We start from the raw sequence: 52,132 nt of genomic DNA on the forward strand, positions 1-52,132 counted from the left end.
CGAGCGTAACCGCCGCTCTCAGTGCCCCAGCGACCAGGATGCGACCACCTCGTACCTGGGCCGCTCGCCCGGCACCCCGGAGTCCGGCAGATTGCTCTGCACGAGGGCCATCTCACCGACCTCCCACCCGGTGCCCTCGAAGCTTCCGAGCGCCTCGACGCAGGGCCGCAGGTCGACGTCGGCGCGGCGGCTGCGGGCGAGGGTGAGGTGCGGGTGGTAGGCGCGGTGCCGGTCCATCGGGATGCCGGAGCGGCGGGCGGCGGCGTCCGCGCGCTCGGCGAGCAGCCGCAGCGTGTCGAGTGCGCCCGCGGCCCCCACCCACAGGGCCCGCCCGCCGAACCGGCCGGCGCCGTGGATGCGGAGCGGGAAGGGCTCGGTGCGGCGGGCGGCCCGTGCGAGGCGCTCCTCCAGCTCGGGCAGCAGCTCCTCGTCCACGGGCCCGAGGAACGCCAGCGTGAAGTGCCAGCCGGGCACCCCGGTCCAGCGAAGCCGCTCGGCCTCGGGCAACGCGTACAGCGGGGCGACGGCGCGGCGCAGTTCCTCGACGGCGGGGGCGGGCGGCAGCACGGCGACGAAGAGTCTGAGACGGCTCATGCGCCGAGTGTCGCACCGTACCGGCGTGTCCAGATCTCCGTACGTATCGTTGTACTACGCGGCTGCCCGCGCCCGCGCGGCAGCCGCGTAGGAGCGCCACGGTGACCGTCGTAGAGACCGACAGGATCGACATGGCCGACAGCAGCGACGAGCGCACTCTGGACATGATGTTCGAGTGGCTCGATCCCGCCCCCGAGGGATTCAAGGTCGAGATCGTCGAGGGGATCATCTACCTGTCGCCGCAACGGGACACCCACTGGGAGGTCATCTTCGACATCGTCGAACAACTCCGTGCCGGGTACCCGCGGAAGCGGTTGAAGTCCGACGTGCGTATCGACTTTCCGGGGCGCCTCAATGGCTTCGCCTCTGACGTCGTGGCCTTGTCCGAGGATGCCTCAAAGGACTCCAACGGCCGCTGGCGCCACCAGGACATCGAGTTCGTCGCCGAGGTGATCTCCAAGGACACCGCCGCCAACGACTACGGATCGAAGAAGGCCACCTACGCCACCGCCGGTGTGCCCGTGTACCTCATCGTCGACCCGTACACCGGTACGTGGCACCTCCACACGCTTCCGAAGGAGGACGAGTACCGCAGCGTGCTGAGCCTCGACTTCGGCACCCCGGTCGATCTCACCTCGACCGTCGTGGGCCTCACCCTGGAGACCGGCGACTTCCCCCGCGACTGACGCCCCGGACACACGGCGGCCCCGGCCGGTGCTCACCGGTCGGGGCCGTGCCACGGTCCTCGTCGGACGGCGTTCACGCCGCCGCGGCCAGCTCCTCCCGGGGGACGAACCGGACGTGCGGGCGGCCGGGGCGGAGGTCCACGCGGAGGCGCAGGCCGCCCACGCGGGCCAGCATGAAGCCGACGCCGAGTGCGGCCACCAGCGAGAACGCGCCGCCGACCGCCATGCCCGTACGGACCCCGTAGGCGTCGCTGATCCAGCCGACGATCGGGGCGCCCACCGGCGTACCGCCGGCGAAGACCATCATGTACAGGCTCATGACCCGGCCGCGCATGGCCGGGTCGGCGGCCATCTGGACGCTCGTGTTCGCGCTGATGTTGGTCGTCAGGCCGATCATGCCGATCGGGACCAGCAGGATCGCGAAGAGCCAGACGGACGGCGACAGGGACGCGATGATCTCCAGCAGACCGAACGCCGTTCCCGCGGCCACCAGCATCCGCAGCCGGGAGGAGCGGCGGCGTGCGGCGAGCAGGGCGCCGGCGAGGGAGCCGGCCGCCATGAGGATGTTGAAGAAGGAGTACATCCCGGCGCCGCCGTGGAAGATCTCGTCCGCGAAGGCCGTCAGCCAGATCGGGAAGTTGAACCCGAACGTGCCGACGAAGCCGACCAGGACGATCGGCCAGATCAGCTCGGGGCGGCCGGAGACGTAACGCAGGCCCTCCCGCAGCTGGCCCTTGGCGCGGGGCACGACGGTGGTCTTGTGCAGCTCGCTCGTACGCATCATCAGCAGGCCGATGAGCGGGGCGGCGAAGGACAGGCCGTTGAACATGAAGGCCCAGCCGCTGCCGACCGTGGTGATCAGGACACCGGCGACGGCCGGGCCGATGAGCCGGGCGGACTGGAAGTTCGCCGAGTTGAGGCTGACCGCGTTGCGCAGCTGGTCGGGTCCGACCATCTCGGACACGAAGGACTGGCGGGCCGGGTTGTCGACCACCGTCACCATGCCGAGCAGGAACGCGATGAGGTAGACGTGCCACACCTGGACGACACCGGAGAGCGTGAGCACCGCGAGGGCGATCCCGCAGAGGCCGAGCGCCGCCTGGCTGACGAGGAGCAGCTTCCGCTTCGGGAGGCGGTCCGCGATGACGCCGCCGTAGAGGCCGAACAGAAGCATGGGGAGGAACTGGAGGGCCGTGGTGATACCGACGGCGGCGGCGGACCCGGTGAGGCTCAGGACGAGCCAGTCCTGCGTGATGCGGGACATCCAGGTACCGGTGTTGGAGATCACGGCGCCCGTGGCGAACAGGCGGTAGTTACGGATCTTCAGCGACGAGAAGGTCCCGCCGGGCTTGCTCTCGTGGGTGGAAGTCGGTGCGGGGGCGGAGTCTGCTCCGGATCCCGTACTCAAAAGGGTTCGCCTCCTCGGGCGTATACGTTTCGCTGGCTGACGGGGTGCGACGGTGCGGGCGGTGCGCCGGCTGTGGTCCGGCGCGGCCCGTGCCGCTACAGGTGGGCGAGCTTCTCCAGCACGGGTGCCGCCTTGCGCAGCGTCTCCCACTCGTCCTCGTCCAGGCCCTCGGCGAGAGCGGTCAGCCAGGCGTTCCGCTTGGAGCGGCTCTCTTCGAGCATGGCCTCGGCCTGCTCGGTCTGGCTGACCACCTTCTGGCGACGGTCATCGGGGTGCGGTTCCAGTCTGACCAGCCCCTTCGCTTCCAGCAGCGCGACGATGCGGGTCATCGACGGAGGCTGCACATGCTCCTTGCGGGCCAGCTCGCCCGGGGTGGCCGAGCCGCACCTGGCGAGCGTGCCGAGCACCGACATCTCGGTGGGGCTCAGCGACTCGTCGACGCGCTGGTGCTTGAGGCGCCGGCTGAGCAGCATCACGGCGGAGCGAAGGGAGCTCACGGCGGCCGCACTGTCGCCGTCGTGGATCAGGTCAGGCATGTTTATTAGCGTAACTCATTAGTCGCCCTAAAGACCATTCGTGTTACACGGGCAGGTGGCGCTTTTCGCCCAATCGATCACCCGAACGAGTGAGTCAGCTCCGGAAAGTAACGCGAAACGACCCGGTGGGCCGTAACCCTGCTTGCCATGGGATCGACTGTGCTCAGCCTGCGGATAGACGGTGAGCTGCTCGACCGGCTCCGGCAGCATGCCGCCAAACGCGGAATGAGCGTCCAGGACTATGTGGTCCGGACGCTCATTCGCGATGATTTCGACGAGCGCTTCAAGGCGGCCGTCGACGAGACGGAGAGGTTCTACGGCCCGGAGGGGACCGCGGGGATCAGGGCCGAAGAGGTCACGTGAGGCCGAGGGCCGGCATCGCGTAGTAGAAGACGAAGACGGCGGAGACCACGTACATGGGCACCGGCACCTCGCGCCAGCGCCCGGCGGCCACCCGCAGCACGGAGAAGGCGATGAAGCCGATGCCGATGCCGTTGGTGATCGAGTACGTGAACGGCATCATCACCATGGCCAGGAAGGCCGGGATGGCGAGCGTGTAGTCGCTCCAGTCGATGTCCCGCACCGAGCCCGAGATGATCAGGAAGCCCACCGCCAGCAGCGCGGGGGTGGCCGCCTGCGAGGGGACCATGGTCGCCAGCGGCGTCAGGAACAGCGCCACCGTGAACAGCAGACCCGTCACGACGCTCGCGAAGCCGGTGCGGGCACCCTCGCCGACACCCGCCGTGGACTCCACGAAGCAGGTGCCCGCCGATGCGGAGCTCGCACCGCCCGCGGCGACCGCGATGCCGTCCACGAACAGCACCTTGTTGATGCCGGGGAAGTTGCCGTCCTTGTCCGTCAGCTTCGCCTCGTCGCCGACACCGAGGATGGTGCCCATCGCGTCGAAGAAGCAGGACAGCAGCACGGTGAAGACGAACAGGATGCCGGTCAGGACGCCGACCTTCTCGAAGCCTCCGAACAGACTGACCTGGCCCAGCAGCCCGAAGTCCGGGGTCGCGACCGGGTTGCCCGGCCACTTCGGGACGGTCAGCCCCCAGGCGCCGTCCGGCAGGTCCGCGACCGCGTTGACGATCAGCGCGAGGACCGTCATCGCCACGATGGAGATCAGGATCGCGCCCGACACCTTGCGGACGATCAGCGCCAGGGTGAGCAGCGCACCGATGACGAAGATGAGGACGGGCCAGCCGTTGAGGTGGCCGTCGCTGCCGAGCTGGAGCGGGACGCTGGTGTCCGCCTTGTCCGGGATGCGGGAGACGAAGCCCGAGTCGACCAGGCCGATCAGCAGGATGAAGAGGCCGATACCGATCGCGATGCCCTTGCGGAGCGACATCGGCACGGCGCGCATCACGCGTTCCCGCAGGCCCGTCGCGACCATCAGCATCACCACGATGCCCGCGAGGACGACCATGCCCATCGCGTCGGGCCAGGTCATCCGGGGGGCGAGCTGGAGCGCGACGACGGTGTTGACGCCGAGACCGGCGGCCAGCGCGATCGGTACGTTGCCGATGACACCCATGAGGAGCGTGGAGAACGCCGCCGTGATGACGGTCGCCGTGACCAGCTGGCCATGGTTGAGGTAGTGCTCATTGATGTCGTGCGCGCTGCCGAGGATGATCGGGTTCAGCACGATGATGTACGCCATCGCGAAGAACGTGGCGAATCCGCCACGGATTTCGCGTGCGACCGACGACCCCCGCTCGGAGATCTTGAAGAAACGATCCAGGCGGCCCTGCGGCTGGGAAGCCGGGGGCTGCTCGGCGTCGACCGGAGCGGTGGCCGAGGGGGACATGTATGACCTCAGTCGTACGTAGAGGGGGGAAGGAAAGTGGTCAGCTTTGGACTTTTACACGAATAATTCGAGTCAGCCTTAAGCAGATTCAGTATGAATACATAAGACGAAGATCGCTATCTCCGCGCGTAGACCCTTGGGCCGCCTGGGCGGCGCAGACTTCGGGACGGCCGTCCTCACGGGGCCGCACAAGGGCCCCATACACTGAGGTCATGGCGAAGTGGACACCGAAGCACGAGGCACCCGAGCCCCTGGAGGGGCCCGTCGTCGCCACCATCACCGGCGGCACGATCCTCTGGTTCGTCCTCTTCCTGGTCCAGCTCCCGTTCTACAACTGGTTCGACGACCACGGCCACCTGTGGTGGGTGTGGACCTGTCTCGCCGGTGCGGGGCTCGGCCTGATCGGCATCTGGTACGTACGGGGGCGTGACGCCGCGATCAAGCGGGCGGCCGCCGCTGTTGCCGCCGCCGAGGCTCCGGGCGACACCGCGAAGGGCGCCACCACCTGAGGGCCGGGCAGCCCCGTCAACCCTGGACAGCCCTGGACAGCCCTGGACAGCCCTGGACAGCCCTTAGGGACCGTCACCGGCCGAGTAGCACCACAGGACCACTGTCCCTCCTCCCCCGGTCTGATCTTCCGACCACCCAGTGGGTGAACCGGACCATCCACCCGTACCGTCGGAACCATGACGCAGCGGGCATCCCATTCCTTCGGCGAAGAGACCGGCGAAGAGACCGGCGAGCAGATCCCCGGGACGACCGGCACCCCCGGCCGTCCGGGTCCGGCCATGATCGACGCCGGGGCCGAGCTCGACCCGGTCCACCCGGTGAAGCTGCCCGCCCCGGCCGTGGATCCACGCGGACTGACGGCCGCCGAGGTGGCCGAGCGGATCGCCCGCGGTGAGGTCAACGACGTACCCGTCCGCTCGTCCCGCTCCGTGCGCGAGATCGTCCAGGCCAACGTCTTCACCCGGTTCAACCTGATCATCGGCGTGCTCTGGGTGATCATGCTGTTCGTCGCGCCGATCCAGGACAGCCTCTTCGGCTTCGTGATCATCGCCAACACCGGCATCGGCATCGTCCAGGAATGGCGGGCCAAGAAGACCCTGGACAGCCTCGCGGTCATCGGCGAGGCGAAACCCATGGTCCGGCGCGACGGGGTCGCGGCCGAGATCTCCACCTCCGAGATCGTCCTCGGCGACCTCATCGAGCTAGGCCCCGGCGACAAGGCGGTCGTGGACGGCACGGTCGCCGAGGCCGACAGTCTGGAGATCGACGAGTCGCTGCTCACCGGCGAGGCCGACCCGGTACTGAAACAGCCCGGCGACCCCGTGATGTCCGGCAGCTTCGTGGTCGCCGGCGGCGGCGCCTTCACCGCCACCAAGGTCGGCCGCGAGGCCTACGCCGCCCAGCTCGCCGAGGAGGCGTCCCGCTTCACCCTCGTCCACTCCGAGCTGCGCACCGGCATCTCCACGATCCTCAAGTACGTCACCTGGATGATGGTGCCGACCGCGATCGGCCTCGTCATCAGCCAGCTCGTCGTCAACGACAACAACCTCAAGGGATCGATCGCCCGGACCGTCGGCGGGATCGTCCCGATGATCCCCGAGGGCCTGGTGCTGCTCACCTCGGTCGCGTTCGCGATCGGCGTCGTACGGCTCGGCCGCAAGCAGTGCCTGGTGCAGGAGCTCCCCGCCATCGAGGGGCTCGCCCGGGTCGACGTCGTCTGCCTGGACAAGACCGGCACCCTCACCGAGGGCGGCATGGACGTCACCGAGGTGCGGACGCTGGACGGTGCGGACGACACGTACGTACGGAGCGTGCTGGGCGCCCTCGGCTCGTCCGACCCGCGCCCCAACGCCAGCCTCCAGGCCATCGTGGACGCCTACCCGGACGGCGAGAAGTGGCTGTGCACGCAGACGCTGCCGTTCTCCTCGGCCCGCAAGTACAGCGGCGCCGCGTTCGACGAGGGCGGCGGCCGGGAGTCGTCCTGGCTGCTCGGCGCCCCCGATGTGCTGCTGCCCGAGCACGACCCGGCGCTCACCGAGATCGAGCAGCTCAACGAGAAGGGCCTGCGGGTGCTGCTGCTGGCCCGCGCCGAGGGCGAGCTCGACGGGCCGGACATCGCCGTCGGGGCCGTACCGAGCGCGCTGGTCGTGCTGGAGCAGCGGCTGCGGCCGGACGCCGCGGAGACCCTGTCCTACTTCGCCGACCAGCGGGTCGCCACGAAGGTCATCTCCGGCGACAACGCGGTCTCGGTCGGCGCGGTCGCCGGAAAGCTGGGCCTGCCGGGCGCCGAGCACACCCTGGACGCCCGCAAGCTGCCCACCGACCCGGACGACATGGCCACGGCCATGGAGGAGAACGCGGTCTTCGGCCGGGTCACCCCGCAGCAGAAGCGGGACATGGTCGCCGCCCTCCAGTCCCGCGGCCACACGGTCGCCATGACCGGCGACGGCGTCAACGACGTACTGGCGCTGAAGGACGCCGACATCGGCGTCTCCATGGGATCGGGTTCCGAGGCGACCCGGGCCGTCGCCCAGATCGTGCTGCTGAACAACAGCTTCGCGACGCTGCCGTCCGTGGTCGCCGAGGGCCGCCGGGTGATCGGCAACATCACCCGGGTCGCCACCCTGTTCCTGACCAAGACCGTCTACTCGGTGCTGCTGGCGGTCCTGGTGGTCTGCACACAGGTCGACTACCCGTTCCTGCCGCGCCACCTGACCCTGCTGTCGACGCTGACGATCGGCGTCCCGGCCTTCTTCCTGGCCCTCGCCCCCAACAAGGAACGGGCCCATCCGCACTTCGTGCGCCGGGTCATGCGGTACGCGATCCCGTCGGGCGTCATCGCCGCCGCGGCCACCTTCACGACGTATCTGATCGCCCGGGACCACTACTCGGGTCCGGGCGCCCTCGACGCCGAGACCAGCGCGGCCACGCTCACGCTGTTCCTGGTCTCGATGTGGGTGCTGGCGATCATCGCCCGCCCGTACACCTGGTGGCGGATCGCCCTGGTGGCGGCGATGGGGCTGGCGTTCCTGATCGTGCTGGTGGTGCCGTGGCTCCAGGAGTTCTTCGCGCTGAAACTGGTCGGGACGACGATGCCGTGGGCGGCGGTGGGCATCGCGGTGGTGGCGTCGGCCGGCCTGGAGTACGCCTGGCGGCTGGTCAACCGACGCTTCCCGGTGTAGCGCGGTCCCGGCCGTTACTTCACGTCGACGAAGTCGCCGGCGGTGGTGACGGCCGGGGTGGTGGACGTCCCCGCGAAGCTGTAGCGCCAGTAGCCGTCGACCGAGGCCTTGACCGTGGTCTTCAGGTTCCCGGTGCTGTTGGTCTTGATCGTCTTGACCGTGCTGTACGTGGAGCTGGTCTTCTTGCGGAACTGGAGCTTCACGGACTGCGTCGCGTAACCGTGGTACGCGTGGTCCTCCCAGTTCGCCCGCGACAGCTTCCCGGTGACCGTGATGGTCTTGCCCTTCTTCACCGGCTCGGGCGAGGCGTTGACCGTCAGCTGCGACAGCCGCTGGATCTTCGCGGTGGCGGCGTAGTCCGAGTAGTAGCTGGAGCCGTCCTTGGCCTCCGCACCCGCGAGCACGTGCCAGGAGCCCGCCAGCGCGTTCTTGTACAGGTCGACCCTGGGGTCGATGGTGATGGTGAGGGAGCAGGTGCTGGTGGTCGCGCTCGCGGCCTTGCAGGTCGCGTCGTCCTCGTTGGGCAGCAGCGCGCCGTCCATGCCCTCGTCCTGGTCCTTGCCGTGCCACAGGAGCAGCCAGCCGGTCTCGATGCCGGAGGCGTGCGAGGCGGTCACCGAGACGGTGACGGTCTTCTTGGCGGTGGTGCCCAGGACGACGTCCTTGCCACCGTTGACGGTGATCTTGGATATGACGGGATCGGCCGTTGCCGCGTGCGCCGCCGGAACGGCGAGGGCGGACAGGACCAGCGCGCCGGAGGCTGCGGCGACAGTGGCACGAATGCGCATGGATTTCTCCGTGGAGAAAGGCCTTGGGGGGCCGGATGAGGATGCACAGGGCGGATGCGTGAGCAGCGGGACCCCTCGTGGAGGGATCCCGCTGCTCACGGTGGCCACGGGTGGCCTTGATGTGTCCGGGTGGGGCTACTTCACGTCGACGAAGTCACCGGCGGTGGTGACGGTCGGGGTGGTGGACGTACCCGCGAAGCTGTAGCGCCAGTAGCCGTCGACCGAGGCCTTGACCGTGGTCTTCAGGTTGCCGGTGCTGCTCGACTTGATCGTCTTGATGGTGGTGTACGTGGAGCTGGTCTTCTTGCGGAACTGGAGCTTCACGGACTGCGTCGCGTAACCGTGGTACGCGTGGTCCTCCCAGTTCGCCCGCGACAGCTTCCCGGTGACCGTGATGGTCCCGCCCTTCTTGACCGGCTCCGGAGCGGCGTTGACCGTCAGCTTCGACAGCCGCTGCACCCGGGCGGTGCTGTAGAAGTCGGTGTAGGCGATGTCGGTCTGGTTACCGGCGAGCGCGCCCGCGGAGACGTGCCAGGTGCCGGCCAGGGCGTTCTTGTACAGGTCGTAGCGCGGGTCGATCGTGAACGTCAGCTTGCAGGTCGAGGTCGTCGCGTTGACCTTGGTGCACGTCGACACGTCCTCGTTCGGCAGGATCGCGCCGTCGATGGTGTCCGGCGAGTCCGGGTTGGTGCCGTGCCACAGGTCGGCGTAGGCGTCGACGACACCGGAGGCGTGCGAGGCGGTGACGGAGATGGAGATCGTCTTCTTGGCGGTGGTGCCCAGGACGACGTCCTTGCCGCCGTTGACGACGACCTTGGAGATGACGGGTTCCGAGGCGTCGGCGGCGGTGGCCGCGGCGGCCTTCGAGGCACCCCGCGCGGCGGCGGTGCCGAAGACCTCGGCGCCCGACGTCGGCTTGTTCAGGTTCGGAACGGAGTGGTCCCCCGCGAGGGCGGCCGGGACAGCCAGAGCAGACAGGGCCAAGGCGCCGGAGACGGCGGCCACGGTGGCACGAATTCGCATGTGTTTCCCCAGTGGAGAAAGGCCCCGCGGGCACGTGACGCGCCACGGGCGGGGCTGGTTCGGACTGTGAGTCTGCTGACTCGAGAAACCAGACCCGCAACGCGTGTGAAGGGTTGTACCCCGAGATGAACTTCTTGCGAAGATCCCTCGGAGGGTGCGGCCGGACGCCCGCGGCCGTCCATCAGTCAGCCGGTCAGTCGAACCAGCGGTCCCGGGCGAGCTCCTCCGTACGGGACGGGTCCTCCAGCAGCGCCGCGACCTCGAAGCGGCGCGGCCACTGCCCCGCCGCCCAGGCCAGGCCCGCCGCGACGCCCTCCAGCGTGGCGGCGTGCACCATGCCCTCGGGGGTGCGGCGCCAGTCCAGTTCCACGCCGCCCGCGCGCAGTTCGCCGTGCTCGACGTACACGTCCGGGGTCCCGGCGCCGAGCAGCACCCGTACCGCGTCCGGCACTTGATGCTCCTCGCCCTCCGTCGACACCTCCGCCTCGACGCTCTCGCCGAGCCGGCGCACCTGGAACAGCTCGGCCAGGTCCGCCGCGCGCGTCGGGGCGACCGGGAGCAGCGGGAGCCCCTCGGTGAGCGGAAGCAGATCGGGGGCGTCCGCGATCACGGCGTCCGCCGCGTCGACGACCCGTACCTCGCCGTCGACCACGGCCCGCAGCTCGTCCGGCAGCGTGACCTGCTCCGGGTCGAGATCGGCGAGGGCCGTGTACAGCGAGTGCAGTTGTACGGGGCCGACCGGGCGGCCCTCGTCCGCGAGCCGGCCGAGGAGTTCGGCGGCGCCGCCCGGCTCGTCGAGCAGGGCGGCGACGGAGGTCCGTACGCCGAGCGCGCGCAGCACCTGCGCGTCGTCGAACCCGGTCGCGTCGGCGGAGTCGTACAGCCCGGCCAGCCGGGGGTCGCCGCCCGCGGCCCGCAGCCCGGCGGGGCGGCGGCCGTCGAGCACCGGATGGTCGCGCAGCCACCAGGCGGTGTACGGGCGTACCGACTGGGTGGTGCCGTCCGGCAGCAGCACCCGCACCGGCTGGGTCAGCGCGTCGCGCAGCGGTGGCTGGGCGAGCATGGCGAGCGCCTGCGGCCAGGCGTCGTCGTCGACCAGGTCCAGATCGCGGACGGCGACGATCTCGGTGGCGACCGGCGGTACGGGGGTGTCGGGCAGCTGGTCGAGGATGTCCTCGCACCACACGTCCACGGCGTCCAGCAGACCGGCGTCGTCGGGCTCGGCGAAGTCGCCCTCGCGCGGCTCCAGTTCGTCCGGGTCCAGTACGACATCGGTGGTCCGTACGAGGGCGAAGGTGGCGAGCACGCCGCAGGCGGTGAGCGGCTGCTCGCCCCAGCGGTCGGCCAGCTCCTGGTCGCAGAGGGCGAGTTCGCCCTCCCGCATGACGGCCGCGAACGGGCTGGCGGGCAGCACGAGTTCCCCGGCGGGGGCCGGTTCGCCGTCCTCGTCGGGGAGGGCGAGCGCGCCGAGCCAGGGTTCGTCGCCGGGTGCCAGTTCGGCATCCCGCACGAGAGTGAGGACGGTCTCGGCGAGCTCGTCGGCGTCCAGCGCGTCCTCGTCCCAGATCTCGCCCGCGTCCAGCGATCCGGCGACGGCGGCCCGCACCTGCGGGGTCGTGAGCACGGCGCGCGGGGTGGCGGGCAGGGCGCCCAGCTTCTCCAGCAGCGGGTGGGCGGCGTCCGGGTGGGCGACCTTCAGCCCGAGCCGGGCGAGGCGTTCCAGCACCGGCCCGGCAGTCGCGCCGGGGAGCGGGAGGAGGACCTGGCGGGGGCCGATGGTGGTGCGGGGCACGGCCGGGGCCCCGGTCGCGGAGTCCGTGGTCTCCGGTGCTCCGGCCAGCGGTACGGGGAGGCCGGAGAGGCGGTCCGGGTCGATGCCGGACAGGCTGTCGTACAGCCGCCGCCACCAGCCGGGGTCGCGCTCCAGACCGGCGAGGCGGTCGATCGCCTCGGTCAGCGGGACCCGGGCGACCTGGAGCGTACGCAGCTCGCTGCGGCGTTCCAGCCCGGCGGGCAGCAGACACGGCAGGACCTCGGCGAGCACCCGTACCGTCTCGGCGCCGACGCCTTCCAGTACCTCGGCCTCGATGGGCCGCAGCGCCGTGGTGGCCGCCTGGGGGACGCCCTCCGCCTGCACGTCCCAGGTGTCCCACCGGTCCGCCTCGGCGGTGGTGTCGCGCGGGGCGGCGGGCGCCAGGAACGCGACGCGCGGCAGCCGCTCCAGGATCGCGCCGCGCAGCGCCCCGTCCAGTTCGCCCTTGCCGAGCGGTCCCGGTACGAGGTCGATGGTGTCGACGGACACCGGCTGCCAGCCGGCGAGCAGTTCGGCGTACGCGTCGGCGGCGCGCTGCACCAGGAAGTCGGTGAGCGGTCCCGGCGCGAAGTGGCGGCGGGCGGTGTCGAGCGGCAGCGAGGCGATGAGCAGCGCGGGGATGCCGAGGGGTTCGTCGGTGGGGGTCGGGGCGTGGACGACGGGGAGGGTGCGGGGGCGGACCGGGGCGCCCTCCGTGTCGACCGGGACCGCCCAGGTGACCGACCAGTGCGGGCGCAGCCGTTCCTCGCGGGGGCGGTCGGCGAGCAGGGCGGGCTCGACGGGGCCGTGGTGGGTGACGGTGCGCCAGCGGTTCGTGCCGTGCGCGGAGTCCTCGACGTGGGTGTACGGGCCGTGCTGCGAGCGGCGCAGCGTCCGTACGGTGTCCGGGGTCTCGATCACGATCTCGTCGAGGCCGCGCAGGGTGAGCAGCAGGGCGTCGTCGACCGCGTCGAGCAGCCGGACCACGAGGTCCTCGGCGCCGCCGTCGCGCAGCGGGAGGACCACGACGGTGTCGTACCCCTCGGGTGCGGTGCCCTCGGCGGGCAGCGGGAGGCGGAGCAGCGGTACGTGGCCGTCGCGGCGGCGCAGTTCGTCGCCGAGGCCGGGGCTGGCGACGGCCGCCCGCGCGGCGAGGTCGCGGGCCTCGGCGAGGGACCAGCGCACACCGCCGTGCCGGCCGACGACGGCGGGTTCGTCGCTCACCGCGAGCACGGCGGCGAACCCGACGCCGAACCTGCCGACGGCGCCTTCGTGCCCTTCGCGCTTGGCGGAGGCGCGCAGCGTGGAGAGCGACTCCACGCCGGTGGCGTCGAGCGGTGCGCCGGTGTTGGCGGCGGCGAGGAGCGCGGGTGTGTCCGGGGTCGCCGGGTGCAGGGTGAGGCGGAGCCGGCCGGGGACCTGCGCGCGGGCGGCGGCGTCGGCGGCGTTCTGGGCCAGCTCGACGACTAGGCGGTCGCGGTAGCCGCCGAGCGCGAGGTCCTCCTCGGCGTTGGCGTCCTCGCGGAACCTGGCGGGGCCGGCGCCCCAGGCGTCGAGCACACCGCGCCGGAGCCGTGCGGTCCCGAACGGATCGGCCCCCTCGGTCGCATTCATGCTCACGCTCTGACTCCGCTCTTTCCGGTTACGCACGGCCCATGCCGCCAAGTGTGCGCCCGAAGGTACCGGGTCCTCGCACCGGACGGGCGCCGCCGAACGGCGCTTCGGCCGGTTCGGGCCCATGGCCGAGGTGACCGGGCGGTGAGCATCACCGGACGGGACGGGTCTGCCCGGCCGAGCGGCAAAATCGAGCCCGTCCGGCGCTTGAGGACGGACCCGGCCCGCCGGAGCACCCGCGCCCCGCAGGAGGCCAGCCCGCCCCGGCCACCGCCTAGGAGTGGCCGAGGTCCTCCGTCGGCTCATCCGCCTCCGCCGGGACGGAGCCGGAGTCCCGGGCCGGCCGCAACGGGTACTCGTCCACCTGCATCGTGTCCAGCGCGTGCGGCGCCGGCTTCGGCGGCTTCGGCATCACCGCCGCCTCCGAGTGCCCACCGCACCCGTACGACAGCGACACGACCCGCCCGTCCGCCGGGCCGAACTCGTTCGCGCACACCCCGAACGCCTGCTTGAGCGAGCCCGCCAGGGGCACCAGGAACGCACAGGTGACACACGAGGCCGGGGCCGCCTGCGCCATCGGCGTCTTCGCGCCGAACGCCTCGTCCCACCGGTCGGCCGCCGCGTGCAGCCCGTACCGGGACAGCACCCGCGCCCGCCGCATGCCGAGCTCGTCCGCGACCGCCGCGATCGAGCCCCGGCTCGTCGTCGCGGGGCGGGTCGTCAGCTCCGCGTCCTCCGCGTCGACGAGGTCGGCCATCTCCTGCGACATCTCGGAGACCGCGGAGTTCGGCGGCGGCTCGTCCTCACCGGTGTAGCCGGGCTCCAGGCGGATGTCGTCCGCCTCGGTGGGCAGCAGATCGCCCGGCCCCATGTCGCCGGGGCGCAGCCGCTCGCTCCACGGCACCCACTCCGGGGCGAGGAGCGCGTCGCTGCCGGGCAGCAGCACCGTTTCGTCGAGGGTGACGTTCTTCGCGCGGGAGGCTCGGGCGACCGTCACCGCCCAGCGCCAGCCCCGGTAGCCGGGCTCCTTGCACTCGAAGAAGTGCGTGACGACCCGGTCCCCCTCGGAGACCACGGCCACATGCTCACCGACGGCCCCCGGCGCGGCTGCCTCCTCGGCCGCCGCGCGGGCCAGGTCTACCGCCTCGGCGCACAGACGGTCGGGAACAGGGGTACGGGCCGTACGGCTTCGCGTCGTCGCAGCACTCACAGGTCTCGCTTCTCTCCTACGCCAGTCTCACGAGCGCGCCAGCACATCCATCGGTTTCGGCCATGACGGGTGAGGGCGGAGCGGACCTGAGGGCCGCGTCGACGTCCACACCCGTTACTGCCTGCCTCGGGCACACCTTCTGCAACCCATTCTGCGGGATCGCCGAGAGGCGCGCGGCCGAGAACAACCGCCGGTGGCGCGCTACGCACGCTACCCTCTCCGCCGCCCCCCGCCCACCTGCCCGTCCCAAACAGCACCGGATCCCGTGCCGAACATCGCCGTATCCCGCGCTGTGACGTCGTCGTATCCGATGCCGGACATCGCCGTATCCGGTGCCGTGCAGCCTGCGCGGACCACCCTGGGGAACCCCGTCCGGGCGGCGCGGATCACTGGCCCGACGGGGCAGAGTGCGCCCCCGCCCGCCCCGTCGCCGGTTCGCCGCCACCGTGGCTGGGGCACTATGACGAAGTGACTTCCGCCAGGTCGCACAAAGACTCCGGCCCGCTCCGCAGAGCGGGCCGGGCGGTCGGTCATGCCCTCCACAAACCGTTCACCGGAACCGCCAAAGGCATCCGGAAGGCGACGCACGCCCATGGCGCCGGGGAGTCCGGGCTCGGCAAACTGATCGAGCTGCACGCCGTGAACGGCGCGGGCGACGTGATGATCACGGTCGCGCTCGCCTCGACGGTGTTCTTCTCCGTGCCGACGGACGAGGCCCGCGGCCGTGTCGCCCTCTACCTCGCCGTCACCATGGCGCCCTTCACGCTCCTTGCCCCCGTGATCGGCCCGCTCCTGGACCGGCTGCCGCACGGCCGCCGCGCCGCGATGGCCGGCGCGATGCTGGCCCGCGCGGTGCTGGCGATCACCATGTCGGGCGCGGTCGCCACCGGCGGCCTGGAGCTGTATCCGGCCGCGCTGGGTGTCCTGGTCTGCTCGAAGGCGTACGGGGTGGTGCGCAGCGCCGTCGTACCGCGTCTGCTGCCGCCCCGTTTCTCCCTGGTGAAGGCGAACTCCCGGGTCACCCTGGCCGGGCTCCTGGCGACCGGGGTGGCGGCCCCGGTCGGGGTGGGGCTCCAGACCGTCGGGCCCGGCTGGCCGCTGTACGGCGCGTGCGTGATCTTCCTCGGCGGGACCGTGCTGGCCTTCACGCTGCCGCCGAAGGTCGACTCCGCGAAGGGCGAGCGGAAGGCCCAGCTGGTGCCGCCGCACGGCGTGGCGGTCTCCCGGAGCGACTCGGGGCGCGGCGCGGGCGGGCGGGCGCGGCGCCGGGACCGGGACCGGAACGGTGAGAAGCGGCCCGGTCTGCGGTCCGTGGGCCCGTCCGTGCTGAACGGGCTCCAGGCCAACTGCGCGCACCGCGCGCTCTCCGGTTTCCTGATCTTCTTCCTGGCGTTCCTGCTGCGCGAGCACCCGCTCGCCGGGCAGAGCGCCGCCGTCTCGCTCGGCATCGCCGGCGTCGCGGCCGGCGTGGGCAACGCGTCCGGTACGGCGGTCGGCTCCTGGCTGCGGGCCCGCGCCCCCGAGGCGATCGTCGTCTCGGTGCTGGCCCTGGCACTGGGGGTCGCGGTGCTCGCCGCGCTCCTCTTCGGCACGGTCATGGTCGCCGCGCTCAGCGCCACCGCGGGCTTCACACTGGCCCTGTCGAAGCTCTCGCTGGACGCGATGATCCAGCGCGACGTGCCCGAGGAGGTGCGCAGCTCCGCGTTCGCCCGGTCCGAGACCGTGCTCCAGATGGCCTGGGTGATCGGCGGCGGCATCGGCATCGCCCTCCCCCTCAACGGCGTACTGGGCATGTCGGTCGCCGCGGGCATCCTCGCCCTCGGCGCCGCAACGTCCGTACGGGGTCTGCTGGGCGAGGCGCGCCGCGCCTCGCCGCACCCCCGCGTGGCATGAACCGGAGCGACCGATAGCCTTCGGCCCATGACCGTTGCGTTCTTCTCCGGTAAGGGCCGCCGAATCGGCGTCGCTCTTGGTGCCGTGTCCGCGGGACTCCTTGTCCTCTCCGCCTGCGACAAGCCGACGCCGCTCGCGACCGTAACGGTCGGCGGCAACTCGGTGAGCGCCGAGGCGTCCTGCTACAACGACGGCGAGGCGCTCAAGCCGTCCGAGTACCAGAGCTGCCTGAACAAGAAGGCGGAGAAGTCCGTCGACGTCGCGATGGACGACAAGGTCCGCTTCGGCGTCGACCCCGAGGTCGCGGAGAACGGCTGGACCCTGTTCATCAACGGTCAGCAGGCCGAGCAGGAGCCGTACAAGAAGACCTACCGGTCCATCCCGGGCAGCGCCTTCTTCTCCAGCCAGACCGGCGAGACCTCGAACAAGACGCAGATCAGCATCGTGGAGACGAAGGGCAAGAAGCTCGTCGGCATCTGGCACTTCGAGCTGAAGAAGACCTCCTGATCCCCTCCTGCCCCCGGAGGCTCTCCCCGTGCGTGCGCTCGTCGTGACCGCTGTCCCAGCAGAACGGGACGCGGTCACGCGCGCGTTCGGGGACGTTTCCGGGGCGTCGGTCTTCTGCGTTCCGGGCGCGGAGATCCACCGCGCGGGCCCCTTCGACGTCCTGGCGGGCGGTGCGGGGCCGGCCGCCGCGGCGGCCTCGGCCGCCTTCGGTCTGGCCTCGGACCGCTACGGCCTGGTGATCTCGGCCGGCATCGGCGGCGGGTTCGCCGGCGTCGCACCGGTCGGCTCCCTGGTGGTGGCCGACCGCATCGGCGCGGCGGATCTGGGCGCCGAGACCGCGACGGGCTTCGTGCCGGTCACCGAGCTCGGCTTCGGCCGCGCCTGGCATTTCCCGCCCCGGTCGCTGGTACGGGAGGTGGCCGCCGCCACCGGCGCGGTCACCGGCGCCGTCCTCACCGTCTCCACCGTGACCGGCTCCGCCGACCGCGCCGCAGCCCTGCTCGCCGCGCACCCGCGGGCCGCCGCCGAGGCCATGGAGGGCTTCGGGGTCGCGGAGGCCGCCGAGCGCGTCGGCCTGCCCGTCCTGGAGATCAGGGCGGTCTCGAACGCCGTGGGCCCGCGCGACCGGGACGCCTGGCGCATCGGCGACGCGCTGGCCGCGCTCACCGAGGCGTTCGGGAAGCTCGTACCCGTACTGGAAGGTTGGACCCACCATGACCGACACGAATCCTGACCCGCTGCAGATCGCCTTCTCGCCCTGCCCGAACGACACCTTCGTCTTCGACGCCTGGGCGCACGGAAGGGTCCCCGGCGCGCCCGCCCTCGATGTCACCTTCGCGGACATCGACATCACCAACGGGATGGCCGAGCGCGGCGAGCTCGACGTCCTCAAGGTGTCCTACGCGGTGCTGCCGTGGGTGCTCGACGAGTACGCGCTGCTGCCGTGCGGCGGGGCGCTGGGCAGGGGCTGCGGCCCGCTCGTCCTCACGAGGGAGGGCGCGGACCCGGACCTGACCGGCCGGACCGTGGCCGTACCGAGCGAGCGCTCCACCGCGTATCTGCTGTTCCGCCTCTGGGCGGCCGAGGTGGTGCCGGGCGGTGTCGGCGAGATCGTCGTGATGCCGTTCGACGAGATCATGCCGGCCGTGCGCGACGGCAAGGTGGACGCCGGTCTCGTCATCCACGAGGCCCGGTTCACGTACCAGAACTACGGGCTCCACAACCTCGCCGACATGGGCCGGCACTGGGAGGAGACGACCGGGCTGCCGATCCCGCTCGGCGCGATCATCGCCAAGCGCTCGCTGGGCGCGGACACGCTGAAACTGCTCGCCGACTCGGTGCGCACCTCGGTACGGATGGCCTGGGACGACCCGGAGACGTCCCGGCCCTACGTGCTGGCCCACGCCCAGGAGATGGACCCGGCGGTGGCGGACCAGCACATCGGGCTGTACGTCAACGAGTTCACCGCCGACCTGGGCGAGGACGGCTACGCGGCGATCCGCGGACTGCTGACCCGCGCGGCGGCCGAGGGACTGGTACCGCCCCTCGGCCCCGACGCACTGTCGTTCGTCTGATCCGCGCTCTTTTTTGTTGGTTCTCAGACGTCGAGCTGGTCGGCGACCGCGCGCAGCAGGCCGCCGATCTTCTTCCCGGCCGCCTTGTCGGGGTAGCGGCCGCGCTCCAGCATCGGCGTGATGTTCTCCAGCAGGGTGGTCAGGTCCTGCACGATGGACGCCAGCTCGTCCGGCTTGCGGCGCTGCGCGGCCGCCACGGACGGGGTCGGGTCCAAGACCGCCACCGAGAGCGCCTGATCACCGCGCTGACCTGCGACGACCCCGAATTCGACCCGCTGGCCGGGTTTGAGTGCGTCGACGCCGTCGGGGAGCACGGAGGAGTGCACGAAGACGTCGCCGCCGTCGTCGCGGGAGAGGAAGCCGAAGCCCTTCTCGCTGTTGAACCACTTGACCTTGCCAGTTGGCAAAGCACGCACCCCATCTCAACCCGTATGCAACCTGTATGCCGGAACCCGGAAAAAAATTCTCAGCAGGTCAGGCTATCCAGTGGTGGTGCTCCCCTGCTGGCAGCAGCCTCCCCAGGGGGAGTACCCCTCGTCAAGCCTGGTCATCCGGACGCTGTCCGGAAACGGCGCCTGCTTTACGCGCCGGTGGCCGCGGGGTGGTTCTCCGCCGCCGGGAACTACCCTGGCCCGGTGAGTACTACACCTTCTGGCGCGGGTGACCGGCTGGTCCGGATCGGCGCGATCGTCTTCTTCATCGGCGCACTGTCCACCCTGGCCACCGTGGCCCCCCTCTTCCTCGGCACCCATCCGCTCCCGTCCATCGCCTGGTCGCTGTGCATGCTGATGGGCGTCGGCTTCCTGATCGCCGCGGCGGGCGTGATCCGGTCGGTTCGCGCGGGGGCGGCGAAGCGGTAACTCGACCGCGACACCCACACCTCTCTTCCCTGTCGCAAACACCACCGCCCGCACAGCCCGGTAGCAGAACCCGGTCGTCACAGCACTCCACCCGCACGTGTTTGGCCGGAAGTGCGTTGCCACTGCTACGCCCCCCTTGATACAGATAAAGATCCTGCTGCCGGTGGCACGCATGTTGCCGGGCGCAGTTGACGCAACGCATTGACCGGGGGATGCGGGGGGATGGCATGACGGGGTGGGACATCAGGCCGAGCGGGGTGGAGTCCGTTCTGTCGTTGGTGGGTCTGGCCGCCGAGGACCTGAGCAAGGGCGTCAGGGGTTACGGCGAGAACGTGGAGGACGCCGCGCTGCACGCGGGGACGATCAGCGGGCCGTACTGCGGCGAAGCACCGGCGGGACCGGTCGGCGCCGCGGTCGCGAACTTCATCTCGGACACTCAGCAGCAGATCAGACTCATGGCCGCCCGCACGAAGAAGTCGATGGACGGAACGGTCAAGGCCACCACCGAGTACATCGAGGGTGATCTGGCCATGGCCGCCCGCGCCCAGCGCGAGGCGTCGAAGGCCCCGACCCCCGCCGAGATCAGGGCGGTCGGCCAGAAGCCCGGCCACCGGGGCGGGGAGTAGCCGACGTGATCGAACCGGGCGGGATACCCCAGTACACCGGTGACTTCGGCCGGCTGGAGAAGGCCGCGTCCGGTCTGCGTACGCATGCCACGGGCATCCGGAACGGTGGGAAGGACGTCCACTCCCGCTTCCAGGCGACGGCCGCGTACTACAAGGCGCCCGAGGCCGAGAAGCTGTTCTCCTCCACCCAGCCCGTCATGGACACGGCCGACGAATTCGCGGGGAGCATCGAGTCGCTCGCCGACGCCCTGGACACGTTCGTCTTCGAGGCCAAACCCCACGCCGACCGGCTCAAGCAGCTGAGGCTGGACGCGATCGTCTTCGTCGACAGCGTCCGGGGCGATGACAACTGGACCGAGGACAAGAACAGGACCGACAAACACCAGGCGCTGATGGACGGCGTGGCCGCGGCGCGCGAGGGCTTCCAGGAAGCCGAACGCAACGCGGCCAACAAGATCAACGCACTCAGTCCGGGAGCCTGCCGCCCCGCATGGATCGTGGACGACGGCACCCATGGACTCGGCATGTACGGCCAGAGCGCCGACGCGCTCAAGGGCATGAAGGACCTGCCGTGGGGCAGTCCCGAAGGCCGCACCTACGAGCGGTGGAGCCTGAGTGGTGGGGGCACGGGGCCAAGAGCTGGGCGTGGGACGGCATAGCCAAGGACAGCATCTGGGGCGGCATCGACGGCCTGGGCACCCTGATCGGCTTCCACGGCGGCGAGGCGCGCGACCAGGCATGGGACGGTCTGCGACGAACGGCAGTCGGTGGTTACGCCTACGGCATGGACCTGTTCGGCCAGGACGAGCACCTCTCCGGCTGGCAGCGCGAGAGCAAGGCGTACGCGAAGGAGTTCGGCAAGCAGTTCATCGCGTACGACATGTGGGAGGAGGACCCCGCTCGCGCCCACGCCGCCGTGTCCTTCAACATCCTCACCCTCGCCGCCGGCCCCCTCGCCGGTGCCGCCAAGCTGGGCAAGGGCGGCACGATCGCGAAGGCCGCCGGCACCATGGCGAAGATCGGCGACGCCCTCGACCCCCTCTCCGGCACCTTCAAGGCCGCCAAGGCCCTTTCGGATCTGCCCAAGGTCTCCCAGGTCCTGGCCAACGTCAGCGAACACCTCCAGCTACCGAAGACCAAGTTCCCCGACGGCGCCCTCGACCTGAGCGACCGTTTCCGGGTCGACAAGGACGGCAACTTCATCCCGCTCGGCCGGGACGGCACCCCCGACCTGACCCCGGCCAGGCACGAGCCCTCCGCCGCCGAACGGGGCGCCGGCCAACCGCACGGCGATCGCGAACCGGTCGGTGTCGGCGCTCGGACTGGCGAGGCCATCGGCCACGCGGGCAACCACCTCACCCCACGCGCCAGCCTCGAAGCAGACGGTGGCGCGGCTCGCGGAAGCGGCGGTCACGCAAGCGCGGATCACGAAACGCACGGCGGCTCAGGCAGTGACGAACCCTCTCACGGCAGGGGTGGTGCCCATCCGGAGCACGCTCCGGGCCCTGGCGAGCACGCCCATGGCCACGACATGAACGACACCCTTCCCGCGTCAGGCCGTGCCGACGGCCAAGGAAGCACCGGGGACTCTTCAGCACACAGGAAGGGTGTGTGGCCCGCCAGGAGTGACATCCCTGGACCGGCTGCCGGAGAAGAGCTGAAGCCCCCCAACGCCAGACACACAATCAGCGGATCCGTCGGTAAAGAGATCAAGGAGAAAAACAGCATCGTCTTGCGCGGATATTCCCGCGAGATCGAAGAAGACATCGCCGCTATCGCGGAGGGGCGAGCAAAACTCACCGCGGACGGGAACCGCTACGAAATCAATGGCCGCACCTACGGAGTCGAGCCAGGCGGCCGCGTCTACCCTGGATCAGGGCCGGGTATCGTCAATCTCGACAGGAACGAATATGCCGCATTGCAGCAGATAGTGAAGGCCAAGGGTGATATTGACGCCGCACCCCAATTGACGCGGAACCCTCGGTTCGTCAACAACCCGCAAGCCGTTCAAAAGGCGCTGGACCTCTACAACGGGACCTATCGATGACATACAACCTCTTCACCACCGATCACCTGCAGCCGTCCCGCGTCTCCGATGCTTTGGCATCATGCCTGCACATTGAGCCGAACTCTGTCGATGTTGCCCAAGTCGACGCCGACCAGGACAACCGCCACTGGGATGCACTTGCCCTGTGCGATTACTCGGATACCTTTGGCGACGTGTCACTGACTCTGGACATCTTCGTCCAGGATTCCGTCTCCGAGCAGCCGACCGAGTCGGAATTCGCATCGCGTTTCGCTGTTGCGGCGCAGACCGTGGTCCTGTATCCCGCAGAGGAGCAACTTCCCAGCGCATATTGGCTGGTGACTCCGACCGGTTTGGTGACCCGCGCACGTCTCTTGGCATCGGACGACGAGCGACCCGAGTACTCCATCGATGCTGTTGAGGCCGCCGTTCCTCAGCTTCCTGGCATCCGCGTCATGCAGCTTCCGGAGATCGTCCGGGAACAACATGTGCCCACTCCGACCACTTCGGAATTCATTCACGCCGCAGAGTTCCTCGGGAAAGCGCAGGAAATACCCTCCACCCCTGCTCTCATTGATGAACCAGAATCACATCTGTACCACTCTCGGGCTTATCTTGCAGAGTGGGAGAGAATGGTGCGGCGCATGGAATCAGACTGGCAACCCACCGGCAATTATCCGGTCGTGTTGTACTGGGAGGCTCTGCTGGCACGAGACCGGGTCGAGCAGCTGCCAGAAGCACTGCCCAGGCCTGTGGCCGATCTCCTGCGCAAGTCCGTCGGGCAACTCGACGAGGCGTTCAAGAAGTGCACCGCGCCGGACGACACCTGGGCGGCTGGGGCAGGGGTCCCGGGATCTCTCGCCGATCTCAGCGAACGCGGTTGGTGGTGGCGCCGCAAGCCTCTCATCCTGCCGTGGGACAAGAACTGAATCCGAAGTAAGCGAGGCAGCACATGACCCAGGACGTCATAGCCCTCACCCCGCAGATGCCGGACACAAGAACGCTGCTGGCCGGACTCCACGCCGGCGGTCCCGATCTGCTCGTGAACCGGGCGGGCGACGGCTCCGTCGCTCAGCTGTGCACGGCCGCCGGGCAGGCGCTGGTGTCGCTCGAAGCGCCCCGGTACCTCCAAGTACCGGGTGAGGTGGCCAGGTTGCTCGGGTCGGGCGTGCACGCGGAGTCGCCCGTGTGGTGGACCGAGGCGCGGGCGACCAGTTCTGTGGAGGCGGCCGCGCAGTTGGCCGGGTCCGTCGCCGGGCGGCTGGTCGCCGTGCACGGGGGCGAGGTCTGGCCGCGCGAGGCCGGTCACACCGATGTCGTGGCCGATCTCGCCGACGCTGCCGCAGACGCAGTCCCCCTGGGCGTCGACCTGCTCACCGAGAAGGCCGCCGTCGTCATCCAGGGCCGCCCCGTGATCGCTGCCACGACCTGGCTGACCGACGTCGTGCGCAACGCGGCCCGCACCGGACGCGAACTGCAGATCGTCACCCCGCCCGGCACCGGGCTCACGTTCCCCGCCCGCACACTGCTGGACGGACTGCCCTCCCGCTGGGTCGTGAGCGACCCCGGATGCGGTTACTACGACGGCCTCTCCGGAGCCGTACTGCACTGGCACGAGGGGCGATTCACCCACGCAGCCGGCGACAAGCCCCAGATAGCGGATGCTTTCCGGCCCCGCCCCGGCACCGGAGGCGAACGGCAACTGCTTCTCTCCATCCGTACGGTCCACCCCGCCGACGAGCATCTCGTCCTGGGCGGTGCCCTGGAACAGGCATGGCGCACGCTCACCGGAGCCCCGCCCGCCGGATGGGCAACCTCCGAGCCCATCAGCGCCCCTTGGTCACCAAGGCAGTTGACCGACCTGGCCCGCACCCGCGCCCAGCAGTCCCTGCCCACCTGGGCCGTCGCGATCGGAACCCCCGACCGCCCGGCGATCGCCACCATGCGCACCGCCCGCACCCACCTCGGCGTCGAAGAGCACATCACGCTGGCCATCGGCTACCGCGCCGATCAGCACATTCCGGCGGACGCCATGCCCGAGCTGGCCGAATCCCTGGTCGCCAGGCACGATCTCGCCACGATGATCGGCCAACTGCGCACCGCACGCGCGGATCTGACCACCCCCGCCCACCACGAGCCACCCCCAGTGCCGCTCAGCTTCACCCTCGGCCCCGACGCCGTTGCCGACCTCGGCCTCGACCATGCCCGCCGGGCCCTCACCGGCACCGCTCCCATCCGCCTCGGCCCGGCCGCCCGGCCTGCGCTGCACTACCCCCTCGGCGACGGCACCGACCCCGCCACCTGGCAACGCCTGCGGCAGATCAACGACCATGTGAATAGGGCCCGACAGGCAGAACAGGGAGGCGCGTCCGTGGCGCGCCCAGAAGCCACGAAGGTCGGTGGCCCGACGCCTCCACGTCAAAGGAACTGACAGTGGGCTTCTGGATGGGAATCACCCGCCACGACAGCGAGGAAATCCTGCAACTGCTCGACCACCCCGAAGGCCCGGACGCCGGCAGGGAGCGGGTTCGCAACGAGTGGAACTCCGACGACGACTATCGCCGGCCCGGATCCCAGCTGCGCACGCTCGAATCAACGCACATCACGCGCACCTGGGATGCGATCCACACGCTGCTGACCGGGTGCGAGAACATCGACATGGTCGATTTCGCTCCCCCGACCGGTGAACCGCCTGCATCCGACGTCATCATGGGAGGTCTCATCATCGGGCGCCGCGGTGGCCATGGCCTGCGGATGAACAATCTCCTGCTGTTGATGCCCGACGAGGTCCGAGCCGTCGACCGATTCCTTCGAGGCATCGACCTGGACGAGGTGATCCAGGAGCGCCGTGATCTGCTGGATGAGGTGTACGTGTACTCCTTCTGCACGACCATCCGAAAGGAAGACGGCAGCGAGCAGGAGTCGAACATGGCCGAAGACGGCAGCCTTGCCGACGACTTCGCGACCCTGCGCAACTTCTACGCCCGCGCGGCCGAAGCCGGAAATGCTGTGATCAAGGACATCTCCTGACCGGCCGCAGACTCTTCGGAAGTCAGTCCTGGCAGCGACCCTCTTTGAGGGTGCACACAAGGGCAGCCCAGGCGGCGGGTGTGGTGCGGAGTATCGCTCCGGTGGAGTCGCTGCTCTCAGTGAGCTTGACGCCGCCGCCGACATCCGTGACGACGTGGACGCACGAGTCCCCCTGGGCGCAGTGAGATGACTTCTGCCAGTGGTCGTGTGCGGGCACGGGCATTCCTCTCATAGCTGCTGACCGATGCGGTGGATCAGGTCCCGGGTGCCCTGGCGCGCATCCGCGGATCCCGACGTATCTCGCTCGCCCTGCCAACTATGGAGAAGTCACCCTATCGAGGGAACCCCGTCCATATGATCGACCTCGGCTCCCGCGGGTGGAACGGGAGCGACAGGAGGAGGAGACCATGTCGGAGATTTCCAGGCGGTCGCTGCTGGGGTACTCGGGATCCGCCGCGGCCGGTGCCGTGTTCGCGTCCGCCGGTGCAGCCAGGGCAGCCGGGACCGAGGAAGCGCAGTCGGCCCCGGTGGAGTTCGGCCCGGGGACTGAGTTCAAGGCGCAGCAGAGCATGGCCGAGTCCGACCTCATGATGGAGATGACGTTCAGCGTGCGGGTGGACTGGCCCAACGGCTCCCCGTCGGCGCAGGAGATCACAGCCCTGGAGGTGGCCCAGGCACTGTCCGCGATCGCCGAGTCGAAAGGCTGGCCGCCGCTCACCTTCTACGGCACTCCGGCTCCCGCGCCGCTGACCTGATCTGCCGCCGGAGGGCACGCCCGTCACGGCCCTTCAACAGGGTGAACTCCCGTACCGCGACCACCGCTTCGTCACCGAGGAGGACGGCTTCGGGTACTGGCCGTACGGCCGCGCGCACCACCCGTACGTACGCGAGAGACCGGCCGCCGGGAAGCGGGAACCCGGCGGCCGGGGCGGGAGCGGCAGGGCAGAGGGAGCGCGGGAACGCACGGTGAAGCCGTGGGCTGCGGGGCGGGAGCCGGACGGCCGCGAGGATGCGGGAGTCAGCCCTGGCAGTGGCCCTCCTTGAGGGTACGCACGAGGGTGGCCCACACGCGTGGTGTGGTGCGGAGTATCGCTCCCGTGGGGTCGCCACTCTCGGTGAGCTTGACCCCGTCGTCGGCGTCCGTGGCGACGTGGACGCAGGATTCGCCCTGCCCGCAGTACGAGGACTTCTGCCATGGGTACTGGCGCATATCCGGCTCCTTCACTGGTCGGCGATCAGGCTGTGAATGAAGTCCCGGGACTCGTCCGGCGCCAGCGCCACGGCCTCCATGCGCGCCAGCAGGAGGCGGTAAGCCTCCAGTTCCGCCTCGGCATCCACCAGGACGGGGCCATGTGACTGGTCCAGCGAGACCGTGTCGAGGCGGGGCACCGAGCCGTGTACGTACAGGATGGTCTGGCCCGATCCGGGATAGGCGCCGATGGCGAACGGGATCACCTGGATTGTGATGTGCTCTCGCTCGCTCTGCTCAAGCAGATGCCGAAGCTGGTTCCTGGCGACGACGGGACCGCCCACCGGAACGCGGAGGGCAGCTTCATGAATGACTGCCCGGAACGTTGGCGGGCTCGGTCGGTCGAGGAGGGCCTGACGCTGAAGTCGGTGGCTCACACGGTGCTCGATGTCCGAGCGGGAGAACTCCGGCACCACCTGCCGGAAGATCGCGCGGGCATGGTCCATGGTCTGGAGGAGTCCCGGGACATGGGACGTATTGGCGGACCGCAGCCCGGTCGCGTGGTGCTCCAGTTCTGCGATGTCCAGCAAAGGGGAGGGCAGGACCTCCCGGAATGTCTCCCACCACCCCGATGAGCGTTCCCCGGCGAGATCGAGCAGCCCTGCGATGTACGCGGTGTCCGAGCAGCGATAGTTGCGAGCCATTGCGCGCAGCCGTTCCGCACTCACACCGAAACGGCTCGCCTCGATGTTGCTGAGCTGAGCCTGACTGATACCGAGCAGGCGCGCGCCCTCCGTGGCCGTGAGTCCAGCGCGGTCCCGCAGTCTGCGCAACTCGGCCCCGAGGCGCAGGCGTCGCACGCCGGGGGTGCTTCTGGACGCCATGCGTCAACTCTCCTTAATCAGGAACGCGTTGGCAATGTCACTCACACGAGTGTAGATCTCAACTGATTGTCGATCTGGCAAATATTTTATGTCTCATGCCGTTAGTTTGGATCCAGGCCACCCGCCCGGAAGCACCCCGCTCGACGGAGCGGCCTCGTCACCGGGCAACTCGAAGTACATCCTTCAATTTCCCTCCATGACTGGAGACTTCCATGGTCAGTGCCACGGTATCCCCGCCCTGGACATACACCCTCCAACTCCCGCAGGATCCCCGTGCCCCGGGCGTCGCCCGCGCCACCCTCCGCAACGTCCTGCGCGTGCACGGTATGCGCGAACTCACCGAGATCGCCGAGCTGTTGGCGAGCGAGCTGGTCACCAACGCGTACCTGTACTCCTCGGGGCCGTACTCGCTCCGGCTGCGCGACGCCGGGCGCAGCCGCGTACGGATGAGCGTGTGGGACAGCGATCCCCACATCCCGGCGCCGTTCCGGTGGGGTGCCGGGGAGCCGGAGGAACTGGCCGAGCGGGGGCGGGGGTTGTACCTCGTCACGTTGTACGCGGAGTGCTGGGGCGCGTACCCCATGCGGGGCGGGCTGCCGGGGCAGGGCGGGAAGCTGCTCTGGGTGGAATGCGCGGCGAAGGCGTAGCGGGCGACTGCTGCGTCAGGGGCAGTTCATGGTGGCGGCGACCGTGGTCAGGACGGCGCGCTTGATCGCCGCGTACTGGGCGTCCGTGCCCGAGGCGTACACGTGCACGTACCTGGTCCCGGAGCCTTCGGCGCACGTCAGAGCCGTGACGGCGTCGCGGTCGTAGCGGAGGGCCTCGGCCGTCAGGTTCAGGGGTTTGCCCGATGACACGGGTACTTCGGCGCGTACGCCGGTCGGCGAGAAGGCGTCCACGGTCGCCCTGTCACGCAGGACGACCGCCGAGAAGAGACCCAGGTCGAGCTCGTCCTCGCCGTCCTGGAGCACCGAGCACCTGCTGACCGGGGCGTCATCGAACGCACCGAGCTGGGTCACCTCGCCGTCGGCCCATTTCCGTACGGTTCCGGCGTCCGCCACGCCGCAGGGCGACTCCCCTGCAGCAGGGCGTACCGGCTTCAGCGCGGGCCAGTCGAAGCTCTTGGGTACGGGGAAGGGCTTGCCGCCGCACTCGGCGATCCGGGCGTTGCCGACGGCGAGCAGGGTCCTGGCGGCGAGGTCCGCGGCGGCGCGCGGGTCGGCCTTCGCGCCGGGGACGTCGACGTTCACCACTTTGTCCGGGCACTGCGGGAGATGGAGCCAGCCGTCCACCCGGTCGCCGTTCGCCTTGATCATCCCGGGCAGGTCGTGGGGCAGCGGGAACCTGCCGAGGTCCCACCACAGATGCGACTTGAGAGGGGTCTTCATCACGGTGGTGCTGAGCTGCCAGTCGCCCCTGCTCACCGTGCACTCCGGGTCGCCCCAGTGGTCCTTGCTCTCCGTGACCTTCCAGGAGCCGTCGCCCGACGGGGCCGCCCCGGTCAGGAGCGACTGGTCGATGGAGCCCCAGCACGCGCGGTCCGGCAGGCCGCTCCAGGGCCACTTGTCGCCCACCGTGGCCCAGACGGCGACGAGCAGTGCGGCCGTTCCCAGGGCGACGGCCGCCCAGAGCCGCTTGGTGCGCGGGGCACGGTTGCCGGTGCCTGTGCCTGTGCCTGTGCCTGTGCCTGTGCCTGTGCCTGTGCCCGTGCCCGTGCCCGTGCTTGCCGAGTGTTCGAATTCCCCCATGGATGATCAACCTAGTGCTGGGCCGCGTACACCTCCAGCCACTCCGGGAACTCCGTCAGGGACGACAGGACGACGTCCGCGCCCGCCTCGCGGAGTTCTGCCGCGTCGCACGGGCCCGTGGTGACCGCGACCGACACGGCGCCGGCGGTGCGGGCGCCGCGTACGTCGCCGGTGTGGTCGCCGACGTAGATGTGGGCGCCGTGCTCGCGCAGGGCGTGGCCCTTCGCCTCGGCCCACAGGCCGCCGATGACCGCGTCGGGGTCGATGCCGAGGTGGGCCATGTGGAGTTCCGCGCTCGGCTGGTACTTGGCGGTGACGACTATCGTCCGGCCGCCCCGTTCACGGATCGCCGCGACCGACTCCCGGGCGCCCGGGAGCGCGAGGCTGGGGTCGATGGCGTATGTGGGATAGATCTCGCGGTAGCGGTCGGCGGTCGCGGCCACCTTGTCGGCGGGGAACCAGTTCCGCAGCTCCTCGTCGACCGGCGGGCCGAGCCTGCTCACCACCAGATCGGCGTCGATCGGCGTCCCCGTTTCAGCGGAAAGCGCCAGGTAGGCGGCCTTGATTCCGGGCCGGGTGTCGATGAGCGTCATGTCGAGGTCGAAGCCGACCGTCAGGGGGTGCGAGGGCATGACGTCCATTGTCCGTGGGGGCATTCGCCGCTCCGGCGCCGGTGCGGCCTTCGGGCCCAAAAGGGCGGTGCTTAGACTTAGCCAAGCCTTACCTTTGCACCGTTCGCGCCACTTGTTCTTCGCCACTTGCTCGTCACCACTTGATTGGGTCCGATGTCAGCCGCCGCACCTCGCCGCTCAAGACGCGCACTCGCGACGGCGGCGGCCGTCGTGGCGCTGCTCGTGGCGGTACTCCTCAGTCTGGCCGTGGGGGCCCGCTCCATACCCCCGTCCGAAGTGTTCGATGTCCTGCTGCATGGCGGGCACTCCGACAACGCCGAAGTCATCCGGAACATGCGCGTGCCGCGCACCCTGATCGGGCTGATGGTCGGCGCCGCGCTGGCCATCGCGGGCACGGTGCTCCAGGGCATCACCCGTAACCCCATCGCCGACCCCGGCATCCTCGGCATCAGCCAGGGCGCCTCGGTGGGTGTGGTGCTGGCCATCGCGTACGCCGGGGTCCACAGCCTGACGGGGTACGTGTGGTTCGGCTTCGCGGGGGCGGCGATCGCCTCCGTCGCCGTGTACGCGATCGCGTCGAGCGGGCGCGGCGGTGCCACGCCCGTGAAGCTCGCGCTGGGCGGCGCCGCCATCAACGCGCTGCTGGTGTCGGTGGTCTCGGCGGTGCTGACGACCAAGGCGTCCGCGCTGGACGAGTTCCGCTTCTGGCAGGTCGGCTCGATCGCCGGGCGCGAGGCCGAGGTGGCGCAGCAGATCTGGCCGTTCGTGCTGGTGGGGATCCTGCTCGTGCTTTCCGTCGCCCGGGGGCTCGACGCGCTGGCGCTCGGCGAGGACGTCGCGAAGGGGCTCGGGCAGAACGTCGCGGCGGTCCGGGTCGTCGGCGGAATCGGGGCCACGGTGCTGACCGGTGCCGGAGTCGCGGCGGCCGGGCCGATCGCGTTCATCGGGCTGGCCGTACCGCACATCGCCCGCGCGGTCGTCGGCTCCGACCACCGCTGGGTGCTGCCGATGGCGGCGCTGATCGGGCCCGTGATGCTGCTGGTGTCGGATGTGATCGGCCGCGTCCTCTTCCCGCCGAGCGAGGTTCCGGCGGGTGTGATGACGGCGCTGATCGGGGTGCCGTTCCTGGTCGCTCTCGTACGCCGGAAGGCGGTGCCCGCATGAGTGCCGGTACGAAGGTCCGGGCGGAGGTCCGGGTGCGGCCCTCGGGGTACCAGGTCGTACGGATCGGGGCGCGGGGGCGGTTCCTGCTGCACCGGCGGGCGAGCCTGGTCGCCGCCGCGCTCGTCGTGCTGCTGGCCGCCGTCTGTGTCGCGTACCTCTGCGTCGGCGAGAGCTTCGTCGCGCCCGGCGAGGTCGTGAAGGTGGTGCTGGGGCAGCCGTCCCAGGACGAACTGGTCGTCGGCACGCTGCGGCTGCCGCGGATGACCGTGGGGCTGCTGGTCGGCCTGGCCTTCGGGATCGCCGGTGCGCTGATCCAGACCGTCGCCCGCAACCCCCTCGCCAGCCCCGACATCATCGGCATCAGCCAGGGCGCGAGCGCGCTCACGGTCGGCGCGATGACCTTCGGCATCACCTCGTACACCGTGCTGCCGTACGTCTCCGTCATCGGCGGGGTGGCCGCTGCGGCGCTGGTGTACGTCTTCGCCTGGCGCGGCGGGCTGCACGCCACCCGCTTCGTCCTCATCGGCATCGGCTTCGCCATCGCGCTGCGCTCGGTCACCACGCTGTTCCTGACGAAGGGCGACTACCTGGTCGCCCAGCAGGCCCAGATCTGGATGACCGGCTCGCTCAACGGGCGCGGCTGGGCCGAGGCAGCGCCGATCGGCTGGACGCTGCTGATCCTGCTGCCCGCCGTGCTGTGGGCCGCCCGCGCCCAGCGCTCCGTCTCGATGGACGACGACACCGCGACCGCGCTCGGGGTGCGGCTGGGGCGGGTACGGCTGGGTCTGGTCGCGCTCGGCGTGATCCTGGCGTCCGTGGCGACCGGCACGGCCGGGCCGGTCGACTTCGTGGCGCTGCTCGCCCCGCAGATCGCCCGCCGGATGACCCGCACCGCGCAGATCCCGCTGCTCTGCTCGGCACTGCTCGGCGCGGTGATCGTGGTGTTCGCGGACCTGCTGGCGCGCAGGCTCTTCTCGCCCACCGAGCTGCCGGTGGGCGTACTGACGGCGGCGGTCGGCGCCCCGTATCTGATCTGGCTGATCATCCGCGGTCAGCGTGGCGGTCGCGGCCGTAGTGGAGGCACAGCATGAGTTCGACCCCGATGTCCGGCACCACGGTGGCCGGGACGGCATCGACCGGCTCCGTTGCGGCGACGGCCGGCCGGCTCGGCGCGCGGGAGCTGACGCTCGCGTACGAGGACCGCACCGTCGTCGAGGCACTGGACCTCGACATCCCGGACGGCCGGGTCACGGTCATCGTCGGCCCGAACGCCTGCGGCAAGTCGACCACCCTGCGCGCGCTCGGCCGGCTCCTGAAGCCGCGCGGCGGGGCCGTGCTCCTCGACGGCACCGAGCTGTCGAAGATCCCCACCCGGAAGATCGCCCAGTCGATCGGGCTGCTGCCGCAGACCCCGGTGGCCCCGGAGGCGATCACCGTCAGCGACCTCGTCGCCCGCGGGCGCCAGCCGCACCAGCACTGGTGGCAGCAGTGGTCGGACGAGGACGAGCGGGCGGTGACGGACGCGATGGAGCGTACGGATGTCACCGCGCTCGGCGACCGGTCCGTGGACGAGCTGTCCGGCGGTCAGCGCCAGCGGGTCTGGATCGCGATGGCTCTCGCCCAGGAGACCGATCTGCTGCTGCTCGACGAGCCGACCACGTACCTCGACATCGCCCATCAGGTGGAGGTCCTGGACCTGGTGCGCCGGCTCACCGCCCCGGCGGCGGACGGCACCCGCGGCCGGACCGTCGTCACCGTGCTCCACGACCTCAACCAGGCCGCCCGGTACGCGGACCACCTGGTCGCCATGAAGGCGGGCCGGATCGTTGCCGAGGGCCGCCCCCAGGACGTCGTCACCGCCGAACTCGTACGCGAGGTCTTCGGCCTGGAAGCGGTGATCGTCCCGGACCCGGTGACCGGTTCGCCGCTCGTGGTGCCGGGCGCGCCGTGGCAGGCCGATACGGCTTCGTGAGCCCGTGACCTCGGTGTCCGGCCCCCCGGCGCATCCGTGACCCACCACCACCATCACCCCGATCCCTACGAAAGGCACCCCATGACCCCCTCCGTCCGCCGTCCCGTCCGCCGCCGCGGCCTCGCTCTCGGCGCCCTCTCCCTGGCCGGCGCGCTCACGCTCTCCGCCTGCGGTTCGTCCGACTCCGACGACAAGGACAGCGGTTCCGCCGCCGCGAAGACCCACACCGTCAAGACGGCCATGGGCGATGTCGAGGTCCCGGTGGACCCCAAGCGCGTCGTGGTGCTGGACACCGGTGAGCTGGACTCCGCGCTGACCCTCGGCGTGCAGCCGGTCGGCGCGACGCACTCGGCGTCGGAGGACGGCTTCCCCTCGTACCTGCCGGCGGACCGGACCAAGGGCATCAAGGAGGTGGGCGAGATCGCCAACCCCAACCTGGAGACCGTCGCCTCGCTGAAGCCGGACCTGATCCTCACCTCCAAGGTCCGTGACGGCGACCGTTACGAGCAGCTGAAGGCGATCGCCCCGACCGTGATGACGGAGTCCACCGGAACGGCCTGGAAGGAGAACTTCCAGCTGCACGCGGAGGCGCTCGGCAAGCAGGCCGAGGCGAAGAAGGCCGTCGCCGAGTACGACGCCCACGTCGCGAAGGTGACCGAGGCGGTCGGCGGCAAGGAGAAGGCCGCCGCCACCGAGGTCAACTTCGTCCGCTTCGTCGAGGGTGCCGACATCCGCATCTACGGCAAGCAGAACTACATCGGCACGATCCTCGCCGACCTGGGCATGGGCCGCCCCGCGATCACCGACAAGGCCAAGGACGGCTTCTCGTACGACGTGTCGCCCGAGAAGATCGACCTCGCCGACGCGGACGTCGTCTTCACGTCGACCTACGGCGACCCGGCGAAGGCGGGGACGACGAAGACGATGAACAGCGGCCTGTGGAAGGGGCTGAAGGCGTCCAAGGACGGCAAGGTCTTCAAGGTCGACGACCGGCTGTGGATCGCGGGCATCGGCTACACCGCCGCCGACAAGATCCTCGACGAGTTCCAGGCGAAGATGACCGGCTGACGTCCATTCATTTCGGCTGGCGTCCACTCATTTCGAGCACCGCCGCCCGGCCGTCACGTCCGTGGCCTCCGCGACCGCCACACCAGGTAGAGCGCGGAGGCGACGGCCGCCCCCCGCACCACCCACGGCCACATCTCGCCGATCGCGTCGCTCATCTGCCCGGCCCCGATGGGCTCGCCCCACCGGCCGTCGGTCCTGCCCCACAGCCAGACCAGCGCGCCCGCCGCGACCACGCCCGGCAGCCCCATCGCGGCCCACTTCGCCTCCGCGCGGGACAGCGTGCGCGAGCTGTACGCGAGGAGCCAGCCGCCCGCCAGGGCCAGCCAGGCCCCCGTCACGGCGCCCGCCACCAGAAGCACGGCGGCGAGCAGCAGCAACGGGTGGGAGAAGCCGTGGCCGCCCGCCCCGCGCTCGCGCGGCGCACGGCGGCCGAGCCGCAGAAGCCGGCGGCGGCGCGGCGCCTCCTCCTCCGCTTCCCCCGCTGCTCCCTCTTCCTCCGCGTCCGCCGCGTCCTGCCCGTCCCGCTCCTCGTTCTCCGCCGCGCGCGGGCGCGGCACCGCGTCCCGGGGCGGCGGCGGCTTCATCATGTCCGGGATCTCGACGCCGCCGACGAACCCGGGCACATCGACCCCGGCACCGAACGGCCCCGGTTCGGCCCGCCACCAGTCGGCCTCGCTCCCGGACGGCCCCAGCTCGTCCGTACCGGCCATGTGCGGCGGCGACGGCACCCGGCCGGACGGCGCGGCGGGCGCTTCCGGCGCGGCGGGTCCGGGCTCCTGCGGCCGCGACGCGCCCTTGCCGGAACTGTCTTTGCCGTCCTTCCGGAGCATCCCCTTGCGCGGACGGGGAATGCTGCGCCCTTCGTCCGCCGCGGGCTCCGGCCGCCCCGCGAGCTCCACCGTCCCGTCGCCCGACGCGGCCGCGGCGGCCACCAGTTCGTCGGGTTCGCCGAGCCTCCCGATGATGCGGCGGACCGCCGCCGGACTGTCCCCGGACTGCTTTCCGCGCTGCCGGTCGATCTCGCCCCGGAGCGTCGAGACCAGCCTCATCCGGGCGGCCGAGGACAGTTGTTGCTGCTGTGCCAGGTCCCCGACCCGGCTCAGATAGTCGTAGACCAGCTGGTCGCTCTCGATCCCCACGCGATCGTTCCCCTCTACCGCCCTGCACCGACGGTAGCGCCCTGAGAGCCTCTCAGGCCTGTCCGGAGCGACTACCGTGGGACGGATGGGGATGACCACACCACCGCGGACGCTCGCCGAAGCGCTCCGGGCCCGGGACGACGAGTCGTTGGCCGGGCTGCTGAGCGCCCGCCCCGATCTCCTCAACCCGGTGCCCGGCGACATCACCCAGCTCGCGACGAGGGCCGGCACCCGCGCCTCCGTCGTACGCGCGCTGGAGCACCTCGACAAGTTCGCCCTGCAGACCGCCGAGGCGCTCGCGGTGGCCGCCGACCCCGCCCCGTACGGGACGCTGCTCGGCCTGCTCACCGGCGACGGCCGGGACGACGGCGAGCACCGCGACGACGCGGGGTCGGCGATCGCCGACGCGCTGCCCGGCGCCCTGGCCACGCTGCGCGAACAGGCCCTGGTCTGGGGCGAGGACGAGCGGCTGCGGCTGGTGCGCACGGCGCGCGAGATCCTCGCGCCGTCACCGCAGCACGCCTCCCCCACCGGTCTCGGGCCGACCGTCGCCGAGGCGACCTCCGGCATGTCCCCGGGGCGCCTCCAGGAGATCCTGACCTCGGCCGGGCTGCCCGCCACGCACGACCCGGTCTCCGCCGTGACCGCCCTGTCCGCGCTCTTCACCGACCGGGCCAGGATGGGCGAGCTGCTGGACTCCGCCCCGGCCGAGGCCCTGTCCGTGCTGGACCGGCTGGTGTGGGGGCCGCCGTACGGGGAGGTGACCCCGAACCCCACTCCGCCCGTGAAGTGGCTGCGCGACCACGGGCTCCTGCTGCCGGTGTCCACCCGCACCGTGGTGCTGCCCCGCGAGGCCGCCCTGCATCTGCGGGCGGGACGCGCCCACCGCGTGCCGGAGCCGCGGCCGCCGGCCGTGGAGGCGGTCGCCAACCGCGATCCACAGGCTGTGGACAGCGCCGCGGCCGGTCAGGCGCTGCTGGCCGTGAACACCGTCGAGGAGCTGCTGAAGAGCTGGAACGGCGGTGGGCCCCCGATACTGCGGGCCGGCGGACTCAGCGTCCGCGAGCTGAAGAAGGCCGCCACCGCACTGGAGGTCCCCGAGCCGGTCGCCGCGTTCTGGGTCGAACTCGCCTACGCGGCCGGGCTGCTGGCCTCCGACGGGGAGGCCGACGAGCGGTACGCGCCGACGCCCGCGTACGACGACTGGGCCGACCTGCCCGCCCAGGAACGCTGGACGCGCCTCGCCACCGCCTGGCTCGCCGCCACCCGCACCCCGGGCCTGGTCGGCGGCCAGGACGCCAAGGGCCGGGCCCTGTCCGCACTGGGCCCCGAACTCGACCGCTCCGCCGCCCCGGAGGTACGCCACCGGGTCCTCGCCCTCCTCGCCGGCCTGGAACCCGGCACCGCCCCCGACCCGGAGACCGTCCTCGCCCGGCTGCGCTGGGAACGCCCCCTGCGCGGCGCCGCCTCGGCCGGGGACACCACGGATCTGCGGTCCAGGATCGCCCTGTGGACGCTCAACGAGTCCGAGCTCCTCGGCATCACCGGCCGCGGCGCGCTCGCCGCGCACACCCGCGCCCTGCTCGACGCCGGACCGGCCGAGGCCGCCGCGCTGCTCGCGCCGCTCATCCCCGAGCCGCTGGACCACGTGCTGCTCCAGGCCGACCTGACGGCCGTCGCCCCCGGCCCCCTGGAACGCCCCCTGGCCGACATGCTCTCCGCCCTCGCGGACATCGAGTCGAAGGGCGGCGCGACGGTCTACCGCTTCACCCCCGGCTCCGTGCGCCGCGCCCTGGACGCCGGGCAGTCCGCGGCCGACCTGCACGCCTTCCTCGCCGCCCACAGCCGCACACCCGTCCCGCAGCCGCTCAGCTACCTCATCGACGACGTCGCCCGCCGCCACGGCCACCTCCGGATCGGCGCTGCCTCCTCGTACGTGCGCTGCGACGACGAGGCCGTGCTGAACGAGATCCTGGCCGACAAGCGCTCGGCCACCCTGCGGCTGCGCCGCCTCGCACCGACCGCCCTGGCCGCCCAGGTCGACCCGGCGTCCCTGCTGGAGGGGCTGCGCGACATGGGGTACGCCCCGGCCGCCGAGTCCGCCGAGGGCGATGTCCTGATCACCCGCGCGGGCGCCCGCCGCACCCCGCCCCGCACCGCACCCGTCCCCGTCCCCGAGGGCCCTCCGGTGCCGGACGCCACCCTGCTCGGCGCGGCGGTCCGGGCGATCCGGGCCGGGGACACGGCCGCCACGGTGGTCCGCAAGGACGCCCCGGAGTCCCCCGGCGCCCCCGCGGCCACGCCCGGCGCCCTGCCTCGTACGACCTCCGCCGAGACCCTCGCCACCGTCCAGGCCGCCGCGATGACCGGTTCGGCGCTCTGGATCGGCTACGTGAACGCGGACGGGGCCGCCAGCCAGCGCGTCATCGCCCCGGTCCGGGTCGAGGGCGGCTTCGTCACCGCGTACGACCACACGGCGGACGAGGTCCGCACGTACCCGCTGCACCGCATCACCGGCGTCGCTGAACTGGCGGACGACCAGACGGCGTGAGGTCGGGGGGCGTCCCTGCCCTCGTCCCCGTCGCGGCAGTGCGTGCGAATCGGGGGCGGGCCGGCTCTTCGAAGGGCAGACTCTGGCGTGTCCACGACGCTGGAGGGGGATGTCATGCGGCGCACCGATGCGGCCAGGCAGCTGGGGGGATTCGTCCGTGAGCACCGTACCGACGGGGGCAGAAGGCTGTGGCAGGCCGGAATCCTGCTCGTCGTCGGAGCGGCGGGCATGGCCTTCGGGATACCGGTGACCATCGCGTCGATCGGCACCACCGACGGCGCTCCGCAGCTGGCCGGCCTGCTGCTCGGCGTCGGGCTGGTGGGGCTGGGCCTGGGGATCTGGCGGCTGGTCCAGGGCTTCCGTACCCGTGAGCAGAGCTTCGACGTCCACGAGCGGGGGCTGACCCACCGGGTGGCGGGCATCGCCACCCTGATCCCGTGGCAGGACATCGCGTCCGTCGGCGCGCACGGCGACGACGGCCGACCGCTGGCCGAGGCCCGCGGCATGGGCTTCACCTGCGACTTCACCCTGACCGACGGACGCAGGATCCGCATCGACACCTTCACCGAGGAAGCCCGGCAACTGGCGGTGACCGCCCACCGCGCCGTACACCTGGGCCAGTTCCCCGAAGGACGCGGCCACCGCGGGACGGACTGACGGGCGGGCGGGCGGGTCCGAACTCGGCACGACCGTGCCCGCATGCGGCACACTGGACGTTTGGCCGCATCCGTGGCCGCACCCCGCAGAAAGGGCCGACGCGCGTGACCGGACCCCTCATCGTCCAGAGCGACAAGACGCTGCTCCTCGAAGTCGACCACGACCAGGCCGACGCCTGCCGTCGGGCCATCGCGCCCTTCGCCGAGCTGGAGCGAGCGCCCGAGCACATCCACACCTACCGGCTGACCCCGCTCGGGCTGTGGAACGCGCGGGCCGCCGGGCACGACGCCGAGCAGGTCGTCGACGCGCTCGTGCAGTACTCGCGCTATCCCGTTCCGCACGCGCTGCTCGTCGACATCGCCGAGACGATGGCCCGGTACGGCCGTCTCACCCTGTCCAAGCATCCGGTCCACGGCCTGGTGCTGACCTCCACCGACCGGCCCGTGCTGGAGGAGATCCTCCGCTCGAAGAAGGTGCAGCCGCTGGTCGGGGCGCGGATCGACCCGGACACCGTGGCGGTGCACCCGTCCGAGCGCGGTCAGATCAAGCAGACACTGCTGAAGCTGGGCTGGCCGGCCGAGGACCTCGCCGGTTACGTGGACGGCGAGGCGCACCCCATCGATCTCGCCGAGGACGGCTGGGCGCTGCGGCCGTACCAGAAGCAGGCCGTCGAGGGGTTCTGGCACGGCGGCTCGGGTGTCGTCGTGCTGCCCTGCGGTGCGGGCAAGACGCTGGTCGGGGCCGGTGCGATGGCCCAGGCCAAGGCGACCACGCTGATCCTGGTGACGAACACCGTCTCGGCCCGGCAGTGGAAGCACGAGCTGGTGAAGCGGACCTCGCTGACCGAGGACGAGATCGGCGAGTACAGCGGTACCCGCAAGGAGATCCGGCCGGTCACCATCGCCACGTACCAGGTACTGACGACCCGTCGCAAGGGCGTCTATCCGCACCTGGAGCTGTTCGACTCCCGCGACTGGGGGCTGGTGATCTACGACGAGGTGCACCTGCTGCCCGCGCCCGTCTTCAAGTTCACCGCCGATCTCCAGGCCCGGCGGCGGCTCGGTCTCACGGCGACGCTGGTGCGTGAGGACGGCCGCGAGTCGGACGTCTTCTCGCTGATCGGGCCCAAGCGGTTCGACGCCCCGTGGAAGGAGATCGAGGCGCAGGGCTACATCGCGCCGGCCGACTGCGTCGAGGTGCGGGTCAATCTGACGGACTCGGAGCGCCTCGCGTACGCGACCGCCGAGGCCGAGGAGAAGTACCGGTTCTGTGCGACGACCGCGACGAAGCGGAAGGTGACGGAGGCGCTGGTGCGCAAGCACCGCGGCGAGCAGACCCTGGTCATCGGGCAGTACATCGACCAGCTCGACGAGCTGGGTGAACACCTGAACGCCCCGGTGATCAAGGGCGAGACGAGCAACGCCCAGCGCGAGAAGCTCTTCGACGCGTTCCGGGAGGGCGAGCTCAGCGTCCTGGTCGTCTCGAAGGTCGCGAACTTCTCCATCGACCTGCCGGAGGCGACCGTCGCCATCCAGGTGTCGGGGACGTTCGGCTCGCGCCAGGAGGAGGCGCAGCGCCTGGGCCGGGTGCTGCGGCCGAAGGCGGACGGGCACGAGGCACGGTTCTACTCGGTGGTCGCGCGCGACACGATCGACCAGGACTTCGCGGCGCACCGCCAGCGGTTCCTGGCCGAGCAGGGGTACGCGTACCGGATCGTGGACGCGGACGAGCTGCTGACGGACAACTGAGGCAGCGGCCGAAGGCGGCGGTCAGCTGCTGAGGACCAGCAGAGGCAGCAGGGACGCCGTGATCACCGCGTGCGGCAGGAACGCGAAGGCCGTGGCCCGACGACGGGCCGCGGTCCAGCGCGAGCGCCACGGCAGCACCCACGTGACGAGCAGGCCCAGAGGCGTCACGTACGGAATCGACCTGATGGCGGTCCCCATGACGGCGCGGGTGGCGTCGGCGCCCCAGGAGCAGCCGCCGTGCACGTCGCAGTCGCCGGGGCCCATGAAGGCGAAGAGGACGACCATCAGGGCTGCGTAGGAGAGGATCACCGCGGCCACGGTGGCGATGGCGGGGGCGATCCAGCCGTCGAGGCGGATGGGGTCTTCGGGCGGTGTGGGCTTCGTCAGGGCGGGGTTCTCCATGCCGCTACCCAACCGCGGGGCAGGGCCGGACCACCTCCGGTCGGATACTCACACCGGGGCGGTTCCGGGTACTCAGTGCTCGTGGCGGCGGACGCCCGCCTCCTCCGCGTACTCGCCGAGCACGACCACGCCGAACGCGGCGCGGGCGAAGACCTTGACGGCACGGACCGCGTCGCCGACACGGTGGGTGTGGTGGTGACCGGTGGCCGCGGTCGCGCCGTGCGCGGGGCCGGTCCTGCGGGGGTTCAGAAGGACTGTGCTCATGTCTTCCATGGTCCTGCGCCCGGCCGGTACGGGCATCGGCCCGCGGACTGAATCCCGCCGGGGCGCGGGTGGACCCACGGGCGGAAACCGGCGGTGGTCCGGGTAGGTCTGCGGTCGCATGCCGTCCCCTACGGGATGGACCCGGTGGTGGGCCCGGCGAGCGCGATCAATGTTCCCGGCGGTAATTCGTTCGCCCTCGGCGGCCTCGGTCTATACAATCGCCGGTCTGCCCGCCTCCCGCACCGTGGTACCGGCAGCGGCCCGCGAGGGCCCGCCGGCAGCCGGGGGAGCGCCGCCGACCGGACGGAAACCGGCCGACAGCCGTACGCGCACCCGCTGCGCGTACCCGTGATCGATCCCCGAGCGGACCGCATCGCCCCGAGCACCGTCCGGGGTTGGATGCGGTCCGCCGTCCTGCGTTGAACAGCCGGAGGCAACACCGTGCCCGCGCACGAACACGAGAGCGACACCACCAACGACCCGCTGGCTCGCGAACGCGCCCATCTCACCGCGTCCCGCGCCGCGCTGCGCGCCATGCGCGAGGACGCCCAGGCCCTGGACATCCGCGATGTCACCGCGAACTGGGTCAACGCGGCAGTACTCCAGGCCCAGATCGACGAGCGCATCAAGTCGCTCGCCGATCTCGCCCACACCCCGCTCTTCTTCGGGCGCCTGGACTATCTGCACCGGGTCGGTGCAGATCAGGCCGAGGGTGCGGAGGGCGAGCAGTTCTACATCGGGCGCCGCCATGTCCACGATGCCGACGGCGACCCGATGGTCATCGACTGGCGCGCGCCCGTCTCGCAGCCGTTCTACCGGGCGTCCAAGAAGGACCCCCAGGACGTGGGGCAGCGCCGCCGGTTCGGCTACACCGGCGGCGAGCTGACCGCGTACGAGGACGAGCACCTCACCGATCCCGCCGAGGCCGAGCAGACGAGCAAGCTCCTCCAGGCGGAGATCGAGCGGCCGCGCGTCGGTCCGATGCGGGACATCGTCGCGACGATCCAGCCGGAGCAGGACGAGATCGTCCGCAGCGAGCTCGGCGGAACGGTGTGCGTGCAGGGTGGTCCCGGCACCGGCAAGACGGCCGTGGGCCTGCACCGGGTGGCGTATCTGCTGTACGCGCACCGCGAGCGGCTGGCCCGTACCGGCACGCTGGTCATCGGGCCGAACCGGTCCTTCCTCCAGTACATCGAGCAGGTGCTGCCGGCCCTCGGCGAGCTGGCGGTGCAGCAGGCGACCGTCGACGATCTGGTGACGGCCGGCATCGAGGTGCGCGGCACGGACACGGCGGCCGCCGCCGTCGTCAAGGGCGACGCCCGGATGGCCGAGGTGCTGCGCCGGGCGATCCGTTCGCATGTGACGCCTCCGGTGGAGCCGGTCGTGGTGGTGCGCGGTTCGCGGCGCTGGCGGGTGCCCGCGTACGAGGTCGCGGAGATGGTCGACGAGCTGCTGGCCCGCGACATGCGGTACGGCTCCGCCCACGAAGCTCTTCCGCAGCGCATCGCGCACGCCGTCCTGGTCCGGATGGAGGAGGCGGGCGAGGCCCCCGACGACCGGGTGCAGAACGCGGTGGCCCGCAACCCCGCGGTGAAGGCGGCCGTGAAGGCGATCTGGCCGGCCGTCGACCCGGCGAAGCTGGTGCTGCGGCTGCTGTCCGACGCGGAGTTCCTGGCCGCCCATGCGGAGGGGCTGCTCACCGAGGACGAGCAGAAGGCGATCCTGTGGACGCTGCCTGGATCCGGTAAAAGGGCTGCCCGGAGCGTGAAGTCGGCGAAGTGGTCGGCGGCGGACGCGGTGCTGATCGACGAGGCGAACGACCTGGTGGCGCGTACGCACTCGCTCGGCCATGTGGTGCTCGACGAGGCGCAGGACCTGTCCCCCATGCAGTACCGGGCGGTGGGCCGCCGCTGCACGACCGGTTCGGCGACGGTCCTCGGTGACCTGGCGCAGGGCACGACGCCGTGGTCGACGGAGAGCTGGGCTCAGGCGCTGCACCATCTCGGCAAGTCGGACGCGGTGGTGGAGGAGCTGACGGCGGGCTTCCGTGTGCCGCGCGAGGTGATCGCGTACGCCTCGCGGCTGCTGCCGGTGATCTCGCCGGGCCTCGCGGCGGTGGAGTCTGTGCGTGAGTCGCCGGGTTCGCTGGAGGTACGGGCGGTGGCCGGTCCGGCGGAGCTGGACGCGGCGGTGCTGGCGGAGTGCGAGGAGTCCCTGGAGCGGGAGGGTTCGATCGGCCTGATCGCGGCCGACGCCCGGATCCCCGCGCTGGCCGAGGCCCTGACCGCGGCGGGCCACGCGTACCTCTCCCCCGGCGAGGAGACGACCGCCGAGTCCCGGCTGACCCTGGTCCCGGCGTCGCTGGCGAAGGGCCTGGAGTACGACTACGTGGTACTGGACGAACCGGCCGCGGTGGTCGACGGCGAACCGGACGAACGCACGGGCCTGCGCCGGTTGTACGTGGCGCTGACGCGAGCGGTGTCGGGGCTGACGGTGGTGCACGCGGCGGAGTTGCCGGACGAGCTGCGTCCGTAAGCCCCTCCGGCGTCGGCGGGGCGGGGGTCCGGGGGCGGAGCCCCTCGCACCCCCGCCCCGCCCTGCTACGCGTCGAGCACCGCTCGCCACTCCCGCACCGCCGCCGCGTCCACCGGCCCCGACCACCCGTGCGGACGCGCCGCACCGCCGATGTGCACCGCGTCGATGCCCGCGGCCAGCAGCTCCGGCAGGTGTTCGAGCCGCAGCCCGCCGCCCACCAGGATCTGCGGCTCGTAACCGGGCTCGCCCTGGCGCGCCGCCTCCACCAGCAGCGTCGGGATGCCGTCGTCGACGCCCTTGGGCGAGCCGGCGGTGAGGTACGTGTCCAGGCCGGGCAGGTCCGCCAGCTGCTTGCGCAGGGCGTCCCGGTCGACGGCCCGGTCGATCGCGCGGTGGAAGGTCCAGCGGCAGCCGTCCAGCTCGGCGACGAGCCGTTCGACGGCGACCAGGTCCGGGTGGCCCTCGGCATCGAGGAAGCCGAGCACGAATTCCTCGGCGCCCGCCGCGCGCAGCTCGCGCGCCTTCGCCACCAGCACCTCGATGTCGCCGGCCGCGAAGCCGTCCGCCACCCTGAGCATCACCCGCAGCGGAATGTCCACCGCCGCCCGGATCTCCGCGAAGGTCGCACAGGACGGGGTCAGGCCGTCCGACGCCATGTCGGTGACCAGCTCAAGCCGGTCCGCACCACCCGCCTGGGCGGCGATCGCGTCCTCGGCGTCGAGAGCGATCACCTCCAGGACTGCACGGTTGCTCATGGGCCCCATCCTCCAGGAAGCATCAATAGGTCTAGTCCAATGGCCAGCCTACGGGTCAGTACACCGAGGATGCAGCCTCAATGCCAGCCGAAGATACGTGAGGTCAGCCGCACATCGGGGGATCGAACGATCACGACGCGGATCCGGCGGCACATCCGCCCTTGCGTTTCATAGGGGAGGGGGGTATACCTGAACCAGCAATACATACCCCCCAGGGGTATCAACGACCGCCAGGGAGGACATCGTGTCCGCGCACACCGCCACAACCGGCACCGGTACCGCCACCGGCACCGGCACCGCCGCAGAGGTCGAGCTCGCGATCGGCGGCATGACCTGCGCCTCCTGCGCGGCCCGCATCGAGAAGAAGCTCAACCGGATGGACGGCGTCGAGGCCACCGTCAATTACGCCACCGAGAAGGCCAAGGTCAGCTACCGGGGCGAGGACATCTCCGTACAGGACCTGATCGCCACCGTCGAGAAGACCGGCTACACCGCGCACGAGCCCGCTCCCCCGGCGCGCACCGCCGAGGAGGGCGCCGCCGCCCCCGGTGCCGGCGAAGCCGACGAGCTGCGGCCCCTGCGGCAGCGGCTGCTGACCGCCGTCGCGCTCGCCGTGCCGGTGATCGCGATGTCGATGATCCCGGCGCTCCAGTTCGACTACTGGCAGTGGCTCTCGCTGACGCTGACGGCCCCGGTCGTCACGTACGCCGCCTGGCCGTTCCACAAGGCCGCGTTCACCAATGCCCGGCACGGCGCGGCGACGATGGACACGCTGATCTCGGTCGGCACCACGGCCGCGTTCCTCTGGTCGCTGTGGGCGCTGTTCTTCGGCACGGCGGGCATGGTCGGCATGACGCACCCCTTCGAGCTGACCATCGGGCGGAGCGACGGCGCGGGCAACATCTACCTGGAGGCCGCCGCCGGAGTCACCGCCTTCATCCTGGCCGGGCGCTACTTCGAGGCCCGGTCCAAGCGGAAGGCGGGCGCGGCCCTGAAGGCGCTGCTCGAACTCGGCGCCAAGGAAGTGACCGTGCTGCGCGGCGGCCGCGAGGTGACCGTGCCGACCGCCGAGCTCCAGGTCGGGGACCGGTTCCTGGTCCGCCCCGGCGAGAAGATCGCCACCGACGGCACCGTCGTAGAAGGTGCCTCGGCCGTGGACGCTTCCATGCTGACCGGTGAGTCCGTGCCCGTGGAGGTCGGCGTCGGCGACTCCGTCACCGGGGCGACGCTCAACGCGGGCGGCCGGCTCGTCGTGGAGGCCACCCGGATCGGCGCCGACACCCAGCTCGCCAGGATGGCGAAGCTCGTCGAGGACGCCCAGAACGGCAAGGCGGCGGCCCAGCGCCTCGCGGACCGGATCTCCGCCGTCTTCGTACCCGTCGTCATAGCCCTGGCGCTCGGCACGCTGGGCTTCTGGCTCGGCAACGGCGGGGGCCTGACCGCCGCGTTCACCGCCGCCGTGGCCGTACTGATCATCGCCTGCCCCTGCGCCCTGGGCCTGGCCACCCCCACCGCCCTCATGGTCGGCACCGGACGCGGCGCCCAGCTCGGCATCCTGATCAAGGGCCCGGAGGTCCTGGAGACCACCCGCCGCGTCGACACGATCGTCCTCGACAAGACCGGCACCGTCACCACCGGCCGCATGACCCTCCTCGACGTCCACACCGCCGACAACACCACCGAAACCGACGTACTGCGCCTCGCCGGCGCCCTGGAACACGCCTCCGAGCACCCCATCGCCCAGGCCGTCGCCGCCGGAGCCGCCGAACGCACCGGCACCGCCCTTCCCACCCCCGAGGACTTCGCCAACATCGCCGGACTCGGCGTCCAGGGCATCGTCGAGGGCCACGCCGTCCTCGTCGGCCGTGAGCAGCTGCTCGCCGAGTGGGAGATCCACCTCCCCGTGGAGCTGGCCCGGCGCAAGGCCGAGGCGGAGGCCGCGGGCCGGACGGCCATCGCGGTGGCCTGGGACGGCGAGGCACGGGCGGTGCTCGAAGTCGCCGACGCGGTGAAGGACACCAGCGCGGAGGCCATCGAGCGGCTGCGGGCCCTGGGCCTCACCCCGATCCTGCTGACCGGCGACAACCGGGCGGTGGCCGAGGCGGTCGCGGCCGAGGTCGGGATCGAGGAGGTGTACGCGGAGGTCATGCCGGAGGACAAGGTCGACGTCGTCAAGAAGCTCCAGGCACAGGGCCGTTCGGTCGCCATGGTCGGTGACGGGGTCAACGACGCGGCCGCCCTCGCCCAGGCCGATCTGGGCCTGGCGATGGGGACCGGCACGGACGCCGCGATCGAGGCCGGCGACCTGACGCTGGTACGCGGCGACCTGCGGGCCGCGGCGGACGCCATCCGGCTGTCGCGCAAGACCCTCGGCACCATCCGTACGAACCTGTTCTGGGCCTTCGCCTACAACGTGGCCGCTCTGCCGCTCGCCGCGGCCGGGCTGCTCAACCCGATGATCGCGGGCGCCGCGATGGCCTTCTCGTCGGTCTTCGTGGTCGGCAACTCGCTGCGGCTGCGGGGGTTCAGGGCGGCGGCGTAGGGTCGGGGGCCCGGCCCCTGCGGCGGTCGGGGAACCGAGGGTGCGGGGCCTCCCGAGCGCGGGAGGCCCCTACCCCATCACCACGAACCGCACGCGCGCCCCCGGCACCGCCTGTGCCGCCCCCGCCAGCGCGGCCTCCGGCACCACCCCCACCACCGGGTATCCCCCCGTCGTCGGATGGTCGTTGAGGAACACCACCGGCCGCCCGTCCGGCGGTATCTGGACGGCCCCCAGCACCATGCCCTCGCTCGGCAGCTCCCCCTCCCGCGCACGTTCCAGCGCGGGCCCCTCCGTCCGCAGCCCGATGCGGTTGCTGTGCGACGACACCCTGTACGTGGCGGTGGCGAGAGTCCGCAGCGCGTCGTCCGTGAACCAGGCATGACGTGGCCCCAGCCGGACCGGCAGGACGAGTTCGGTCGGCGCCCCCGGCCACGGCACGGCGTCCGGCACCGGCGGAACGGGCCCCGCAGGCGTCCCCAGCGGCTCCACGTCCCCGTCCCGCAGCGGCGCCGGTCCCAGCCCGGACAGCAGATCCGCCGACCGGCTGCCCAGCACCGGTTCCGGCACCAAGCCGCCGCGGAACGCCAGATAGCTCCGCAGACCACCCTCCGCCGGACCGGCGTCCAGCACCGCTCCCGCCGGTACGGGAACGGGGACGCCCCATGCCACCGCTCGCCCGTCCACCGTGACCCGGCACGCGGCACCCCCCACCACGACCACCGTGGAACGTCTCGGCCGTACCCCGCACCCGGTGACCGTGGTCTCCAGTACCGCCGCGTCCTCCGTATTGCCGACGAGCCGGTTGGCGAGGCGGAGGGCCGGTGCATCCAATGCGCCGGCCCTCGGCACCCCGAGGTGTGCCCAGCCGACCCGCCCCTCGTCCTGCACGGTGGTCAGCGCCCCGGCCCGGACCACGTCGAGAGCGTCCGCCGTCTCGATCACTCCGCCACCCCTGCCGCCCCCACCACCACGAACCGCACCCGCACGCCCGGCCCCAGCAACGCCGCCGGTTCCCGTGCCGGGTTCCACAGCTCCTCGGGGTCCGGCATCCGCCCGATGAGCTGCCACCCTCCGGGCGACGCGCGCGGATACACCCCGGCGTACGGCCCCGCAAGACCCACCGCCCCCGCCGGAACCTTCGTGCGCGGAGTCGCCCGCCGCGGCACATGAAGGTGACCTGGCAGACCTGTCAGATAGCCGAAGCCGGGCGCGAACCCACAGAACGCCACCCGGAACTCCGTACCGGCATGAATGCCCGGCACCTCGTCGGCGCCGACACCCCACGCCGTGGCGACCTCGTCGAGATCCGGCCCGTCGTAGACGACAGGGATCTCGACTGCGTCCCCGGCCCCACGCCGCATCGGCGGTATCCGCCAGGAAGCGAGTTCGCGGGCGAACCGCACCCGGGCCTGACGCGTATGGTCCGCGATGCCGTCGAGCAGCACGCTTCGCGCGCCAGGCACGACCTCCCTCATGACGGGCAGTTCGCCGCGCGCGCGGCGGCGCAACAGCTCGACGTGGAAGGCCTCGGCATGCTCGGCGGAGGACAGCTCGACGAGCAGCGCCTCCCGGCCGACGGGCAGCACCAGCACCCCGGTACCGAATCCGTCTCCGTTCGCGCGTCGACGGTGAGAATTCAGTTCCCGAACCCTTCACCGAGGTCCACGTCGAGATCCATCGAATGGGTTGGACTCGTCAGATCCATCACGGGCGCACACTAGCGATTACCCGATAATCCAACAATGGCTGATCCTGCTCGAATCGGAGCAGGAACGACCGTACGGCGATTGGCCGTTCAGCCGACCGCACAGGCATGTCACGGAGCCCCTCAGCGCCGTCCGATCCCGGGCCAGGGCCTTTCGTTAGGGTCGTCCCATGACCGACAGCTCGCGTCCGAACGGCGCCCCCGGCGGGGTGGACCATACCGACGACTCCCTCCGTGAGCGCTGGCGGGAGGCGCTCACCCGGGCCCGGGGCGGCGCCCCAGGCCCCGACCCGCTGCCGTACGCCGACAACCTCCTGGCGCGCTGGGCCGAGCCGCAGCGGCGGTACCACACCACCGCGCACCTGGTCGCGGTGCTCGATCATGTCGACACGCTCGCCGGGTACGCGGCCGACCCGGACGCGGTACGGCTCGCCGCCTGGTTCCACGACGCGGTGTACCGGCCCGACCGGTCCGAGAACGAGGAGCGCAGCGCCGCGCTGGCCGAGCGCGCCCTCGCGGAGGCCGGTGTGCCGGACGGGGTCACGGCGGAGGTGGCCCGGCTCGTACGGCTCACCGTCACCCACGACCCGGCGGACGGCGACAGCGACGGCGAGGTGCTCTGCGACGCGGATCTGGCCATTCTCGCGGCGCCCCCGGGCCAGTACGCGGCTTACGCGGCGCAGGTGCGCGAGGAGTACGGCTTCGTGCCCGACGACGCGTTCCAGGAGGGGCGGGCGACGGTGCTGCGCCAGCTGCTCGGGCTGCCGCGGCTGTTCCGTACGCCGTACGGGGCGGAGCACTGGGAGCCGCGGGCCCGGCAGAACCTGACGACCGAACTGGAGCTGCTCAGCCACTGACCCGCGGCGGCCGGGGAATGCCGGGGCCGCGGCCGCTGTTGGCAGCTGTCATGCCCGACTCTGCCGCTCGCCGCTCCCGCATGCCCCTGGCCGTGTACATCCTGGGTCTCTCGGTCTTCGCCCTGGGAACCAGCGAATTCATGCTCTCCGGGCTGCTGCCGCCCATCGCCGACGACATGAACGTGTCGATACCCCGTGCCGGACTCCTCATATCCGCCTTCGCGATCGGCATGGTGATCGGCGCCCCGCTGCTCGCCGTGGCCACGCTCCGGCTGCCGCGCCGCACCACGCTGATCGCCCTGATCTCCGTCTTCGGCCTCGGTCAGGTCGCGGGCGCGCTGGCCCCGACGTACGAGGTGCTCTTCGCGTCACGGGTGGTGAGCGCGTTCGCCTGTGCCGGATTCTGGGCGGTGGGGGCGGCCGTCGCCATCGCGATGGTGCCGGTGAACTCGCGGGCCCGTGCGATGGCCGTGATGATCGGCGGTCTGTCGATCGCCAATGTGCTGGGCGTGCCGCTGGGCGCGTTCCTCGGTGAGAACTTCGGCTGGCGGTCGGCGTTCTGGGCCGTGGGCGCGGCGTCCGCCGTGGCGCTGGTCGGGGTGACGACGCTGATCCCGCGCATCCCGCTGCCGGAGCAGAAGCCCCGGCTGAAGCAGGAGATGAGCATCTACCGGGACCGTCAGGTGTGGCTGTCGATCGTGATCACGGCGCTCGCCGCGGGCGGGGTGTTCTGCGCGTTCAGCTATCTGGCGCCGCTGCTGACGGATGTCGCCGGGCTGGACTCGGGCTGGGTGCCGACGGTGCTGGCGCTGTTCGGGATCGGGGCGCTGGTCGGCACGACGATCGGCGGCCGGGTCGCGGACGCGCATCTCTTCGGGGTGCTGATGAGCGGTATCGCGGCCTCGACGGTCTTCCTGGCCGCGCTGGCCCTGTTCGCGTCGAACCAGGTCGCGGCGGTCGGGCTCTCGTTCCTGCTGGGTCTGTCGGCGTTCTACACGGCCCCGGCGCTGAACGCCCGGATGTTCAACGTGGCGGGCGCCGCCCCGACGCTGGCCGGTGCGACGACCACGGCCGCGTTCAACCTGGGCAACACCGGCGGTCCCTGGCTGGGCGGCACGGTGATCGACGCGGACTTCGGTTTCGCGGCGACCGCCTGGGCCGGGGCGGCGATGACGGTACTGGCGCTGGTGGCCGTGGTGTTCTCGCTGCGGCTGCAGCGCAGCCGCGCCTCGTCGTCCCGGCTGGTGGCGGGCGCCCCGGCCGCCGCGCCGCAGGACGCGGCTCAGGAGTGCGCGCCCTCGACGACCGCCTGAGCGTTCTCAGCCCTGCGCGGGACGCCCCTGCGCGGGGCTTTCCCGCGCGAGGCTTTCCTGCACGGGGCTTTCCTGCGCGGGAAGCCCCGGTGCGGGCCGCCCCTTGGGCCGCCGCAGCCCCGCCTGCGTAATCCGGCGGACGAGCTCCTTCGAGCCGATCTGCCGGGCCCCGGCCCGCACCGCGTCCTCGTACCGCGTCTCCGGTACGTCGTAGTGGTCCCGCTCGAACGCGCGCGGCGGGCAGCCGATGGACGCCGCGAAGGCGTGCAGCTCCTCGAAGGAGACATCGCTGACCAGGTGCGACCAGAACCGCCCGTGCCCCGGCCACTCGGGCGGGTCGATGTAGACGGTCACCGCCGCAGTATCCCGCTCAGCGAACCGACCGGCGCCACCGCCACCGCGGCCTTGGTGCACACCCAGTGCGGGTCCGGGCCCAGTTCCGGTTCGACGTCGAGGGCGTGCGGGTCGCCCGCGTCGCAGACCGGGCAGAGCGGCCACCGCCCGTACTGTTCGAGCAGCGCGTCCTGCACGTCCTGGGCGACGAGGCCCACCACGAACGCGGCACCGTCGGGCCACTGCTCGACCCACCAGCGGCGGTGCGTCACCGCGTCCTCGACCAGCGAGACGATCCCGGCCTCGGCGACGTCACCTGCGGCGAGATCGGCCATGACCAGCGCACGGGCCGTATGCAGCGCCTGTTCCAAGGGGTTCATCTCCATGGGCCCATTGTCACCTGCCCGCGAATTCACCTCGCCCGCCCGCCATCACCGTTTCCGCGCTGTCGGAGGGAGTGGCCGCGGACCGGTGAAGACGGGACGAAGGGGGGGTTGACGGCCAACCCGGTTGAAAATATCTTTCAAAGGTGACCCATGACCTGAAGGAAAGTTTCAACGCCGACTCCCCGCCCGCCCCGGCGGCCCTCGCGGCCAAGGTTCGTACGCTCGCGCCGTCCATGACCCGTTCCATGCAGCGCGTCGCCGAGGCCGTCGCCGGTGATCCGGCCGGCTGCGCAGCCCTCACGGTCACCGGTCTCGCCGAGCTCACCGGCACCAGCGAGGCGACCGTGGTCCGCACGGCCCGCCTGCTCGGCTACCCCGGCTATCGCGATCTGCGCCTGGCCCTCGCCGGGCTCGCCGCGCACCAGCAGTCCGGCCGGGCCCCTTCCGTCACGGCCGACATAGCGGTCGACGACCCGATCGCCGACGTGGTCGCCAAGCTGGCCTACGACGAGCAGCAGACCCTCGCCGACACGGCCGCCGGGCTCGACACCGTCCAGCTCGGTGCCGCCGTGGCCGCCGCCGCCACCGCCCGGCGCATCGACATCTACGGTGTGGGCGCCTCCTCCCTCGTCGGCCAGGACCTCGCGCAGAAGCTGGCCCGCATCGGCCTGATCGCGCACTCCCACACAGACCCGCACCTCGCGGTGACCAACGCCGTGCAGCTGCGCTCCGGCGACGTCGCCATCGCGATCACGCACTCCGGCTCCACGGTCGACGTGATCGAGCCGCTGCGGGTCGCCTTCGACCGGGGCGCGACGACGGTCGCGATCACCGGCCGCCCCGACGGCCCGGTCACGCAGTACGCCGACCACGTACTGACCACGTCCACCGCCCGGGAGAGCGAGCTGCGGCCCGCCGCCATGTCGAGCCGTACGAGCCAGCTCCTCGTCGTCGACTGCCTGTTCATAGGCGTCGCGCAGCGTACGTACGAGACGGCCGCACCGGCCCTCGCCGCCTCCTACGAAGCCCTGGCCCACCGCCACACCCCACGCCCGCGCTGACCGGCCCCGCCGATCCGCGAGCCCTCCGCACCCGCTGACCGGCCCGCCGGTCCGCGACC

Annotated in this window: 51 protein-coding genes; 29 read left to right on the forward strand and 22 right to left on the reverse strand. The window is 71.3% G+C overall.

All coding sequences use genetic code 11. The annotated features are described in order from the left end of the window. Positions 1-18: 18 nt before the first annotated feature. Complete coding sequence (gene thpR / locus ACFYY7_RS15045; RefSeq protein ID WP_388661630.1) at positions 19-594, reverse strand: RNA 2',3'-cyclic phosphodiesterase; 576 nt, start codon at positions 592-594, stop codon at positions 19-21. A 101-nt stretch (positions 595-695) separates the two neighbouring features. Between thpR and ACFYY7_RS15050 the strand changes: the two genes are divergently transcribed. Next, positions 696-1,280, forward strand: a complete 585-nt coding sequence (locus ACFYY7_RS15050) for a Uma2 family endonuclease (RefSeq protein ID WP_388661632.1) — start codon at positions 696-698, stop codon at positions 1,278-1,280. Positions 1,281-1,353: 73 nt separating this feature from the next. Here ACFYY7_RS15050 and ACFYY7_RS15055 read toward each other — a convergent pair whose 3' ends face one another. Together ACFYY7_RS15055 and ACFYY7_RS15060 are read right to left on the reverse strand one after the other, a co-directional pair. Then, the gene (locus ACFYY7_RS15055; RefSeq protein WP_388661634.1) at positions 1,354-2,688 is read right to left on the reverse strand and encodes an MFS transporter; all 1,335 of its coding nucleotides are present in this window, start codon (positions 2,686-2,688) and stop codon (positions 1,354-1,356) included. A gap of 95 nt (positions 2,689-2,783) precedes the next feature. Next, positions 2,784-3,224, reverse strand: coding sequence for a MarR family winged helix-turn-helix transcriptional regulator (locus tag ACFYY7_RS15060; RefSeq protein ID WP_072485764.1), 441 nt, complete (start codon positions 3,222-3,224; stop codon positions 2,784-2,786). A gap of 147 nt (positions 3,225-3,371) precedes the next feature. On the opposite strand from ACFYY7_RS15060, the gene ACFYY7_RS15065 reads away from it, so the two are divergent. Then, positions 3,372-3,587 (forward strand): ribbon-helix-helix protein, CopG family, encoded by a 216-nt coding sequence (locus tag ACFYY7_RS15065; RefSeq protein WP_072485765.1) that lies wholly within the window; start codon positions 3,372-3,374, stop codon positions 3,585-3,587. On the opposite strand, the gene ACFYY7_RS15070 is transcribed toward ACFYY7_RS15065, so the two are convergent. Further along, the gene (locus tag ACFYY7_RS15070) at positions 3,580-5,034 is read right to left on the reverse strand and encodes an NCS2 family permease (protein WP_388661636.1); all 1,455 of its coding nucleotides are present in this window, start codon (positions 5,032-5,034) and stop codon (positions 3,580-3,582) included. The genes ACFYY7_RS15065 and ACFYY7_RS15070 overlap by 8 nt on opposite strands. Positions 5,035-5,246: 212 nt before the next feature. Here ACFYY7_RS15070 and ACFYY7_RS15075 point away from each other — a divergent pair, with 212 nt between their 5' ends. Both ACFYY7_RS15075 and ACFYY7_RS15080 read left to right on the forward strand, forming a co-directional pair. Continuing rightward, on the forward strand, positions 5,247-5,543 hold the full coding sequence (locus tag ACFYY7_RS15075) for a DUF2530 domain-containing protein (protein WP_388661638.1): 297 nt from the start codon (positions 5,247-5,249) through the stop codon (positions 5,541-5,543). Positions 5,544-5,720: 177 nt separating this feature from the next. Then, positions 5,721-8,225 (forward strand): HAD-IC family P-type ATPase, encoded by a 2,505-nt coding sequence (locus ACFYY7_RS15080; protein ID WP_388661640.1) that lies wholly within the window; start codon positions 5,721-5,723, stop codon positions 8,223-8,225. A 14-nt stretch (positions 8,226-8,239) separates the two neighbouring features. On the opposite strand, the gene ACFYY7_RS15085 is transcribed toward ACFYY7_RS15080, so the two are convergent. The 4 genes from ACFYY7_RS15085 to ACFYY7_RS15100 form a co-directional block, all read right to left on the reverse strand. Continuing rightward, positions 8,240-9,013 (reverse strand): DUF5707 domain-containing protein, encoded by a 774-nt coding sequence (locus ACFYY7_RS15085; protein ID WP_388661642.1) that lies wholly within the window; start codon positions 9,011-9,013, stop codon positions 8,240-8,242. 135 nt (positions 9,014-9,148) lie between these two features. Next, entirely contained in the window at positions 9,149-10,036 is an 888-nt protein-coding gene (locus ACFYY7_RS15090; protein ID WP_388661644.1) for a calcium-binding protein, read from the reverse strand. 193 nt (positions 10,037-10,229) lie between these two features. Continuing rightward, positions 10,230-13,442, reverse strand: a complete 3,213-nt coding sequence (locus ACFYY7_RS15095; RefSeq protein WP_388662016.1) for a sacsin N-terminal ATP-binding-like domain-containing protein — start codon at positions 13,440-13,442, stop codon at positions 10,230-10,232. Positions 13,443-13,716: 274 nt separating this feature from the next. Then, positions 13,717-14,652, reverse strand: coding sequence for a DUF3027 domain-containing protein (locus ACFYY7_RS15100; RefSeq protein WP_351261839.1), 936 nt, complete (start codon positions 14,650-14,652; stop codon positions 13,717-13,719). A 468-nt stretch (positions 14,653-15,120) separates the two neighbouring features. Between ACFYY7_RS15100 and ACFYY7_RS15105 the strand changes: the two genes are divergently transcribed. From ACFYY7_RS15105 to ACFYY7_RS15120, 4 genes are read left to right on the forward strand one after another with little or no spacing between them, the layout of a single operon-like run. Then, positions 15,121-16,545, forward strand: coding sequence for an MFS transporter (locus ACFYY7_RS15105; RefSeq protein WP_388661646.1), 1,425 nt, complete (start codon positions 15,121-15,123; stop codon positions 16,543-16,545). 27 nt (positions 16,546-16,572) lie between these two features. Continuing rightward, positions 16,573-17,052, forward strand: coding sequence for a DUF2771 domain-containing protein (locus ACFYY7_RS15110; RefSeq protein WP_388661648.1), 480 nt, complete (start codon positions 16,573-16,575; stop codon positions 17,050-17,052). Positions 17,053-17,080: 28 nt separating this feature from the next. Beyond that, positions 17,081-17,785: a futalosine hydrolase gene (locus ACFYY7_RS15115; RefSeq protein ID WP_388661650.1), complete on the forward strand. Its 705-nt coding sequence runs from the start codon at positions 17,081-17,083 to the stop codon at positions 17,783-17,785. Then, positions 17,766-18,626 (forward strand): 1,4-dihydroxy-6-naphthoate synthase, encoded by an 861-nt coding sequence (locus tag ACFYY7_RS15120; protein WP_388661651.1) that lies wholly within the window; start codon positions 17,766-17,768, stop codon positions 18,624-18,626. Before ACFYY7_RS15115 ends, ACFYY7_RS15120 begins: the two co-directional genes overlap by 20 nt. A 23-nt stretch (positions 18,627-18,649) precedes the next feature. On the opposite strand, the gene ACFYY7_RS15125 is transcribed toward ACFYY7_RS15120, so the two are convergent. Beyond that, on the reverse strand, positions 18,650-19,033 hold the full coding sequence (locus ACFYY7_RS15125) for a cold-shock protein (RefSeq protein WP_093540351.1): 384 nt from the start codon (positions 19,031-19,033) through the stop codon (positions 18,650-18,652). 228 nt (positions 19,034-19,261) lie between these two features. Here ACFYY7_RS15125 and ACFYY7_RS15130 point away from each other — a divergent pair, with 228 nt between their 5' ends. The 7 genes from ACFYY7_RS15130 (at position 19,262) to ACFYY7_RS15160 (ending at position 25,168) form a co-directional block, all read left to right on the forward strand. Then, positions 19,262-19,486 carry a hypothetical protein gene (locus ACFYY7_RS15130; protein ID WP_388661653.1) on the forward strand — a complete coding sequence of 75 codons (225 nt, stop codon included), beginning with the start codon at positions 19,262-19,264 and terminating at the stop codon, positions 19,484-19,486. A 227-nt stretch (positions 19,487-19,713) separates the two neighbouring features. Beyond that, positions 19,714-20,112 (forward strand): DUF6507 family protein, encoded by a 399-nt coding sequence (locus ACFYY7_RS15135; protein WP_388661655.1) that lies wholly within the window; start codon positions 19,714-19,716, stop codon positions 20,110-20,112. A gap of 5 nt (positions 20,113-20,117) precedes the next feature. Further along, on the forward strand, positions 20,118-20,771 hold the full coding sequence (locus tag ACFYY7_RS15140) for a hypothetical protein (protein ID WP_388661657.1): 654 nt from the start codon (positions 20,118-20,120) through the stop codon (positions 20,769-20,771). Positions 20,772-20,896: 125 nt separating this feature from the next. Further along, entirely contained in the window at positions 20,897-22,159 is a 1,263-nt protein-coding gene (locus tag ACFYY7_RS15145) for a hypothetical protein (protein ID WP_388661659.1), read from the forward strand. After that, positions 22,156-23,067 carry a hypothetical protein gene (locus ACFYY7_RS15150; RefSeq protein WP_388661661.1) on the forward strand — a complete coding sequence of 304 codons (912 nt, stop codon included), beginning with the start codon at positions 22,156-22,158 and terminating at the stop codon, positions 23,065-23,067. Before ACFYY7_RS15145 ends, ACFYY7_RS15150 begins: the two co-directional genes overlap by 4 nt. 23 nt (positions 23,068-23,090) lie before the next feature. Continuing rightward, positions 23,091-24,569: a DUF6177 family protein gene (locus ACFYY7_RS15155; RefSeq protein ID WP_388661663.1), complete on the forward strand. Its 1,479-nt coding sequence runs from the start codon at positions 23,091-23,093 to the stop codon at positions 24,567-24,569. Between the two features lie 2 nt (positions 24,570-24,571). Beyond that, entirely contained in the window at positions 24,572-25,168 is a 597-nt protein-coding gene (locus ACFYY7_RS15160) for a DUF1877 family protein (protein WP_388661665.1), read from the forward strand. Positions 25,169-25,190: 22 nt separating this feature from the next. On the opposite strand, the gene ACFYY7_RS15165 is transcribed toward ACFYY7_RS15160, so the two are convergent. Then, the gene (locus ACFYY7_RS15165) at positions 25,191-25,400 is read right to left on the reverse strand and encodes a DUF397 domain-containing protein (protein ID WP_388661667.1); all 210 of its coding nucleotides are present in this window, start codon (positions 25,398-25,400) and stop codon (positions 25,191-25,193) included. A 175-nt stretch (positions 25,401-25,575) separates the two neighbouring features. On the opposite strand from ACFYY7_RS15165, the gene ACFYY7_RS15170 reads away from it, so the two are divergent. Further along, a complete protein-coding gene (locus tag ACFYY7_RS15170) occupies positions 25,576-25,923 on the forward strand; it encodes a hypothetical protein (RefSeq protein ID WP_388661669.1) in 348 nt (115 codons plus the stop codon). 263 nt (positions 25,924-26,186) lie between these two features. Here ACFYY7_RS15170 and ACFYY7_RS15175 read toward each other — a convergent pair whose 3' ends face one another. Together ACFYY7_RS15175 and ACFYY7_RS15180 are read right to left on the reverse strand one after the other, a co-directional pair. Then, entirely contained in the window at positions 26,187-26,378 is a 192-nt protein-coding gene (locus tag ACFYY7_RS15175) for a DUF397 domain-containing protein (RefSeq protein ID WP_388661671.1), read from the reverse strand. Between the two features lie 11 nt (positions 26,379-26,389). After that, positions 26,390-27,241 (reverse strand): helix-turn-helix domain-containing protein, encoded by an 852-nt coding sequence (locus ACFYY7_RS15180; RefSeq protein WP_388661672.1) that lies wholly within the window; start codon positions 27,239-27,241, stop codon positions 26,390-26,392. 212 nt (positions 27,242-27,453) lie between these two features. Here ACFYY7_RS15180 and ACFYY7_RS15185 point away from each other — a divergent pair, with 212 nt between their 5' ends. Further along, on the forward strand, positions 27,454-27,888 hold the full coding sequence (locus ACFYY7_RS15185) for an ATP-binding protein (protein ID WP_388661674.1): 435 nt from the start codon (positions 27,454-27,456) through the stop codon (positions 27,886-27,888). A 15-nt stretch (positions 27,889-27,903) separates the two neighbouring features. On the opposite strand, the gene ACFYY7_RS15190 is transcribed toward ACFYY7_RS15185, so the two are convergent. Together ACFYY7_RS15190 and ACFYY7_RS15195 are read right to left on the reverse strand one after the other, a co-directional pair. Further along, positions 27,904-28,989, reverse strand: a complete 1,086-nt coding sequence (locus ACFYY7_RS15190; RefSeq protein WP_388661676.1) for a hypothetical protein — start codon at positions 28,987-28,989, stop codon at positions 27,904-27,906. Between the two features lie 11 nt (positions 28,990-29,000). Continuing rightward, positions 29,001-29,621 (reverse strand): HAD family hydrolase, encoded by a 621-nt coding sequence (locus ACFYY7_RS15195; RefSeq protein ID WP_388661677.1) that lies wholly within the window; start codon positions 29,619-29,621, stop codon positions 29,001-29,003. Between the two features lie 153 nt (positions 29,622-29,774). On the opposite strand from ACFYY7_RS15195, the gene ACFYY7_RS15200 reads away from it, so the two are divergent. The 4 genes from ACFYY7_RS15200 (at position 29,775) to ACFYY7_RS15215 (ending at position 33,825) form a co-directional block, all read left to right on the forward strand. Then, on the forward strand, positions 29,775-30,785 hold the full coding sequence (locus tag ACFYY7_RS15200; RefSeq protein ID WP_388661679.1) for a FecCD family ABC transporter permease: 1,011 nt from the start codon (positions 29,775-29,777) through the stop codon (positions 30,783-30,785). After that, a complete protein-coding gene (locus tag ACFYY7_RS15205) occupies positions 30,782-31,876 on the forward strand; it encodes a FecCD family ABC transporter permease (protein WP_388661681.1) in 1,095 nt (364 codons plus the stop codon). Before ACFYY7_RS15200 ends, ACFYY7_RS15205 begins: the two co-directional genes overlap by 4 nt. 11 nt (positions 31,877-31,887) lie before the next feature. Next, entirely contained in the window at positions 31,888-32,757 is an 870-nt protein-coding gene (locus ACFYY7_RS15210) for an ABC transporter ATP-binding protein (RefSeq protein ID WP_388662017.1), read from the forward strand. Between the two features lie 81 nt (positions 32,758-32,838). Further along, complete coding sequence (locus ACFYY7_RS15215) at positions 32,839-33,825, forward strand: ABC transporter substrate-binding protein (RefSeq protein WP_388661683.1); 987 nt, start codon at positions 32,839-32,841, stop codon at positions 33,823-33,825. Between the two features lie 53 nt (positions 33,826-33,878). Here the strand turns inward: ACFYY7_RS15215 and ACFYY7_RS15220 are convergent, their stop codons facing one another. Then, on the reverse strand, positions 33,879-34,964 hold the full coding sequence (locus ACFYY7_RS15220) for a hypothetical protein (RefSeq protein ID WP_388661685.1): 1,086 nt from the start codon (positions 34,962-34,964) through the stop codon (positions 33,879-33,881). Positions 34,965-35,049: 85 nt separating this feature from the next. Between ACFYY7_RS15220 and ACFYY7_RS15225 the strand changes: the two genes are divergently transcribed. The 3 genes from ACFYY7_RS15225 (at position 35,050) to ACFYY7_RS15235 (ending at position 39,920) form a co-directional block, all read left to right on the forward strand. Further along, a complete protein-coding gene (locus tag ACFYY7_RS15225; RefSeq protein ID WP_388661687.1) occupies positions 35,050-37,515 on the forward strand; it encodes a helicase C-terminal domain-containing protein in 2,466 nt (821 codons plus the stop codon). A gap of 114 nt (positions 37,516-37,629) precedes the next feature. Then, positions 37,630-38,172: a hypothetical protein gene (locus ACFYY7_RS15230; protein WP_388661689.1), complete on the forward strand. Its 543-nt coding sequence runs from the start codon at positions 37,630-37,632 to the stop codon at positions 38,170-38,172. A 104-nt stretch (positions 38,173-38,276) separates the two neighbouring features. Next, complete coding sequence (locus ACFYY7_RS15235) at positions 38,277-39,920, forward strand: DNA repair helicase XPB (protein WP_376312515.1); 1,644 nt, start codon at positions 38,277-38,279, stop codon at positions 39,918-39,920. A 21-nt stretch (positions 39,921-39,941) separates the two neighbouring features. Here the strand turns inward: ACFYY7_RS15235 and ACFYY7_RS15240 are convergent, their stop codons facing one another. After that, positions 39,942-40,322: a hypothetical protein gene (locus tag ACFYY7_RS15240; RefSeq protein ID WP_388661692.1), complete on the reverse strand. Its 381-nt coding sequence runs from the start codon at positions 40,320-40,322 to the stop codon at positions 39,942-39,944. A gap of 72 nt (positions 40,323-40,394) precedes the next feature. Continuing rightward, a complete protein-coding gene (locus ACFYY7_RS15245) occupies positions 40,395-40,586 on the reverse strand; it encodes a hypothetical protein (RefSeq protein WP_388661693.1) in 192 nt (63 codons plus the stop codon). A 441-nt stretch (positions 40,587-41,027) separates the two neighbouring features. On the opposite strand from ACFYY7_RS15245, the gene ACFYY7_RS15250 reads away from it, so the two are divergent. Continuing rightward, the gene (locus tag ACFYY7_RS15250) at positions 41,028-43,121 is read left to right on the forward strand and encodes a HelD family protein (protein WP_388661695.1); all 2,094 of its coding nucleotides are present in this window, start codon (positions 41,028-41,030) and stop codon (positions 43,119-43,121) included. Positions 43,122-43,186: 65 nt separating this feature from the next. On the opposite strand, the gene ACFYY7_RS15255 is transcribed toward ACFYY7_RS15250, so the two are convergent. Then, a complete protein-coding gene (locus ACFYY7_RS15255; RefSeq protein WP_266730746.1) occupies positions 43,187-43,876 on the reverse strand; it encodes a copper homeostasis protein CutC in 690 nt (229 codons plus the stop codon). Between the two features lie 244 nt (positions 43,877-44,120). Here ACFYY7_RS15255 and ACFYY7_RS15260 point away from each other — a divergent pair, with 244 nt between their 5' ends. After that, complete coding sequence (locus ACFYY7_RS15260; RefSeq protein ID WP_388661698.1) at positions 44,121-46,418, forward strand: heavy metal translocating P-type ATPase; 2,298 nt, start codon at positions 44,121-44,123, stop codon at positions 46,416-46,418. Positions 46,419-46,487: 69 nt separating this feature from the next. Here the strand turns inward: ACFYY7_RS15260 and ACFYY7_RS15265 are convergent, their stop codons facing one another. Beyond that, positions 46,488-47,360, reverse strand: coding sequence for a biotin-dependent carboxyltransferase family protein (locus ACFYY7_RS15265; RefSeq protein WP_388661700.1), 873 nt, complete (start codon positions 47,358-47,360; stop codon positions 46,488-46,490). Then, the gene (locus ACFYY7_RS15270; protein WP_388662018.1) at positions 47,357-48,004 is read right to left on the reverse strand and encodes an allophanate hydrolase subunit 1; all 648 of its coding nucleotides are present in this window, start codon (positions 48,002-48,004) and stop codon (positions 47,357-47,359) included. Before ACFYY7_RS15270 ends, ACFYY7_RS15265 begins: the two co-directional genes overlap by 4 nt. Positions 48,005-48,293: 289 nt before the next feature. On the opposite strand from ACFYY7_RS15270, the gene ACFYY7_RS15275 reads away from it, so the two are divergent. Continuing rightward, the gene (locus tag ACFYY7_RS15275; protein ID WP_388661702.1) at positions 48,294-48,980 is read left to right on the forward strand and encodes a hypothetical protein; all 687 of its coding nucleotides are present in this window, start codon (positions 48,294-48,296) and stop codon (positions 48,978-48,980) included. An 80-nt stretch (positions 48,981-49,060) separates the two neighbouring features. Further along, the gene (locus tag ACFYY7_RS15280; protein WP_388662020.1) at positions 49,061-50,293 is read left to right on the forward strand and encodes a Cmx/CmrA family chloramphenicol efflux MFS transporter; all 1,233 of its coding nucleotides are present in this window, start codon (positions 49,061-49,063) and stop codon (positions 50,291-50,293) included. Positions 50,294-50,299: 6 nt separating this feature from the next. On the opposite strand, the gene ACFYY7_RS15285 is transcribed toward ACFYY7_RS15280, so the two are convergent. Together ACFYY7_RS15285 and ACFYY7_RS15290 are read right to left on the reverse strand one after the other, a co-directional pair. Then, positions 50,300-50,647 (reverse strand): DUF4031 domain-containing protein, encoded by a 348-nt coding sequence (locus ACFYY7_RS15285; RefSeq protein WP_388661704.1) that lies wholly within the window; start codon positions 50,645-50,647, stop codon positions 50,300-50,302. After that, on the reverse strand, positions 50,644-51,012 hold the full coding sequence (locus tag ACFYY7_RS15290; protein ID WP_388661706.1) for a hypothetical protein: 369 nt from the start codon (positions 51,010-51,012) through the stop codon (positions 50,644-50,646). Before ACFYY7_RS15290 ends, ACFYY7_RS15285 begins: the two co-directional genes overlap by 4 nt. Positions 51,013-51,155: 143 nt before the next feature. Here ACFYY7_RS15290 and ACFYY7_RS15295 point away from each other — a divergent pair, with 143 nt between their 5' ends. Continuing rightward, complete coding sequence (locus ACFYY7_RS15295) at positions 51,156-52,073, forward strand: MurR/RpiR family transcriptional regulator (RefSeq protein ID WP_266730761.1); 918 nt, start codon at positions 51,156-51,158, stop codon at positions 52,071-52,073. Positions 52,074-52,132 lie beyond the last annotated feature (59 nt).

Origin of the sequence: Streptomyces sp. NPDC001933, from assembly GCF_042890955.1 — a bacterium.
In the GTDB taxonomy this organism is placed as follows: Bacteria; Actinomycetota; Actinomycetes; order Streptomycetales; family Streptomycetaceae; genus Streptomyces.

What these genes read in the sequence shown, in the direction of transcription:
- thpR (WP_388661630.1), bottom strand. Translation starts at nt 594, where the DNA reads ATGAGCCGTCTCAGACTCTTCGTCGCCGTGCTGCCGCCCGCCCCCGCC.
- ACFYY7_RS15060 (WP_072485764.1), bottom strand. Translation starts at nt 3,224, where the DNA reads ATGCCTGACCTGATCCACGACGGCGACAGTGCGGCCGCCGTGAGCTCC.
- ACFYY7_RS15065 (WP_072485765.1), top strand. Translation starts at nt 3,372, where the DNA reads ATGGGATCGACTGTGCTCAGCCTGCGGATAGACGGTGAGCTGCTCGAC.
- ACFYY7_RS15070 (WP_388661636.1), bottom strand. Translation starts at nt 5,034, where the DNA reads ATGTCCCCCTCGGCCACCGCTCCGGTCGACGCCGAGCAGCCCCCGGCT.
- ACFYY7_RS15075 (WP_388661638.1), top strand. Translation starts at nt 5,247, where the DNA reads ATGGCGAAGTGGACACCGAAGCACGAGGCACCCGAGCCCCTGGAGGGG.
- ACFYY7_RS15080 (WP_388661640.1), top strand. Translation starts at nt 5,721, where the DNA reads ATGACGCAGCGGGCATCCCATTCCTTCGGCGAAGAGACCGGCGAAGAG.
- ACFYY7_RS15085 (WP_388661642.1), bottom strand. Translation starts at nt 9,013, where the DNA reads ATGCGCATTCGTGCCACTGTCGCCGCAGCCTCCGGCGCGCTGGTCCTG.
- ACFYY7_RS15090 (WP_388661644.1), bottom strand. Translation starts at nt 10,036, where the DNA reads ATGCGAATTCGTGCCACCGTGGCCGCCGTCTCCGGCGCCTTGGCCCTG.
- ACFYY7_RS15095 (WP_388662016.1), bottom strand. Translation starts at nt 13,442, where the DNA reads ATGAATGCGACCGAGGGGGCCGATCCGTTCGGGACCGCACGGCTCCGG.
- ACFYY7_RS15110 (WP_388661648.1), top strand. Translation starts at nt 16,573, where the DNA reads ATGACCGTTGCGTTCTTCTCCGGTAAGGGCCGCCGAATCGGCGTCGCT.
- ACFYY7_RS15120 (WP_388661651.1), top strand. Translation starts at nt 17,766, where the DNA reads ATGACCGACACGAATCCTGACCCGCTGCAGATCGCCTTCTCGCCCTGC.
- ACFYY7_RS15135 (WP_388661655.1), top strand. Translation starts at nt 19,714, where the DNA reads ATGACGGGGTGGGACATCAGGCCGAGCGGGGTGGAGTCCGTTCTGTCG.
- ACFYY7_RS15145 (WP_388661659.1), top strand. Translation starts at nt 20,897, where the DNA reads ATGGACCTGTTCGGCCAGGACGAGCACCTCTCCGGCTGGCAGCGCGAG.
- ACFYY7_RS15150 (WP_388661661.1), top strand. Translation starts at nt 22,156, where the DNA reads ATGACATACAACCTCTTCACCACCGATCACCTGCAGCCGTCCCGCGTC.
- ACFYY7_RS15155 (WP_388661663.1), top strand. Translation starts at nt 23,091, where the DNA reads ATGACCCAGGACGTCATAGCCCTCACCCCGCAGATGCCGGACACAAGA.
- ACFYY7_RS15165 (WP_388661667.1), bottom strand. Translation starts at nt 25,400, where the DNA reads ATGAGAGGAATGCCCGTGCCCGCACACGACCACTGGCAGAAGTCATCT.
- ACFYY7_RS15170 (WP_388661669.1), top strand. Translation starts at nt 25,576, where the DNA reads ATGTCGGAGATTTCCAGGCGGTCGCTGCTGGGGTACTCGGGATCCGCC.
- ACFYY7_RS15175 (WP_388661671.1), bottom strand. Translation starts at nt 26,378, where the DNA reads ATGCGCCAGTACCCATGGCAGAAGTCCTCGTACTGCGGGCAGGGCGAA.
- ACFYY7_RS15180 (WP_388661672.1), bottom strand. Translation starts at nt 27,241, where the DNA reads ATGGCGTCCAGAAGCACCCCCGGCGTGCGACGCCTGCGCCTCGGGGCC.
- ACFYY7_RS15185 (WP_388661674.1), top strand. Translation starts at nt 27,454, where the DNA reads ATGGTCAGTGCCACGGTATCCCCGCCCTGGACATACACCCTCCAACTC.
- ACFYY7_RS15190 (WP_388661676.1), bottom strand. Translation starts at nt 28,989, where the DNA reads ATGGGGGAATTCGAACACTCGGCAAGCACGGGCACGGGCACGGGCACA.
- ACFYY7_RS15195 (WP_388661677.1), bottom strand. Translation starts at nt 29,621, where the DNA reads ATGCCCTCGCACCCCCTGACGGTCGGCTTCGACCTCGACATGACGCTC.
- ACFYY7_RS15200 (WP_388661679.1), top strand. Translation starts at nt 29,775, where the DNA reads ATGTCAGCCGCCGCACCTCGCCGCTCAAGACGCGCACTCGCGACGGCG.
- ACFYY7_RS15205 (WP_388661681.1), top strand. Translation starts at nt 30,782, where the DNA reads ATGAGTGCCGGTACGAAGGTCCGGGCGGAGGTCCGGGTGCGGCCCTCG.
- ACFYY7_RS15210 (WP_388662017.1), top strand. Translation starts at nt 31,888, where the DNA reads ATGTCCGGCACCACGGTGGCCGGGACGGCATCGACCGGCTCCGTTGCG.
- ACFYY7_RS15215 (WP_388661683.1), top strand. Translation starts at nt 32,839, where the DNA reads ATGACCCCCTCCGTCCGCCGTCCCGTCCGCCGCCGCGGCCTCGCTCTC.
- ACFYY7_RS15225 (WP_388661687.1), top strand. Translation starts at nt 35,050, where the DNA reads ATGGGGATGACCACACCACCGCGGACGCTCGCCGAAGCGCTCCGGGCC.
- ACFYY7_RS15230 (WP_388661689.1), top strand. Translation starts at nt 37,630, where the DNA reads ATGCGGCGCACCGATGCGGCCAGGCAGCTGGGGGGATTCGTCCGTGAG.
- ACFYY7_RS15240 (WP_388661692.1), bottom strand. Translation starts at nt 40,322, where the DNA reads ATGGAGAACCCCGCCCTGACGAAGCCCACACCGCCCGAAGACCCCATC.
- ACFYY7_RS15245 (WP_388661693.1), bottom strand. Translation starts at nt 40,586, where the DNA reads ATGAGCACAGTCCTTCTGAACCCCCGCAGGACCGGCCCCGCGCACGGC.
- ACFYY7_RS15255 (WP_266730746.1), bottom strand. Translation starts at nt 43,876, where the DNA reads ATGAGCAACCGTGCAGTCCTGGAGGTGATCGCTCTCGACGCCGAGGAC.
- ACFYY7_RS15275 (WP_388661702.1), top strand. Translation starts at nt 48,294, where the DNA reads ATGACCGACAGCTCGCGTCCGAACGGCGCCCCCGGCGGGGTGGACCAT.
- ACFYY7_RS15280 (WP_388662020.1), top strand. Translation starts at nt 49,061, where the DNA reads ATGCCCCTGGCCGTGTACATCCTGGGTCTCTCGGTCTTCGCCCTGGGA.
- ACFYY7_RS15290 (WP_388661706.1), bottom strand. Translation starts at nt 51,012, where the DNA reads ATGGAGATGAACCCCTTGGAACAGGCGCTGCATACGGCCCGTGCGCTG.